Annotated in this window: 48 protein-coding genes, 1 tRNA gene and 3 pseudogenes; 35 read left to right on the top strand and 17 right to left on the bottom strand. The window is 74.4% G+C overall.

Annotated elements, in window-relative coordinates:
• Positions 1 to 269 precede the first annotated feature (269 nt).
• Positions 270 to 440: a hypothetical protein gene (locus tag Q1K26_RS03080; protein WP_300007584.1), complete on the bottom strand. Its 171-nt coding sequence runs from the start codon at positions 438 to 440 to the stop codon at positions 270 to 272.
• 107 nt (positions 441 to 547) lie between these two features.
• On the opposite strand from Q1K26_RS03080, the pseudogene Q1K26_RS03075 reads away from it, so the two are divergent.
• Positions 548 to 1,828, top strand: a pseudogene (locus Q1K26_RS03075) (hypothetical protein); the annotation flags it as partial.
• A gap of 70 nt (positions 1,829 to 1,898) precedes the next feature.
• A complete protein-coding gene (locus Q1K26_RS03070) occupies positions 1,899 to 2,249 on the top strand; it encodes a hotdog fold thioesterase (RefSeq protein ID WP_300007588.1) in 351 nt (116 codons plus the stop codon).
• A gap of 29 nt (positions 2,250 to 2,278) precedes the next feature.
• Here Q1K26_RS03070 and Q1K26_RS03065 read toward each other — a convergent pair whose 3' ends face one another.
• Positions 2,279 to 3,517 (bottom strand): branched-chain amino acid ABC transporter substrate-binding protein, encoded by a 1,239-nt coding sequence (locus Q1K26_RS03065; RefSeq protein WP_300007583.1) that lies wholly within the window; start codon positions 3,515 to 3,517, stop codon positions 2,279 to 2,281.
• Positions 3,518 to 3,821: 304 nt separating this feature from the next.
• Between Q1K26_RS03065 and Q1K26_RS03060 the strand changes: the two genes are divergently transcribed.
• From Q1K26_RS03060 to Q1K26_RS03045, 4 genes are read left to right on the top strand one after another with little or no spacing between them, the layout of a single operon-like run.
• The gene (locus Q1K26_RS03060; RefSeq protein ID WP_300007582.1) at positions 3,822 to 5,087 is read left to right on the top strand and encodes a branched-chain amino acid ABC transporter permease; all 1,266 of its coding nucleotides are present in this window, start codon (positions 3,822 to 3,824) and stop codon (positions 5,085 to 5,087) included.
• A 4-nt stretch (positions 5,088 to 5,091) separates the two neighbouring features.
• The gene (locus Q1K26_RS03055) at positions 5,092 to 6,087 is read left to right on the top strand and encodes a branched-chain amino acid ABC transporter permease (protein ID WP_300007581.1); all 996 of its coding nucleotides are present in this window, start codon (positions 5,092 to 5,094) and stop codon (positions 6,085 to 6,087) included.
• The gene (locus Q1K26_RS03050) at positions 6,077 to 7,114 is read left to right on the top strand and encodes an ABC transporter ATP-binding protein (RefSeq protein ID WP_300007580.1); all 1,038 of its coding nucleotides are present in this window, start codon (positions 6,077 to 6,079) and stop codon (positions 7,112 to 7,114) included. Before Q1K26_RS03055 ends, Q1K26_RS03050 begins: the two co-directional genes overlap by 11 nt.
• Positions 7,111 to 7,926, top strand: coding sequence for an ABC transporter ATP-binding protein (locus tag Q1K26_RS03045; RefSeq protein WP_300007579.1), 816 nt, complete (start codon positions 7,111 to 7,113; stop codon positions 7,924 to 7,926). The genes Q1K26_RS03050 and Q1K26_RS03045 overlap by 4 nt, the downstream gene beginning before the upstream one ends.
• A gap of 66 nt (positions 7,927 to 7,992) precedes the next feature.
• Here Q1K26_RS03045 and Q1K26_RS03040 read toward each other — a convergent pair whose 3' ends face one another.
• Positions 7,993 to 9,366 (bottom strand): ABC transporter substrate-binding protein, encoded by a 1,374-nt coding sequence (locus Q1K26_RS03040; protein WP_300007578.1) that lies wholly within the window; start codon positions 9,364 to 9,366, stop codon positions 7,993 to 7,995.
• Positions 9,367 to 9,467: 101 nt separating this feature from the next.
• Complete coding sequence (locus tag Q1K26_RS03035) at positions 9,468 to 10,043, bottom strand: response regulator (RefSeq protein ID WP_300007587.1); 576 nt, start codon at positions 10,041 to 10,043, stop codon at positions 9,468 to 9,470.
• A gap of 178 nt (positions 10,044 to 10,221) precedes the next feature.
• On the opposite strand from Q1K26_RS03035, the gene Q1K26_RS03030 reads away from it, so the two are divergent.
• Positions 10,222 to 10,294 (top strand) — tRNA-Leu (locus tag Q1K26_RS03030).
• Between the two features lie 90 nt (positions 10,295 to 10,384).
• Here the strand turns inward: Q1K26_RS03030 and Q1K26_RS03025 are convergent.
• A complete protein-coding gene (locus Q1K26_RS03025; RefSeq protein ID WP_300007577.1) occupies positions 10,385 to 11,800 on the bottom strand; it encodes a DHA2 family efflux MFS transporter permease subunit in 1,416 nt (471 codons plus the stop codon).
• A gap of 106 nt (positions 11,801 to 11,906) precedes the next feature.
• On the opposite strand from Q1K26_RS03025, the gene Q1K26_RS03020 reads away from it, so the two are divergent.
• Both Q1K26_RS03020 and Q1K26_RS03015 read left to right on the top strand, forming a co-directional pair.
• On the top strand, positions 11,907 to 12,407 hold the full coding sequence (locus Q1K26_RS03020; RefSeq protein ID WP_300007576.1) for a DUF309 domain-containing protein: 501 nt from the start codon (positions 11,907 to 11,909) through the stop codon (positions 12,405 to 12,407).
• An 81-nt stretch (positions 12,408 to 12,488) separates the two neighbouring features.
• Complete coding sequence (locus tag Q1K26_RS03015) at positions 12,489 to 13,103, top strand: methyltransferase domain-containing protein (protein ID WP_300007575.1); 615 nt, start codon at positions 12,489 to 12,491, stop codon at positions 13,101 to 13,103.
• Here the strand turns inward: Q1K26_RS03015 and Q1K26_RS03010 are convergent.
• On the bottom strand, positions 13,100 to 13,852 hold the full coding sequence (locus Q1K26_RS03010) for an SDR family NAD(P)-dependent oxidoreductase (RefSeq protein ID WP_300007574.1): 753 nt from the start codon (positions 13,850 to 13,852) through the stop codon (positions 13,100 to 13,102). The two genes, Q1K26_RS03015 and Q1K26_RS03010, sit on opposite strands and share 4 nt — an antisense overlap.
• Before the next feature lie 223 nt (positions 13,853 to 14,075).
• Here Q1K26_RS03010 and Q1K26_RS03005 point away from each other — a divergent pair, with 223 nt between their 5' ends.
• Together Q1K26_RS03005 and Q1K26_RS03000 are read left to right on the top strand one after the other, a co-directional pair.
• Positions 14,076 to 14,900: a shikimate dehydrogenase gene (locus tag Q1K26_RS03005; protein ID WP_300007586.1), complete on the top strand. Its 825-nt coding sequence runs from the start codon at positions 14,076 to 14,078 to the stop codon at positions 14,898 to 14,900.
• Positions 14,901 to 14,924: 24 nt separating this feature from the next.
• Positions 14,925 to 15,092 carry a DUF3253 domain-containing protein gene (locus tag Q1K26_RS03000; RefSeq protein WP_300007573.1) on the top strand — a complete coding sequence of 56 codons (168 nt, stop codon included), beginning with the start codon at positions 14,925 to 14,927 and terminating at the stop codon, positions 15,090 to 15,092.
• Here Q1K26_RS03000 and Q1K26_RS02995 read toward each other — a convergent pair.
• Together Q1K26_RS02995 and Q1K26_RS28650 are read right to left on the bottom strand one after the other, a co-directional pair.
• Entirely contained in the window at positions 15,071 to 15,637 is a 567-nt protein-coding gene (locus Q1K26_RS02995) for a class I SAM-dependent methyltransferase (protein ID WP_300007572.1), read from the bottom strand. The two genes, Q1K26_RS03000 and Q1K26_RS02995, sit on opposite strands and share 22 nt — an antisense overlap.
• Entirely contained in the window at positions 15,634 to 16,965 is a 1,332-nt protein-coding gene (locus Q1K26_RS28650) for a hypothetical protein (protein WP_363320412.1), read from the bottom strand. The genes Q1K26_RS02995 and Q1K26_RS28650 overlap by 4 nt, the downstream gene beginning before the upstream one ends.
• Before the next feature lie 108 nt (positions 16,966 to 17,073).
• Between Q1K26_RS28650 and Q1K26_RS02985 the strand changes: the two genes are divergently transcribed.
• From Q1K26_RS02985 to Q1K26_RS02970, 4 genes are all read left to right on the top strand, one after another.
• The gene (locus tag Q1K26_RS02985; protein ID WP_300007585.1) at positions 17,074 to 17,781 is read left to right on the top strand and encodes a DsbA family oxidoreductase; all 708 of its coding nucleotides are present in this window, start codon (positions 17,074 to 17,076) and stop codon (positions 17,779 to 17,781) included.
• A gap of 146 nt (positions 17,782 to 17,927) precedes the next feature.
• Positions 17,928 to 18,599, top strand: a complete 672-nt coding sequence (locus Q1K26_RS02980; protein ID WP_300007571.1) for a fasciclin domain-containing protein — start codon at positions 17,928 to 17,930, stop codon at positions 18,597 to 18,599.
• Positions 18,600 to 18,671: 72 nt separating this feature from the next.
• Positions 18,672 to 20,213 carry a molybdopterin-dependent oxidoreductase gene (locus tag Q1K26_RS02975; protein WP_300007570.1) on the top strand — a complete coding sequence of 514 codons (1,542 nt, stop codon included), beginning with the start codon at positions 18,672 to 18,674 and terminating at the stop codon, positions 20,211 to 20,213.
• Positions 20,214 to 20,290: 77 nt separating this feature from the next.
• Positions 20,291 to 20,515 (top strand): hypothetical protein, encoded by a 225-nt coding sequence (locus Q1K26_RS02970; protein WP_300007569.1) that lies wholly within the window; start codon positions 20,291 to 20,293, stop codon positions 20,513 to 20,515.
• A gap of 27 nt (positions 20,516 to 20,542) precedes the next feature.
• Here Q1K26_RS02970 and Q1K26_RS02965 read toward each other — a convergent pair whose 3' ends face one another.
• Positions 20,543 to 20,980 carry a hypothetical protein gene (locus Q1K26_RS02965; RefSeq protein ID WP_300007568.1) on the bottom strand — a complete coding sequence of 146 codons (438 nt, stop codon included), beginning with the start codon at positions 20,978 to 20,980 and terminating at the stop codon, positions 20,543 to 20,545.
• Positions 20,981 to 21,041: 61 nt separating this feature from the next.
• Here Q1K26_RS02965 and Q1K26_RS02960 point away from each other — a divergent pair, with 61 nt between their 5' ends.
• Both Q1K26_RS02960 and Q1K26_RS02955 read left to right on the top strand, forming a co-directional pair.
• Positions 21,042 to 21,647: a hypothetical protein gene (locus Q1K26_RS02960; RefSeq protein WP_300007567.1), complete on the top strand. Its 606-nt coding sequence runs from the start codon at positions 21,042 to 21,044 to the stop codon at positions 21,645 to 21,647.
• Positions 21,637 to 23,685 carry a transglycosylase domain-containing protein gene (locus tag Q1K26_RS02955; protein ID WP_300007566.1) on the top strand — a complete coding sequence of 683 codons (2,049 nt, stop codon included), beginning with the start codon at positions 21,637 to 21,639 and terminating at the stop codon, positions 23,683 to 23,685. Before Q1K26_RS02960 ends, Q1K26_RS02955 begins: the two co-directional genes overlap by 11 nt.
• Positions 23,686 to 23,735: 50 nt before the next feature.
• Here Q1K26_RS02955 and Q1K26_RS02950 read toward each other — a convergent pair whose 3' ends face one another.
• On the bottom strand, positions 23,736 to 24,254 hold the full coding sequence (locus Q1K26_RS02950) for a universal stress protein (RefSeq protein ID WP_300007565.1): 519 nt from the start codon (positions 24,252 to 24,254) through the stop codon (positions 23,736 to 23,738).
• A gap of 174 nt (positions 24,255 to 24,428) precedes the next feature.
• Here Q1K26_RS02950 and Q1K26_RS02945 point away from each other — a divergent pair, with 174 nt between their 5' ends.
• From Q1K26_RS02945 to Q1K26_RS02935, 3 genes are all read left to right on the top strand, one after another.
• A complete protein-coding gene (locus tag Q1K26_RS02945; protein ID WP_300007564.1) occupies positions 24,429 to 25,229 on the top strand; it encodes a L,D-transpeptidase family protein in 801 nt (266 codons plus the stop codon).
• A 184-nt stretch (positions 25,230 to 25,413) separates the two neighbouring features.
• Positions 25,414 to 26,394, top strand: a complete 981-nt coding sequence (locus tag Q1K26_RS02940; RefSeq protein ID WP_300007563.1) for an NAD(P)H nitroreductase — start codon at positions 25,414 to 25,416, stop codon at positions 26,392 to 26,394.
• 103 nt (positions 26,395 to 26,497) lie between these two features.
• Positions 26,498 to 27,145: a response regulator transcription factor gene (locus Q1K26_RS02935; RefSeq protein WP_300007562.1), complete on the top strand. Its 648-nt coding sequence runs from the start codon at positions 26,498 to 26,500 to the stop codon at positions 27,143 to 27,145.
• 21 nt (positions 27,146 to 27,166) lie between these two features.
• Here the strand turns inward: Q1K26_RS02935 and Q1K26_RS02930 are convergent, their stop codons facing one another.
• From Q1K26_RS02930 to Q1K26_RS02920, 3 genes are all read right to left on the bottom strand, one after another.
• Positions 27,167 to 27,547 (bottom strand): STAS domain-containing protein, encoded by a 381-nt coding sequence (locus Q1K26_RS02930; RefSeq protein WP_300007561.1) that lies wholly within the window; start codon positions 27,545 to 27,547, stop codon positions 27,167 to 27,169.
• 88 nt (positions 27,548 to 27,635) lie between these two features.
• Positions 27,636 to 27,893 (bottom strand): DUF1918 domain-containing protein, encoded by a 258-nt coding sequence (locus Q1K26_RS02925; RefSeq protein ID WP_300007560.1) that lies wholly within the window; start codon positions 27,891 to 27,893, stop codon positions 27,636 to 27,638.
• Positions 27,894 to 28,152: 259 nt separating this feature from the next.
• On the bottom strand, positions 28,153 to 30,810 hold the full coding sequence (locus tag Q1K26_RS02920) for a LuxR family transcriptional regulator (protein WP_300007559.1): 2,658 nt from the start codon (positions 30,808 to 30,810) through the stop codon (positions 28,153 to 28,155).
• Between the two features lie 175 nt (positions 30,811 to 30,985).
• Between Q1K26_RS02920 and Q1K26_RS02915 the strand changes: the two genes are divergently transcribed.
• Positions 30,986 to 32,044, top strand: coding sequence for a class I SAM-dependent methyltransferase (locus Q1K26_RS02915; protein ID WP_300007558.1), 1,059 nt, complete (start codon positions 30,986 to 30,988; stop codon positions 32,042 to 32,044).
• A gap of 106 nt (positions 32,045 to 32,150) precedes the next feature.
• Here the strand turns inward: Q1K26_RS02915 and Q1K26_RS02910 are convergent, their stop codons facing one another.
• Entirely contained in the window at positions 32,151 to 33,836 is a 1,686-nt protein-coding gene (locus Q1K26_RS02910) for a GAF domain-containing protein (RefSeq protein WP_363320410.1), read from the bottom strand.
• A 220-nt stretch (positions 33,837 to 34,056) separates the two neighbouring features.
• On the opposite strand from Q1K26_RS02910, the gene Q1K26_RS02905 reads away from it, so the two are divergent.
• A complete protein-coding gene (locus Q1K26_RS02905) occupies positions 34,057 to 35,061 on the top strand; it encodes a nitroreductase family protein (protein ID WP_300007556.1) in 1,005 nt (334 codons plus the stop codon).
• Entirely contained in the window at positions 35,049 to 35,189 is a 141-nt protein-coding gene (locus tag Q1K26_RS02900) for a hypothetical protein (RefSeq protein ID WP_300007555.1), read from the top strand. The genes Q1K26_RS02905 and Q1K26_RS02900 overlap by 13 nt, the downstream gene beginning before the upstream one ends.
• A 35-nt stretch (positions 35,190 to 35,224) precedes the next feature.
• Here the strand turns inward: Q1K26_RS02900 and Q1K26_RS02895 are convergent, their stop codons facing one another.
• A complete protein-coding gene (locus Q1K26_RS02895; protein WP_300007554.1) occupies positions 35,225 to 35,758 on the bottom strand; it encodes a Clp protease N-terminal domain-containing protein in 534 nt (177 codons plus the stop codon).
• 10 nt (positions 35,759 to 35,768) lie between these two features.
• Positions 35,769 to 35,981, bottom strand: coding sequence for a helix-turn-helix domain-containing protein (locus Q1K26_RS02890; RefSeq protein WP_300007553.1), 213 nt, complete (start codon positions 35,979 to 35,981; stop codon positions 35,769 to 35,771).
• Between the two features lie 158 nt (positions 35,982 to 36,139).
• On the opposite strand from Q1K26_RS02890, the gene Q1K26_RS02885 reads away from it, so the two are divergent.
• The 7 genes from Q1K26_RS02885 (at position 36,140) to Q1K26_RS02855 (ending at position 42,390) form a co-directional block, all read left to right on the top strand.
• The gene (locus Q1K26_RS02885; protein WP_300007552.1) at positions 36,140 to 36,592 is read left to right on the top strand and encodes a CBS domain-containing protein; all 453 of its coding nucleotides are present in this window, start codon (positions 36,140 to 36,142) and stop codon (positions 36,590 to 36,592) included.
• 11 nt (positions 36,593 to 36,603) lie between these two features.
• Positions 36,604 to 37,554: an NAD(P)H nitroreductase gene (locus Q1K26_RS02880; RefSeq protein WP_300007551.1), complete on the top strand. Its 951-nt coding sequence runs from the start codon at positions 36,604 to 36,606 to the stop codon at positions 37,552 to 37,554.
• Positions 37,555 to 37,739: 185 nt separating this feature from the next.
• Positions 37,740 to 38,471, top strand: a complete 732-nt coding sequence (locus Q1K26_RS02875; protein ID WP_300007550.1) for a universal stress protein — start codon at positions 37,740 to 37,742, stop codon at positions 38,469 to 38,471.
• Between the two features lie 111 nt (positions 38,472 to 38,582).
• Positions 38,583 to 39,488 carry an AAA family ATPase gene (locus Q1K26_RS02870; protein WP_300007548.1) on the top strand — a complete coding sequence of 302 codons (906 nt, stop codon included), beginning with the start codon at positions 38,583 to 38,585 and terminating at the stop codon, positions 39,486 to 39,488.
• Positions 39,489 to 39,648: 160 nt separating this feature from the next.
• Positions 39,649 to 40,113, top strand: coding sequence for a hypothetical protein (locus Q1K26_RS02865; RefSeq protein WP_300007547.1), 465 nt, complete (start codon positions 39,649 to 39,651; stop codon positions 40,111 to 40,113).
• 131 nt (positions 40,114 to 40,244) lie between these two features.
• Complete coding sequence (locus tag Q1K26_RS02860) at positions 40,245 to 40,685, top strand: hypothetical protein (RefSeq protein ID WP_300007546.1); 441 nt, start codon at positions 40,245 to 40,247, stop codon at positions 40,683 to 40,685.
• A gap of 1 nt (position 40,686) precedes the next feature.
• On the top strand, positions 40,687 to 42,390 hold the full coding sequence (locus Q1K26_RS02855) for a DUF5671 domain-containing protein (RefSeq protein WP_300007545.1): 1,704 nt from the start codon (positions 40,687 to 40,689) through the stop codon (positions 42,388 to 42,390).
• A gap of 44 nt (positions 42,391 to 42,434) precedes the next feature.
• Here the strand turns inward: Q1K26_RS02855 and Q1K26_RS02850 are convergent.
• Positions 42,435 to 42,662 (bottom strand): annotated as a pseudogene (locus Q1K26_RS02850) (universal stress protein); the annotation flags it as partial.
• Between the two features lie 171 nt (positions 42,663 to 42,833).
• Here Q1K26_RS02850 and istA point away from each other — a divergent pair.
• The 5 genes and pseudogenes from istA to Q1K26_RS02825 form a co-directional block, all read left to right on the top strand.
• Positions 42,834 to 44,522, top strand: a complete 1,689-nt coding sequence (gene istA, locus Q1K26_RS02845) for an IS21 family transposase (protein WP_300007544.1) — start codon at positions 42,834 to 42,836, stop codon at positions 44,520 to 44,522.
• On the top strand, positions 44,519 to 45,340 hold the full coding sequence (gene istB / locus Q1K26_RS02840; protein WP_300007543.1) for an IS21-like element helper ATPase IstB: 822 nt from the start codon (positions 44,519 to 44,521) through the stop codon (positions 45,338 to 45,340). Before istA ends, istB begins: the two co-directional genes overlap by 4 nt.
• Positions 45,337 to 45,798: a hypothetical protein gene (locus Q1K26_RS02835; RefSeq protein WP_300007542.1), complete on the top strand. Its 462-nt coding sequence runs from the start codon at positions 45,337 to 45,339 to the stop codon at positions 45,796 to 45,798. The genes istB and Q1K26_RS02835 overlap by 4 nt, the downstream gene beginning before the upstream one ends.
• Positions 45,755 to 46,945 (top strand): ISL3 family transposase, encoded by a 1,191-nt coding sequence (locus Q1K26_RS02830; RefSeq protein ID WP_300007541.1) that lies wholly within the window; start codon positions 45,755 to 45,757, stop codon positions 46,943 to 46,945. Before Q1K26_RS02835 ends, Q1K26_RS02830 begins: the two co-directional genes overlap by 44 nt.
• Positions 46,946 to 47,368: 423 nt before the next feature.
• Positions 47,369 to 47,974 (top strand): annotated as a pseudogene (locus tag Q1K26_RS02825) (IS21 family transposase); the annotation flags it as partial.
• Positions 47,975 to 48,108 lie beyond the last annotated feature (134 nt).

Here is a 48,108-nt window from a genome sequence, read left to right as displayed (position 1 = left end):
CGCCGGCTCCCGCTCGCCGGGCCGCCCCGGCGACCCGGCGACCCGGCGACCCGGCGACCCGGCGACCCGGCGACCCGGCGACCCGGCGACCCGGCGACCCGGCGACCCGGCGACCCGGCGACCCGGCGACCCGGCGACCCGGCGACCCGGCGACGATGATCATCGCTTCGGAACCGGGCGACGCTCCTGACACGCCCGCCGGTTCCGAGTCGGTGATCGTCGTCGGCCCCGGGTTCCTTCGGCCGCAGCCCGGGCTGCTCAGGCCGCGGTCACCCCGTCCCCCCGATCCGCGCCGACACCGCGGCCAGCTCCTTCACCGCGGCCGACTCCGCCGCGTGGACGGCCGTGAGCGCGCCCCCGAGCGCCGCGAACAGGTCGGTCCGCTCGCCCGGCGCGAGCGGCGGGGCCGCGTCCAGCTCCGTGCGCAGCGCCCGCGCCACCGGTGCGCGCGACGCGCACCGGCACCCCGTCCAGCGCTGCGGGGAGGTGCCAGTAGCCGGCCTGGTACCGGTCCGGCCAGACCAGCGCCGGACCCGAGTCGAGCGTCGCGGCCAGCGCCCGCGACGCCCCGACCGCGGACTGCGCGGCGCGGCTCGGCGGCACGTCGACGTCGTTCGCGCTCCCCGCCTGGCGCAAGTGGGCGCGCCTGATGACCGACGCGAACGCCGCGAAGGGCTGGCCGCGGGTGTTCGCCGACGGCCGCGGGCTTGCGGGGGCGCTCGCCTCGGTGTGGGAGGGGTGCTCGCCCGCGGGCATGACGGGTGGTCACCTGCGCGACCTCACCGCGCGGTTCCTCGACGAGGCCGCCCCGGTACTCGGCGTCGATCTCGCGCCCGCGGCGGCGCGGTGGCGGGAGGCCGGAGCGGCGTGGACGGTGGCGGCGGACGCCGCGCTGCCCGTCGACGTCCCGGAGTTCGCCCGGCTGCGGTCGCTGACGGCGGCGATCCAGCAGTCGGTGGTGGGCGAGGGCGACGCCGGGCGGGCGGACGCCGCCGCTGCGGCGGCGGAGCTGTGGGGTGGGCACCCGGTCGTCGTGCACGGTCTCGACGGGGACACCTACTCGCTCGACGACCGCGGCGTCGCGCCGCTCACGGTGCCCCGGGCGCAGTTCGACGCGGCCCGCTCGCGCGTCGGTTCCTCCAAGCACCTGTTGATCGTGCCCGAACCCACCGGGGACGTGCCGGAGCCGACGCTGCGCACCGCTCTGGCCGCCGGGATCGCGTCCGAGCCGCTCCAGCCCGGCGAGCAGGGCCCGGTCGGCGTACTGCCACTGCGAGGAGAACGCGAGCACGACCGGCCGCGAGTCGTCGTGGGCGAACTCCCACAGGATGTACCCGGCCCCCGGGCCGCCTGCGCCGCCGAACACCAGCGCCTCGGTGAGCTCGGCACCGCCGCAGCGCACCCCGTGGTGGGCGAGGACGTTCGCGATCGACGCGGAACCCGGGTGCTGCCCGCCGCGCAGCCGGTAGCCGGTAGCGGTGACCGCGGCATCGGGAAGGCCTGCGACGTGCCGGCGCGCCGTCGTGTAGCTCTCCCCGGTACGGGCCATCCGGGCGCGGATGCCGATCTTGAGCTGCTTCTGACTCGTCATGACCAGACCTCTCGCGGCCGCGACGGCGGCACCCGGCCCCACGCCCCGCGTGCCGCCCGGCCGTCGATCCGATCACGGCTGGTGGCTGCCCGAGGCACCCGTGGGGGGATGGAGGGCCGACGGAGGAGGCCCGGGGCGGGTGGAGCGAGTCCCCTTCGCCCCCGCGTGGCCCCGCCGCGTGGGTGGCGGGATCAGGAGGTCCGGCGTGGTGCGCGCCGCGCGCGAATTCTGCCATAGGCTGCCCTCCGTGCCCATCGATCCCGAGGACCTGCCCGAGTTCGACCGCGTCGAGCAGCTCGCCGACCTCATGGGCATCGAGCTGGTGACGGTCTCGCTCGACGAGGTGGTCGGCCGGATGCCGGTGAAGGGCAACCGTCAGCCGTTCGGCCTGCTGCACGGTGGGGCGAGCGCGGTGCTGGCCGAGACCCTCGGATCCACCCTGGCGGCGCTGCACGCGCTGCCCGAGCGGTTCCCGGTCGGACTGGAGCTGAGCTGCACCCACCACCGGTCGGCCACCAGCGGCTTCGTCACCGGGGTGGCCCGGCCGGTCCACGTCGGCCGCAGCACGTCCACGTCCGAGATCGTGATCAGCGACGAGCAGGGCCGCCGCACCTGCACCGCCAGGCTCACCTGCGTGCACCGCGACAGCCGCCCGTAGCGGGGTCGGACGCCGGCCGCGCGGGGACGTCAGCCGGTCGGGTACTCCCCGGTCCGCACCGGGACGAACTGCGCGCCCTCGACCCGGTAGACGGTGAGCGTCTTGTGCCGGGTGTCGCCGTACTCGTCGAACGACACCGGCCCGGAGACGCCCTCGAACTCGGTCGACTGCACGGCCTCGACGACGCGGGCCCGTATCTCCGCTGACCGTTCACCGCCGTCCAGCGCCGCGGCCAGGGCCCGGATGATCACGGTGGTGGCGTCGTAGGTGAGCGGGCCGTAGGTCTCGAAGTCCTCGACGTAGTTGGCGGCGCGGTAGTCCCGGACGAACCGCTCCGCGCTCGGCAGCTGGTCCACGGGGGCGCCGAAGCTGGTGCCGAGGTCGCCGGTGCGACCGCCCAGCGGGACGTACTCGGCGTTGATCAGCGCATCGCCGCCCATCACCGGGACGTCCAGTCCCGCCCCGGCGAGCTGGCTCGACAGCCGGCCCGCGACCGGGTACTCGCCGCCGTAGTAGACCGCCTGCGGGCCGACCCCGGCAAGATCGGTGACCAGGCCGGAGAAGTCGGTGTCCTGGTCGTCGACCTGTTCGCGGGCGACGATCGTGGCCCCGAGGTCCTCGGCGGCGGCCACGAACGCGTCCGCCAGCCCGACGCCGTAGGTCTTGCCGTCGTCGACCACGGCGATCTCGCTCAGCCCGGCGGTCTGCACGAGGTACTGCGCCCCGAAGGGTCCCTGCAGGTCGTCGGTGGGCGCGACCCGGAAGTAGTTGTCGAAGGCGCGGACCGGGTCGGTCGTGTACCGCTCGCCGCGGGTGAGGGACGGATTGGTGTTGGCGGGCGACACCGTCGCGAGCTCGCCCTCGGCGAGGATCGGCTGCACGACCTGCGCCGTGGAGGAGTTCAGCGTGCCGACCACGCCCACCACGTCCGGATCGGCGACGAGCCTGCTCGCCGCCTCCGCCGCCTCCTCCGGCAGCCCCCTGTCGTCCTCGGCCTGCAACCGGAGCTCGTAGCCCGGCACGGCGCAGGCGGCGTTGGCCTGGTCGACGGCGAGGTCGGCGGAGTTGCGCATGCCCATCGCGAGCACCGAGAGATCACCGAGCAGCGGGGCGATCAGGCCGATGGCCAGCGTTCCCCGGCTGGTGTCGCAGCCACCCGCACCACCGGCGGCGGCCCCGTCCGAGCCGTCCTGCCCCGCGACGCAGGCCGGGAGCAGCAGGGTCCCGAGGAGGATCACGGCGGACACGGTGACGCGCCTCGGGGGCATGCTGTTCTCCTCCTGGGACCGCACGTGACGCCGCGGAGCGGCCCACTGTAGTGACGCCGGCGGGCACCCCGGCCGCCCCCCTCGGCGCCTCCCGACCCGGCGCGCGACGCGATCTCGTTACATCTGGGATACAGCCAACCGGGTGACGCCCCCCGGAACGGTCGCGAACGGCTACTCTGCGCCGTCACCACCCGGCCCGACGAGGAGGCCCATGCACGTGCATCCGCCCGCCCCCCTGCCGCGGGACGGTGCGCAGCGCCGCACATCCGCCGCGGCCAGATGGCTTCTCGGGACCATCCTGATCATGATGCTCGCGGGCCTCGCCGCCACCGGCAGTGCGTCGGCCTCGACCCCGGCGCCGCCGCCCGACGACGAGACCAGCTCCGGGATCGCGGTCAACGGCACGCTGCGCAACTCCGAGGGCACGCTGCTCGAGGGCGTCACCGTCACGGCCGTCGGCGGCGGCGGCAGCATCGTCGTGGACGACGTCTCCGGCCCCGACGGCCGCTTCGAGATCGAGGTGCCCGAGCCGGGCACCTACCTGTTCCGAGTCGAGGAGGACACGCTCCCCGAGGGCACCGAGGTGCTGCAGGGCGAGGTCACCCGGGATGTGGCCGAGGGCCGGCTCGCGACCGTCATCTTCCGCTTCGGTGAGGAACGTGGCGGCCTCGACACCTCGGCCGCGGGCCAGTTCGTCCGGCTGCTCGTCGACGGCATCCGGTTCGGCCTGGTCATCGGCATCGCCGCCGTGGGCCTCTCACTGATCTTCGGCACCACCGGGCTGACCAACTTCGCGCACGGGGACCTGGTCACCATCGGTGCGGTCGTCGCCTGGACCGTCAACGTGGTCGGCGGCGTCCAGCTGATCCCGGCCACGATCATCGCGATCGTCGTCGGCGGGTTCGTCGGGGCGTTGAACGAGTGGGCCATCTGGCGCCGACTACGCAGGCGCGGGGTGGGGTTGATCGCACAGCTCGTCGTCTCCATCGGGCTGGCGATCGCGCTGCGCTACCTCGTCCTCATCTTCTTCGGCGGCCGGTCGGAGTCGTTCGCCGACTACACCGCGCAGACCGCGCGGTCGTACGGACCGGTCGTGCTGACCGACAAGGACCTGTCCGCCATCGTGATCAGCATCGTGGTCATGATCGGCGTCGCGCTGCTGCTGCAGCGCACCAGGATCGGCAAGGCGATGCGCGCCGTCTCGGACAACCGGGACCTGGCCGCGTCGTCGGGCATCGACGTCGACCGGGTGGTGCTGTTCGTCTGGATCCTCGGCGGCGCGCTCGCCACGCTGGGCGGCGTGCTGTTCGCGCTCTCCGAGCTGTCCAGCACGGTCCAGTACGAGATGGGCTTCAAGCTGCTGCTGCTGATGTTCGCGGGGGTCATCCTCGGTGGCCTGGGCACCGCCTACGGCGCGCTCGTCGGATGCCTCATCGTCGGGATCCTGGTCCAGATGTCCACGCTGGTCCTCCCGGTCGACCTCAAGTACCTGGGCGGGCTCGTCGTGCTGATCGTGATCCTCGTGTTCCGCCCCCAGGGCCTGCTGGGCTCCCGGGCCAGGATCGGGTGACGGCATGATCGACTTCGGAGCGCTGCTCTCCAACGGGGTGGCCCAGTTCATCGGGCCGTCGGCCATCTTCTTCGCCCTGCTCGCACTGGGGCTCAACATCCACTTCGGGTACACCGGCCTGCTCAACTTCGGGCAGATCGGGTTCGCCCTGGTCGGCGGCTACGGCATGGGGATCGCGGTGGCGACCTTCGGGCTGCCGCTGTGGGCCGGTGTGCTGGTCGGCATGGCCTCCGGGGTGGTGCTCGCGCTGCTGCTGGGCATCCCGACGCTGCGCCTGCGCACCGACTACCTGGCCATCGTCACGATCGCCGCCGCGGAGATCCTGCGCCTGATCACCCGGTCGGTCTCCCAGACCGACTTCACCGGGGGCACCCAGGGCCTCACCGGGTTCGGCGGCACCTACGCCGCGGCCAACCCGTTCACCCAGCAGTCCTACTCGTTCCTCGGGCTGACGTTCCTGCGCAACGACCTCTGGGCGATGGTCGTCGGGTGGACCGTGGTGATCCTCTGCACGCTGCTGACCTTCCTGCTGGTCCGCAGCCCGTGGGGCCGGGTGCTCAAGGCCATCCGCGAGGACGAGGACGCCGCCCGCGCGCTGGGCAAGAACGTGTTCGCCTACAAGATGCAGGCGCTCGCGCTCGGCGGGGTGTTCGGAGCTCTCGGCGGGATCGTCTACGCGCTGGCGACCCAGTCGCTGACCCCGGACTTCTTCTCCCCCGCGCAGACCTTCTTCGCCTACGCGGCCCTGATCCTGGGCGGCGCCGGGCGCGTGCTCGGGCCGGTCATCGGGGCGATGGTCTTCTGGTTCCTGCTCTCGATCACCGACGGTTTCCTGCGCCAGGCGACCGCGGGTGCCGACCCGCTGCTGCCCTTCATCGAGTCGCAGGACGTCGGCGCGATCCGCTTCGTGCTCGTCGGCCTGTTCCTCGGCCTGCTCATGGTCTTCCGACCGCAGGGACTGTTCGGACGTCGACAGGAGGTGGCACTCGATGGCCGCTGACGAGCCCGACCACCGCCCCGGGGAGGACCCCCTGACCGAACCACCACCCGTCGCCGACGAGCCGGCCCCACGCGACGCGACGCCGGGTGGTCGACTCGCCGGCGTCGCCCCCGAGGTGGGGGTGGCCAAACCCGACCCGGTGCTGGTCGTCGACGGCGTGACGCGGACCTTCGGCGGGCTCACCGCCGTCGACGTCGCGCACCTGGAGTTCCAGCGCGGCGCGATCACCGGTCTCATCGGGCCCAACGGCGCGGGCAAGACCACGCTGTTCAACCTGCTCACCGGGTTCGACCGGGCCGACACCGGCAACTGGACCTTCGACGGCACCGCGCTCAACCGGATGGCCTCGCACCGGGTCGCCCGGCTCGGGGTCGTCCGCACGTTCCAGCTCACCAAGGCGCTGGCCAAGCTGAGCGTGCTGGACAACATGCGCCTGGGCGCCACGGGACAGCGGGGCGAGTCGTTCTTCGGCGCCCTGTTCACCCCGTGGGGCCGCCAGGAGAAGCAGGTCACCGAGCGGGCGCGGGAGCTGCTCGCCCGGTTCAAGCTCGACGCGAAGGCCGACGACCTCGCCGGATCGCTCTCGGGCGGCCAGCGCAAGCTGCTGGAGATGGCCCGGGCCCTCATGATGGACCCGACGGTGGTCATGCTCGACGAACCGATGGCGGGGGTGAACCCGGCGCTGACCCAGAGCCTGCTCGGCCACGTCCGGTCGCTGCGCGACGACGGCATGACCGTGGTGTTCGTCGAGCACGACATGGACGTGATCCGCGACGTCAGCGACTGGGTGGTGGTGATGGCGCAGGGATCGGTGATCGCCGAGGGCCCGCCGGAGGCGCTCTCCTCCAACCGGGCCGTGGTCGACGCCTACCTGGGCGCGCACCACGACCGGGCGCTGGAGTTCGACGACGAGGGCAACCCGGTGGGCGAGACGGCCGAGCTGGTGGCCGAGATGGAGGCCGCCGAGATGGGGACCCAGGCCGCGGCCGCGGAGCCGCCGGCGGCAGGCAAGGAGCCGAGATCGTGACGGAGACACCCGACACCACCCCCCGGCTCACCCCCGCCGAGCTCGCCGCCACCCCCGAACGGCACCGCGAGCTCGCCGTCGACGCGCTGCTGCGCGCCGACGACCTCGTCGCGGGCTACGTCCCGGGCGTGGACATCCTGACCGGTTGCAACTTCTTCCTCGGCCAGGGCGAGATCGTGGGCATCATCGGGCCGAACGGGGCGGGCAAGTCCACCCTGCTCAAGACGATGTTCGGGCTGATCCCGGTGCGCAAGGGCACCGTGCGGCTGCGGGACGCCGACATCACCGGGGCGAAGGCGCACGTCCTGGTCACCAAGGGCGTCGGCTACGTGCCGCAGAACAACAACGTGTTCCCGTCGCTGACCATCGAGGAGAACATGCAGATGGGCGTGTACCTGCGCCCGAAGTCGTTCGCCGACCGGTTCGCGCACGTGGCCGAGCTGTTCCCGATGCTGGGTGCCCGGCGCAAGGTCAAGAGCGGGTCGCTGTCGGGCGGCGAGCGCCAGATGGTGGCCATGGGCCGGGCGTTGATGATGGAGCCCTCGGTCCTGCTGCTCGACGAGCCGTCCGCGGGACTCTCGCCGATGCTGCAGGACGAGGTCTTCGTGCGCTGCAAGAAGATCAACGCCGCCGGGGTGTCGATCATCATGGTGGAGCAGAACGCGCGCCGCTGCCTGCAGGTGTGCGACCGGGGGTACGTGCTCGACCAGGGCCGCAACGCCTATACCGACACGGGCCCGGCGCTCATGCACGACCCCAAGGTCATCGAGCTGTACCTGGGTACGCTGGCCGGGAGCAGCGAGACGAACTGACGCGCACGCACACGGAGGGGGCGGCACCCGTCGGGTACCGCCCCCTCTGTCGTGCGCGGCTGACGATCAGCCGGTCTCGCCCACGATCACGAACTCGGTGTCGTCGGCGATGGTGTTCTCGGCGGTGAAGCTGAGGATGCCGTAGGAACCCGAACCCGGCTCCCCCGCCGCGGTGAAGTTGAGTGCACCGGTCACACCGTCGTAGTCCGGGTCACCCCCCGCGTCGATGATCGCCAGGCAGTCGGCGAACGTCTCGCACTTCTCGCCGTCGGCCGTGATGCCGTTGATCTCCGAGGCGATGTCGGCACCGTTGGTGGACCCGGCCGCCTCCGCGGCCAGCGCGGTGATGACCACGGCGTCGTAGGACTCGGCCGCGTAGTTGAAGTCGGTCAGGCTCGGGTCCTGGGCCAGCAGCCGCTCCTGGAAGTCCCCGGCCAGCTCGGTCAGCGGCGTGGTGCCCTTCATGCCCTCCAGCAGGCCCGGGGGCAGCCCCTCGCCCAGCGCGTTGCCCATGTTGCCGTCGGTGCCGTACACCGACTTCTGGGCCGGCCCGATCTGCACCTCGGTCATCCGGGTGAGGATGCGCTTGGACTCGTCGAAGCCGATCACCGCGATGCCGTCGGGGTCGAACTGCACGATCTGGTCGACCTCGGCGTTGAACGACGCCGCGTTGGGGTCGTAGATGATCTTCTGGATCTGGTCCTGCGGGATGCCGGCGGTGAGCAGGTTCTGCTCGGTGTTGTCGGCGAGACCCGTACCGTAGGGGTCGTTGCGGGCCAGGATCGTGACGCGCTGCGCGCCGTCACCGGCGATCAGGCCCGCCAGCGCCTGCGCCTGCAGGACGTCCGGCGGAGCCGTCCGGAAGTACAGCCCGGAGTCCTCCCAGCAGGTGAACTCGTCGGAGGTGTTCGCGGGCGAGAACTGCACCACGCCCGCGCCGGTGATCTTGTCGATCACGAGCTTGGAGACGCCCGAGGAGGCCGCGCCGACGATGGCCTGCACGCCGGCCGCCAGGTGCCGGTCGGTGGTCTGGTTGACGATGTCGGTCGTGTCGTCACCGGAGTCGCCGCGCTGGTGCTGGATCGGCTGGTCCAGCACGCCGCCGGCGTCGTTGATCTCGGTGACCGCGACGTCGACGCCCGCGAACTCGGGCGGGCCGAGGAACGCCAGGCTCCCGGTCTCCGGCAGCAGCGACCCGATGATCAGCGGGTCGGTGCTGGGCGACCCGGTCGGGGTGGCCTGTGCCGGCTCGCAGGCCGGGGCGGCCGTGTCGGCGGTGGACGGTGCGGCGGCGGGATCGGCCGTGTCACCGCCACCGCCACCACAACCGGCCAGCACCAGTGCGGTGGCCCCCACGAGGGCCGCCGCACGGAAAGCAGCGCGCTGCGCCATCCAGTTCTCCTTCTGCACGTTCCCGGCCCGGGCTCGATGCCCGGGCACGATGGTGGGGAGAAGGTAGTTCGATGTCGGCCCGATCGACACGAACGGGCGACGGTCGTGACGAAGACGTGACCGAACGCGCGGAGAACTCCCCGGTCGGCTCAGCCGCGCGGCGGATTGAGCCCGTCCACGACGGCCTCGGCCACCGCCTTCATCGTGGTGCGGCGGTCCATCGCGGTGCGCTGGATCCAGCGGAACGCGTCGGGCTCGGACATCGACTGCCGGCTCATCAGCAGACCCTTGGCCCGGTCGACGATCTTGCGCGTCTCCAGCCGGTCGGTCAGCGTGGCCACCTCGTCCTCCAGGGCCTTGCGCTCGGCGAACCGCGAGACGGCCAGCTCGATCGCGGGCACCAGCTCGTGGCGGGCGAACGGCTTGACGAGGTACGCCATCGCGCCTGCGTCGCGCGCCTGCTCGATGAGCTCGCGCTGGCTGAACGCGGTGAGCATGACGACCGGTGCGATCCGCTCCGCGACGATCTCGCCCGCCGCGGCGATCCCGTCGACCTTGGGCATCTTGACGTCCATGATCACGAGGTCCGGCGCCAGCTCGCGCGCCAGCTTCACCGCCTGCTCGCCGTCGCCGGCCTCGCCCGCGACGACGTAGCCCTCCTCGCGCAGCATCTCGGTGAGGTCGAGGCGGATGAGCGCCTCGTCCTCGACCACGAGAACCCGCAGGCCGACGGCCGGTCGGGCCTCGTCCGCAGGGCTGTTCTCCTCGGAAACCGACTGGGTCACCGGGCTACTCCTCACACCGGACGGGGGGTGGAACGGGAAGGATCCAGAGTAGCCCGACCTGCGGACGGCCCGCGCTGTGATCTCCGGCCACCGCAACCCGCTATCGTGGACGTGCCGAGCCCCCGTAGCCCAACGGCAGAGGCAATGGATTCAAAACCCATCCAGTGTGCGTTCGAGTCGCACCGGGGGCACGCCGAGCACCACGTCCGAGTCAGTAGGCCGAGATCGCCCCGTCCGGGACCTGACGTGCACATGCGCAGCTCAGGTCCCGATCCTGCCGATCATGGGCTGGGCTGTCGTCCACGGACCAGGAGCGAGACCCCCACGGCCGCCGTCGAGAGGATCGCCCCGACCAGGAACGCCGCACGGATGCCCGGGGCGTCGGTGGCACCCCCGGAGGCCGAGAACAGCGTGAGCATCGTGACGAACAGCGCGGTGCCCGCCGCCCCGGCCACCTGCTGCAGCGTCGAGACGATGGCGCTGCCGTGCGAGTACAGGTCGGCGGGCAGCGACCCCAGTGCCTCGGTCATCAGCGGCGTCAGCATCAGGGCGATGCCGGCGCTGAGCACGATGTGGATCACCACGACCGTCCACAGCGGGGCGCCGACGAACGCCGTGAGCGCCCACAGCGAACCGCTGAGCACCACCGCGCCGGGGATCACCAGCGGGCGGGCACCGATGCGGTCGAAGGCACGCCCGACGAACGGGCCGAGCAGGCCCATCACCAGCCCGCCCGGCAGCACGACGAGCCCGGTGACGAACGGATCGGTGCCGAGCACGTCCTGCAGGTACAGCGGCAGCAGGATCAGGGCGCCGAACAGCGCCATCATGCTGAGCACGACCAGCACGATCGACACGACGAACGGGCGCAGCGTGAACGGGCGCAGGTCGAGCAGGGCCCGGTCGGCCCGCTGCAGGACGAGCTGGCGGCGCACGAACACCACGAGCGCCGCGGCGCCGACCACGAGCGGGATCCACGGCGGGACCAGCGCCCCGCCCCGCGCGGCCTCGCCGATCGCGGTCAGTCCGTAGACGAACCCGGCGAAGCCGACCGCCGAGAGCGCCACCGACGCCACGTCGAGCGGGACCGTCCGGGTCTCCGAGTCGACCCGCAGCAGCGCCACCCCGGCCCCGAGCGCGAGCAGCGCGATCGGCAGCACCAGCCAGAACATGAAGCGCCAGTCCAGGGCGGAGAGGATCAGCCCGGAGATGGTCGGCCCGACGGCGGGCGCCACGGCGATGACGATCGAGATCGTGCCCATCATCGACCCGCGCCGCTGCACCGGCACGAGCCGCAGCACGGTGGTCATCAGCAGCGGGATCATCACGGCGGTGCCGACGGCCTGCACGATCCGGCCGGTCAGCAGCACTCCGTAGCCGGGGGCCAGCGCCGAGACCAGGGTGCCGGTGCTGAACGCCGACATCGCACCGACGAACACCTGGCGCGGGGTGAACCGTTGCAGCAGGAACCCGGTGATCGGGATAACCACGGCCATCGTGAGGAAGAAACCGCTGGTCAGCCACTGGGCGGTGCTGGCGGTGACCGCCAGGTCCACGATCAGCGTCGGCAGCGCCACACTCATGATCGTCTCGTTGAGGATCATGACGAACGCGGAGCCGACCAGCAGCCCGATCACCAGGTTGGTCCGGGTGGCGGGCGCGGCGCGCTCCGGGATGTGGGTGGTCGGGCCGGTCATCGTGCGTCCCCCAGGTCTCTCGCGCCGGTCCCGCGTACCCGGCTCCCCACGGACTCTACGAACGCCGTCGCCCCGTTTGTTCCGCGCCGCATGGCATCGTTGCGCCATGGACCGGGACCGGGACGGCTCCGGGCGGGCCCGCAACGCCCGCCCCCGCGACGCGGCGGGGCGGCCGCTGCCGCGCGGATCGGTCGGGGTGGAACGCCTGCCGGACGAGCTCGTGCTCTCCGCGGACCAGGCGGTCGACCAGGCCCAGGAGCTGCTCGACGGCGGTCAGCCGTTCGCGGCGCACGAGGTGCTGGAGGCGGCGTGGAAGGCGGCGGCTCCGGCCGAGCGGGAGCTGTGGCGCGGCCTCGCACAGCTCGCCGTCGGGCTCACCCACGCCCAGCGCGGCAACCCCCGCGGCGCGGTCTCCCTGCTCGACCGTGGCCAGGATCACCTGCGGCGCTGGGTCGGCGTCGCGCCGGCGGGGCTGGACGTCACCGCCCTGGCCGCCCGCGCCGATCGGCTCGCCCGGCGGATCGAGGACGGCGGGACCGGCGCGCTGTCCCCGGACGACCTCCGCCCGCGGCTGCGCCCCGACGGCCGGAGCCCCGAGTCGCGCTGATCAAGGGCTGATGGTCGCCGGGCACGGTCGGACGGCCGCCATCTGCCCTTGATCGCGGATGCTCGGCGGTACCGTCGCGGCGTGGCCGACGACGTGTTCCCACCCGGTTTCTTCGACCGCTCCGACCCCTCGCCCGACACCGCGTTCTACGCCCCGCCCCGGTTCGTCACCCACATCGACGACCGGGCGATCGCCGCCGTCGGGGCCCTCTACGCCGAGCTGGGCCTCGACGGCGACGTGCTCGACCTGTGCGCCTCCTGGGTCTCGCACTTCACCGCGGCGCCGCGGCGGCTGGTCGGCCTGGGCATGAACGCCGACGAGCTGGCCGCGAACCCGATGCTCGCCTCGCACGTCGTGCGCGACCTCAACGCCGATCCCACCCTCCCCTTCGACGACGCCGGTTTCGACGACGCCGTCTGCTGCGTGTCCGTCGACTACCTCGTGGATCCGGTCGCGGTGTTCGGTGAGGTGGCGCGGGTGCTGCGGCCGGGCGGTCGGTTCGTCGTGACGTTCTCGAACCGCTGCTTCCCGACCAAGGCGATCCGCGGCTGGCTCGCCGCCGACGACGAGGGCAGGCTGCAGATCGTCAACGCGTTCTTCGTGGTGTCCGGCGGGTTCGGGCAGGTCCGGGGCGGGTTGCGGACCCCGCCCGGGCGCGGCGACCCGCTCTACGCGGTGTGGGCGACGCGCCGCTAGCGCGGCATCCGCCGCCACAGTGCGCGCGGGAGGTGCCGCAGGCCCGCGAAGACCGGTTGCAGCGCCGCGGGCACCCACACCTCGCCGCGGCCCGCGCGCAGCGCCGCCACGGTGGCGGCGGCGACCTGGGCGGGCGTCGAGGACAGCGGGGCCGGGGACATGCCCGCCGTCATCCGCCCGATCACGAAGCCCGGGCGGACGAGCAGCAGCCGCACTCCGCTGCCGTGCAACGCGTCGGCCAGGCCGGAGGCGAAACCGTCGAGCCCGGCCTTCGCCGAGCCGTAGACGTAGTTGGCGCGCCGCACCCGGGCGCCGGCGACCGAGGAGAAGACCACGAGGTCCCCACCGCGCCCGGTGCCACCGGCCTGCTCGCGCAGCAGCTGCGCCAGGTGGGTGAGCACGGAGACGTGCGCGACGTAGTCGGTGTGCACGATCGCCAGCGCGTGCGCGACGTCCCGCTCGGCCCGCGCCTGCTCCCCCAGGATCCCGAACGCGACGACGACGGTGTCCAGGCGCCCGTGCCGCGCGAGGACGCCGTCGAGCACCTCGCGGTGCCGGGCGACGTCGTCGGCGTCGAACTCCACGCGGTCCACGGCCGCCGCCCCGGCGGCACGCAACTCCCGCTCCTCGTCGTCGAGATCCGCGCTGCGGCGGGCGGCCAGCACGACCGTGGACCCGGGGGCGAGGCGCCGCGCCACCTCCAGCCCGATCTCGCTGCGACCACCGAGCACCAGCACCGTCCCCGTCACGGGGGCGAGCGTGACACATCGCGGAGACCGGGCCGCTCCAGCCTGCCCGGTGTCCGAGACGGTGTTCGCGGTCCGGTTGCCCGACCGGTCGCGGCCTGCGTTCCACTCGCCGTCGCCGGTGGTGCAGGACCACCTGAGCGCGGCGCCGGCCGGCATCGCGGCGGCGGCCGGGGCGCCTCGCCGAGGGGGTCGTGCGGGTGGAGCGGTCCCGCCGGTAGCGATACTGGCGCCCGTGCGTGCCGCCGTCCTGGGTTCCCCCGTCGCCCACTCACTGTCCCCCGCCCTGCACACCGCCGCCTACACCGCGCTCGGCCTCGACGGCTGGAGCTACGGGCGGCACGAGTGCGCGGAGGACGCGCTGCCCGGGTTCGTCGCCGGTCTCGGACCGGAGTGGGCCGGCCTGTCGCTGACGATGCCGCTCAAGCGCGCGGCGCTCGACGTCGCCGCCACGGTGTCACCGCTGGCGGCGGCGACCGGGGCCGCGAACACGCTGGTCCCGCGCGACGGCGCGTGGTTCGCCGACAACACCGACGTCGCCGGGATCGTCGCCGCCCTGCGCGGGGCCGGGGTGAGCGGGGCCGGTGCGACGGCGGTGGTCCTCGGTGCGGGCGGCACAGCACAGGCGGCGCTCGCCGCGCTGCGGGAGCTGGGCATCGCCGACGTCCGGGTACTGGTGCGGTCGGTCGAGCGGGCCGGGGAGCTGCGCGCGGCGGCGTCGCGGCTCGGGATCGACCCCGTGGTCGACGACGCGCTCGCCGAGCCCACCCGGGCCGCGGCGGCGCTGGCCGGGGCCGGGGTCGTGGTCTCCACGCTGCCCGGCGGCGCCGCCGACGCCCTCGCGGGCGCCACCGGCGTCGTGTTGGACGTGGTCTACGCGCCCTGGCCCACCCCCTTCGCCGCGACGGCCTCCACCGCGGGCGCGACGGTGGTCAGCGGGCTGGAGATGCTGCTGCACCAGGCCGTGGCGCAGGTGGAGCTGATGACCGGGCGCCCCGGGCCGGTCGAGGCCATGCGCGCGGCCCTGGACGCGGCCGTGGCGGCCCGGTGACCCCGGAGAAGCCGGCGGGAGCCGATGGAGCCCGCCCGGATGGCGGCGCCGCGGCTGGTGTCCGCGCGTGAGGTGGCGATCCTGCAGGGCGGGCGGGTGGTGGACCCGTCCACGGGGAAAGGGCCGGGGCCTTGCTGCAACTCCCGGGAGGTCCTACGGGCCCGGGAGGTCTACGGCTCGGGGAGGACGTGAGCCGAGACCGCGTAGTCGCCGCCCGTGTAGGGATCGCGGTCCCAGGTGGACCAGCGGTCCTCGGGCTCCAGGCCGGTCGCGGCGCACCACGCGTCGTACTCGGCGAGGGTGGGCCAGCCGTCCTGCAGCTGGAAGCCCGCCACCAGCCGCCCACCCGGCGTCAGGTGGCGCGCGCAGGCCGCCACCACCTCGGCGCGGCGCTGCGCGTAGGGGACCACGTTGCCGGCCAGCACGGCCAGGTCGAACCGCTCCGGGCGGTCGAGGTCGGCCAGGTCGAGCAGGAGCCACTCCAGCGTGGGGGCCTTCGTCCGGGCGGCGGCGATCATGTCCGGGTCCGGGTCGACGCCGATCACGGTGACGCCCCGGCGGGCCAGCTCGATCCCGACGCGCCCGGTGCCGCAGCCGCCGTCGAGCACGGCCGCCGGCGCGTAGGTCATCACCAGGTCGGCCTCGCCGTGGGGCTGCGCGAGCTGCGCCCAGCGCTCGTCGTAGGCGTCGAGGTCGACCTGGTCGCGCCAGCGCTCCCAGTCGGCGGGCAGGCTCACGGCAGCACCGGCGCCAGCGCGGTCAGCGTGCGGACGAACGCCTCCGCCCGCGCCGACTCCGTGACCGTGAACGGCGCCCACGACCTCCGCGCCACCAGCCAGCCCTCGTCGGGGGCCGGGACGGCGAGCACGTGGTCGTCGTCCTCGGGCTGGTCGGCCTGGGCCTCGACGGAGTCGGCGTGCAGCAGCGCGGCCAGCGCGGACGCCGGGTCGCCGGTGGTCACCGCCTGCGCGGCGAGGTCGAGCGCGCGGGTGGGGGCGTCGACGAGGTCGTGCGGGTCGGCCTCGGTGACCAGCACGGCCCCGGCCCCGGGCCCGACGGACGCGCGCACGGACCCGGCCAGCAGCTCCGGATCCGGCGCGCCCCCGACGATCAGCTCGTCGACGACCGAGCGGGAGTCCTGGCCGTGCACGGCCAGGCCCAGGATGTTCCCGCCCGCTCCGGCCACCGCGTCGGCGAGGCGGGCCAGCGCACCGGACTCGTCGGGCAGGCGCACCCGGACGCGGTGCAGGGACGTCGCGTCGCCCTGCGACCGGCGGCGCAGCGGGGCCGGGTCGGGCACGGCGCGCAGGTGGGGCAGCCGGCCGGCGCCGCGTGCCAGCAGCCGCTGCCCGGGCCCGTGCGCCGGCACGCCGATGGCCGAGAGCGCGGCCCAGATCGTCACCTGGTTCGCGGTGAACACCGGCTTGCCCAGCTCGCGTTCCAGGGGCGCGATGACGTCGAAGGTGGCGAGGTTGGTGCAGGAGATGAACACCGCCTGCGCCTCGGGCCGGTCGGCGGCCCGCACGGCACGGACCACCTCCTCGTAGGACACGCGCCAGATCTGGCCGAGCAGCCCCAGCCCCACCGACGCCACCGTCGTGACCCCGTTGGCGGCGAGGTACGCGGCGAGCAGGTCGGTGAGCGTGTCGACGTAGGGCGTGACGATCGCCACCCGCGTGGCCGACACCGACGCCAGCGCGGACACCAGCGCCCCGGCCGTGGTCAGCGCGTACGGGGCGCCCGCCGCGCGCATGATCTCCAGCAGCGCCGTCTCCCCGGCCACACCGTCGACGAAGCTGCCCGACGTGCACGCGTACGCGACGATGCCGGGACCGGGTTCGAGCAGGTCACGGGTGGCGCTGCGGACCGGCTCCGGGTCGCTGATGGCACGGGCCATCTCGGCCGTGACCGGGGACGGGACGAACGGGGTGCGCGTGAGATGCAGGGCCACCGGCTCGGGCACCCACCGCCACAGCTCCCGGTCGAGGGCGAAGTCGAACGGGACGATCACCCCGATTCCCCCGGTCGGGTCGGGAGGCGGGAACGCGCCCTGGTCCTCGTGCATGCGCACACGGTAGGGCCTGCCCTTCCACAACGGTGTTTCGGCCGGGCAGGGGATGGTGGAGCGGTCCGCGCCGGAACACGATCCGCCGCGGCGCGGTTGAGCACGGACATGCAGGTGGAGATCTGGTCCGACGTGGTGTGCCCGTGGTGTGCGATCGGCAAGCGCCGGTTCGAGGCGGCCCTGGCCCGCTTCGAGCACCGCGACGAGGTGGAGGTGCGCTGGCGCAGCTTCGAGCTCGACCCGACCGCACCCCGGGAACGCGAGGGGACGCTGGCCACGCACCTCGCCGCGAAGTACGGCACCTCGCCCGAGCAGGCGCGGGGCATGATCGGGCAGATGAGCGAGACGGCCGCCGGGGAGGGCTGGGAGTTCGACCTGGAGCACGCCCGCGGCGGCAACACCGTCGATGCCCACCGGCTGATCCACCTCGGCGCCGAGCGCGGTGTCGGGGACGCGGTGAAGGAGCGGCTGCTGCGCGCCTATCTCACCGAGGGCGAGCGGATCGGCGACCCGGAGACGCTCGCCCGCGTCGTCGCCGACGCCGGGCTGGACGAGGCGGAGGCCCGCGAGGTGCTCTCCGGCGACCGCTACCTCGACGACGTGCGCGCCGACGTGCGCCAGGCGCGCGCCTACGGCATCAGCGGCGTGCCGTTCTTCGTCGTCGACGCGAAGTACGGGGTGTCGGGCGCCCAGCCGGCCGAGGCGCTGCTGGAGGTGCTGCGGACGGCATGGGCGGACGCGCACCCGCTGCAGGATCTGACCCCGTCGGGCCGGCCCGACGCCGACGGGTGCACCGACGGATCCTGCGCGGTCTGACCCGGGTCGCGTCCCTCACACCGATCTTGTCTCCGTCACGGTTCGGCCGCGCACCGTGACCGTTCCGTTGCCCTCCCGTGAGCGTGCGTGCCGCCGCACGGGGTAGCCCGACTGCGTCCGAACGACCGAGATACAAGGACGCAGACATGAACCGTCTCCCCCGCCTCGCGGCCCTCGGCGCCGCTGCCGCGCTGACCGTCGCCCTGAGCGGCTGCGGCGAGGACGCCGCACCCACCCCCGCGGCGCCCGACACGACCGCTCCGACGACGTCGCAGTCCATGCCAAGCGGAACCGCCGCGGCCGGGTCCGGTGTCACCCAGACCTCCGACATCTACGGCCCGGCCTGCGACCAGGTTCCCACCGAGGGCGAGGGGTCCGCCGAGGGCATGGTCGACGACCCGGTCGGCACGGCCGCGAGCAACAACCCGCTGCTCGGCACGCTCACCACGGCCGTCACCGAGGCCGGCCTGGTGGACACCCTCAACGACCCGAACGCCGCCTACACCGTGTTCGCCCCGGCCGACCCGGCCTTCGAGGCGCTGCCGGCCGGTACGCTGGACATGCTGCTGGCCGAACCGGAAGGCCAGCTCAGCGAGATCCTGACCTACCACGTCGTGCCGGAGCGCTACGACGCGCAGGGCCTGGCCGAGGCCGGCACCGTCACGACCGTACAGGGCGAGAACCTGACGATCACCGGCGAGCCGATGTCGCTGACGATCGACGAGCAGGAGCAGGCCAGCGTGCTCTGCGGCAACATCCCGACGGCCAACGCGACGGTGTTCGTCATCGACACCGTGCTGATGCCGCCGGCCGCCTGAGCCACCCGGCCGTGACCTGAGCTGCGCGGGTGGCCTGCCCCGGGCCACCCGCGCTCTTCCTCCGGAGTGTGCATGTCCACCACCGAGCGATCGCCGGGCCGCCCCGTCGCCGCCCTCGTCGGGCTGCTCGCCGTCGCCGCGGCGTTGGGCGCGGGACACCTCGTCGCCGGCCTGCTGGCCCGCCCGCAGGCCTCGCCGTTCCTCGCCGTCGGCAACGCCGCGATCGATCGCACGCCCAACCCGGTGAAGTCCTTCGCCATCGCCGTGTTCGGCACCAACGACAAGATCGCGCTGCTCGCCGGCATGGCCGTCGTGATCGCGGTCGTCGCCGCGGTGGCCGGGCTCGTGTCGCGGCGGCGGCCCCGACCGGGCCTGATCGTCGTCGGGGTCCTCGGGCTGATCGGCGGTCTCGCCGTGGCCGAGCAGTCACCCGCCGCGGTGTCCCTGCTCGCCCCGCTCGCCGCGCTGGCCACCGGGCTCGCGGCGTTCGTCCTCCTCCACGCACGGGCCCGCGCGGCGGCCCGCCCGGACGCCGGGCGCCGCGGGCTGCTGCTCGCCTCGGGTGGTGTCGCCGCCGGAGCAGCGCTGGGCGGACTGGGCGGGCGGCTGCTCGCCGACCGGGTGGACGTGGGGGCGTCCCGGCGCGCGGTCGGGCCGCTCGTACCCGCGCAGCCCGCTCCGCCGATCCCGCCGGGCGCGGCGTTCCCCGAGCTCGGCACGCCGCCGTTCCTCACCCCGGCCGCGGACTTCTACCGCGTCGACGTCAACCTCACCGTGCCGCGGCTGCGGGCGCAGGACGCCGTGCTGCGGATCCACGGCATGGTCGACCGGGAGGTCGAGCTGCCCTTCGCCGAGATCGCCGCGCGCCCGCTCGTGGAGCGCACGATCACGATGACGTGCGTGTCCAACTACGTCGGCGGCCCGTACGTGTCGACGGCGAACTTCGTCGGCGTCCCGCTGGGCGACCTGCTCGCCGAGGCGGGCGTGCGCCCGGACGCCGAGCAGCTCGTCGGGCGTGCGGTGGACGGGTTCACCATCGGCACGCCGCTGGACCGCGTGCTCGGCAACCCCGACGCGCTGCTCGCGATCGGGATGAACGGCGAGCCGCTGCTGCCCGAGCACGGCTTCCCCCTGCGCACGGTGGTGCCCGGCCTCTACGGCTACGTCAGCGCGACGAAGTGGCTCACCGACCTGGAGCTGACGACGTTCGCGTTCGACCCCTACTGGGAGCAGCGCGGCTGGGACGGCGACCCGGAGGGCATCGTCCCCATCAAGACCTCCTCGCGGATCGACGCGCCCGCCGGCTTCGCGCGGGTGCCCGCGGGCGAGGTCGTGCTGGCCGGCACGTCGTGGGCGCCGGGCCGGGGGATCGCCGCGGTCGAGGTCTCCCTCGACGACGGGCCCTGGCTCCCCGCCGAGCTCGGCGCGCCGGTCAACACCCTCACCTGGCGGATGTGGTACCTGCGCGTCCCGCTCGGCTCCGGCCTGCACACCGCCACGGTCCGGGCGACCGACCGGACCGGCCAGGTGCAGACCGCCGAGCGCGTGGACCCGATCAACCCCGGCCCGGACGGCGCGACCGGCCGGCACACCGTCACGTTCACGGTGGCGTGATCACGGTCCCGGTGCGGAGCACCGGGGCGGGCGACCGGCCATGGCATGCCCCGACGACGGGCGGGTACGCCCGCCGCATGGGTACACCACACGATCGCGACACGCAGCAGCTGCAGTCCGACCGCGGCCTTCTCCGGTGGAAGGTGCTGGCCGGCGTCACCTCGCTGGCGCTGCTGGTCGGGTTGTTCGTCACCTCGCTGGTGCGGGTGCCGAACCCGGCCTTCACCGTCTTCGCCGCCGTCACGACGGTGCTGCTGGTCTCGGCGATGACGTGGGGTCTGTACCGGTCACGTCGCCGATGACCGGGGCGGGTCCGCCGGCCGGAACCCTCAGCCGTCGAGCACCTCCACCGCGGCGTCGTAGAGGTACGCCTCGGTCTCGTACTCCTCGTACATGTCGTACTGCACCGGCGGTACCCCCTCACCCTCCAGGAACCGGTGGTACTGGCCGACCGTGCCGACCACGCGAACCACCTGCCCCTGCCGGACCTCCACCGGGTCGGCGGTGCGCACGAGCAGGCTGTCCTCGCTGTAGTCGACACCGGCGAGTTCCAGGTTGCGGGGGTCGAGGACGTCGGAGACCTCGGCGCTCACGGTGACGCGCTGCCCGAGGTACTCGCCCTCGTAGAAGTTCTGGGCCTCCTGTATCCCGTCGATCGTGACCCCGGTCTCGGGGCCGGTGGTGGAACCGTCGCCACACCCGGTCAGGGCGGCGGCGACCAGGGCGACGAGGGCGGTCCGAACGGCGTGCGAGGGCTCTCCCGGCATGTTCCGGGCATACCCCGCGCGGGTCGGGGTATGCCCCGGGCATGACTGCAACAGGTGTGACATGCGCAGGATCGTGACCGCGGCGACGGCCGCCGCGTGCCTGGCGGGCATCGCCGGATGCGGGGCCGGCCAGGAGTCGGCGACGTCGGCCCAGCGCTCGACCTCGCCGGGTTCGTTGGGCACGGTCGGCTCGATGCAGGTGCGCGACGCCCAGGTCAGCTGGTCGGAACCGGTCGCAGGCGACGAGGTGTACCCGGTCGGCGCCGACGCGGAGCTGCAGGTCACGATCGTCAACCGGGACGCGGGTGCCGACGATCCGGACCGGCTGATCTCGGTGTCGAGCCCGGTCGCCACCTCGGGCCGCATCGTCGGCGACGCCACCATTCCCGACGGGCAGGCGCTCGTGGCCGGCTACGACGGGCCGGTCTCCGCGATCACCCTCGGCGACGCCCGCGAGGTGACGATCGCGTTGGAAGGGCTCATCGAACCGCTCCGGGCCGGGCTGACCTACCCCGTCGTGTTCACCTTCGCCGAGGCGGGCGAGCTGCGCCTGCAGGTCGGCGTGGAGAACCCGGAGGTGCTGCCGCCACGGGCACGGGAGGCCGAGGAGGAACCGGCGATCGTGGGGACCGGCCCGGACCCCTTCGTGCAGCCCGGTGACCGGTAGCCCCGGTCACGGGCCGCCCCGCGGCCCGACCGTCATCCGGCTCGCGCTGGTCGTCCTGCTCAGCGGCGTGCTGCTGGGCACGCTGCTGGCGGTGCCCGCGGGCGCGGTGGCCACACGGGCCGGCCTCCCGCTCCCCGACGCGCCGTTGCCGCAGCGCACGTCGATGCCGGTGGCGAGCGTGCTGCTCGACGCCGACGGGGTGCCGTTCGCGCGGCTGTTCGAGCAGTACCGCGTGCCCGCGGGCGAGGTCGCGGACACCATGCGGGCGGCGGTGGTCGCGATCGAGGACCGCCGCTTCCTCGAACACGCCGGGATCGACTGGCGCGGGGTCGGCCGCGCGCTGGTCGCCAACACGGTGTCGAACGGGTCGCCGCTGGACGGCCAGGGCGCCTCGACCATCACCATGCAGTACGTCAAGAACCACCGCCTCTACGCCCTCGCGCAGGGACCCGAGCAACGGGAGGCCGCGACGGCCGACACGCTCGAACGCAAGCTGCGCGACGTCACGGTGGCGCTGGCGCTGGAGCGGCGGCTGACCAAGGACGAGATCCTCGCGCGATACCTCGACACCGTGTACTTCGGCAACGGCGCGTACGGGGTGACCGCCGCCGCGCGCACCTACTTCGCCACCACACCCGACGCGCTGACCCTGCCCCAGGCCGCACTGCTCGCGGCGCTGGTCAAGGCCCCGGAGGCGTTCGACCCGGTGACCGAGCCCACCGCCGCGCGGGACCGCAGGGACCTGGTCCTCTCGGTGATGGAGCAGGTCGGCTCCCTCACACCCGCACAGGCCGAGCGGGCCCGGGCGGGCGGGCTGGGTGTCGTCGACCCGCTGCGCGAGGCCGAAGAAGGCTGCGTGGCGGCGCGGCCGGGAACCGGGTTCTTCTGCCGCCACGTCGTCGAGCACCTGGGCCGGCTCGGGATCGGCCCGGACGAGCTGCGCACCGGCGGATACACGGTCCGCACGACCCTCGACCCGCGCGCACAGGACGCCGCGCGGCGGGCCGCGACCGCGCAGGTCCCGGCCACCGCCGGCATCGCGCACGCGGTGGCCGTGGTCGAGCCCGGCCGCGACTCGCGCCGCGTGCTGGCGCTCGCCGCCAACCGCACGTGGGGACCCGACGCCGCCGCGGGGCAGAGCGCGTACGCCCTGCCCACCGACCCGGTCCCCTACGGCGCGGGCTCCACCTACAAGATCTTCACCGCGGCCGCCGCGCTGGCGGCCGGGGTCGGACTGGACGACCCCCTGCCCGCGCCCGAGCGCTACGCCTCCGAGGTCTTCGGCGACGACGGCGAGCCCTACACCGTCACCGGCGACGGCGGCGCGGCCGATCCGACCACGCTGCGGCGGGCACTCGCCCTGTCGCCCAACACGACGTTCCTGACCCTGCTCGACCGGCTCGGCAGCGTCGACCCGGTGGTCGACATGGCCCGCCGGCTCGGGATGCGCGAGAGTCTCGCCGTCCAGCTGCCGGACGGGGGCACCGTCGGCGACGCGGTCCGGGCGCAGGAACGCGCGTCGTTCACGCTGGGGCCGGTGCCCGCGATACCGCTGGAGCTGGCCAACGTCGCCGCGACCGTGATCAGCGGCGGCACCTGGTGCCCGCCCGACCCGGTTGCCGCCGTGACCGACCGCGCCGGCGCGCCCGTCGCGGTCGAGGCGGCGCCGTGCGAGCAGGCGGTGCCCGAGGAGCTGGCCGCCAGGCTCGTCACGGGGCTGTCCGACGACCACACGATCGGGACGGCGCAGGACGCCGCCGACGCCGCGGGCTGGGACCGCCCGATGATCGGCAAGACCGGGACCACGCAGAGCAACCGGTCCGCCGCCTTCCTCGGCGCGACACCGCAGCTCGCCGGCTCGGTGATGACCTGGTCGGACCGCGGCCGCCCGGTGTGCGCCGGCGACCCGCCGCGGCTGTGCGACGAGGGCACGCTGTTCGGCGGCACGGCCCCGGCGCGGACCTGGTTCGCGACGATGGGGCCACTGCACGAGGGGCGTCCCGACGTCGCGTTGCCCGGCACCGGGTCGGCCGGGTGACGATCACCTCACGTCAGGCGCGCGTCACGCGTGCCGGCCCTGCCGCGGGCTCACCCGGCGGCCCCGGGGACCAGGACGACGGCGCACCCGGCGTGCCGCACGCAGTGCTGCCCCACCGAACCCGTGACGGCGCCGGCGAGCACGCCGTGCCTGCCGTTGCCGAGGACCAGCAGATCGGCCTGCTCGGCGTGGCCGACGAGCACGTCACCCGCCTCCCCCGGCTCCAGGTGCCGCTCGATCCGGTCCCCCAGCGCGGCGGCCCGCGACGCCGCGTCGTCGAGCGCCGTGCGGGCGACGCGCTCGGCGGCGTCCACGGCGGTGCCGCCGCTGAGCGGTTCGGGCGCGGCACCCAGCGGCACCGCGGGCACCGCGACCGGCAGGGTCGGCGCCCACACGGCGACCAGCCGCAGCCCCGCCGACAGTCGCTGCGCGTGCCGCACGGCCCAGTCCACCGCGGCGTGCGCCGCGGCAGATCCGTCCACCCCCACCACGATCCGGTCGGTCGCCATCACCGTCTCCTTCCCCTCGACCGCGAGCGGGCCCGCGTACCGGTCCCGGACCGCGGCCATCTGCCGCCGTCCACCCGGGACCACCACGGGCGTTCACCGCAACCGCCGCGCGGAAACATGGGAAGGCCCCGCCCGTCCGGGCCCACCGAGGCAGCACGGCGCGGGGACGTCAGGCGATCGCAAGGCGTATCCGGCAACGGAACCGGTCCGCGATCCGTCTGTAGGATCATGAAGGTGCCACTGCCGTCCGTTCGTCGCCTGGCCGTACCCGCGGCGGGCGCGTTGCTGATCCTGGCGACCTCGTGCGCCACCCCGCCCGCGGCCACCGGCGCGGGCCCGGTGATCGGCACCCCGCCCGCCGGCACCACCAGCACGACCTCCACGACCTCCACGACGACCACGACGCCGGACGCGAGCCCCACCCCCGCACCGGCGGCGTCGCTGCTGCGTCGGGGGGACTCCGGACCGGAGGTGCTCGCCCTGCAGGAGCGGCTCGACTCGCTGGGCTACTGGCTCGGCGAGCCCGACGGAGCGTTCGGGACGCTGACCGAGCAGGCCGTGTACGCCCTGCAGGGTGCCGCCGCGCTCTCCCGCGACGGCATCGTCGGCCCCGCCACGTCGGCGGCACTCGACGCGGGCACCCGCCCCCGGGCACGCAGCGGGAGCGGCACCGTCACCGAGATCGACCGCGACGCCGGCCTGATCAGCTTCGTGCGAGACGGGCAGGTGCAGCTCGTCCTTCACACCTCCACGGGGACCTTCGAGCCCTACCGGTTCGCGGGCCGGAGTCTGCTCGCCGACACCCCCGGGGGCAGCTTCACCGTCAGCTGGGCCGTCGACGGGGTGCGCGACGGCTCGCTGGGCGAGCTGTACCGCCCCCGCTACTTCCACCCCGACGGGATCGCCGTGCACGGCTATCCGAGCGTGCCCGCCTACCCGGCCTCGCACGGCTGCGCCCGCGTCACCCCCGCCGCGATGGACATGGTGTGGGCCCGCGACCTGATGCCGCGCAGCAGCGAGGTGCTGGTCTTCTGAGCCTCGATCACGGCCGCGGCCACCCGCGGGAACCGGCCGGAGGTCCCGTCCCGGCCCGGTGATCGGCCCGTCCGATCGGCCCTCGACGTCGTGACCGACGGCCCGCCCCGCCTCGCGGTTCGTCAGCGGAACCGGTGCCGTCGGGCCTCTGGCGGGCCCGGTCCGGGCGGCGAAGGGTGCGGGTATGGACGAGGAGCGCGTGCCCGCCGGAGTGCTGGCGGCAGCGGTGGAGCGGGCCCTGCGGGCACCGTCGGTGCACAACACACAGCCGTGGCGGTGGCGGCTCGCCGACGGCGCGATCGAGCTGCACGCCGACCCGGCGCGGCACCTGGTGGCCACCGACCCCGACCGCCGCGATCTCGTGCTGAGCTGCGGTTCGGCGCTGCACCACCTTCGCGTGGCCCTCGCGGCGGCGGGGCTGTCGGCACGGGTCGACCGGCTGCCCACGGTGGAGGACCGTTGGCACCTGGCCACCGTGACGGTGCGGAGCGGCGCTCCCGTGTCGGCGCTCGCCAGGCTGAGCCGCGCGATCGAGGAGCGGCGTACCGACCGGCGGCCCCTCGGAGCCGAACCGGTTCCTCCCCGGGTCCTCGACCGGCTCGTCACCGCCGCGGCGGGTAGTGGTGCGCTGCTGGTGCCGGTCGTCGACGACGGGGCCCGGCACCGGCTCGACGAGCTGCTGGCCGACGCCGGTGCCCGGCAGCGGTTCGCCCCGGGCTATGCCGCCGAGCTGGCGATCTGGAGCCACCGCTGGGCGGCCGCCCGCGACGGCGTCCCGGCCGGCGCGCGGACCGCCGGCAGCGGGGACCCGGACCTGCGGCGGTTCCCCCGCGGCCGGCTCGCCGACACCCGGCGCCGCTGGGCGACCGACGACGGGTCGGTCCTGCTCGTCCTCACGACCGCCGGTGACGGCGTGATCGACCACCTGCTCGCCGGGGAGGCGGCCAGCGCCGCCCTGCTCACGGCGACCGGCGAGGGGCTCGCGACGACCCCGCTGAGCCAGTCCCAGGAGGTCGCGGCCGTGCGGACCCGCCTGGCCGCGCACGTCCTGCGGTCGCCGGACCATCCGCAGCTGGTGATCCGGGTCGGGTACCCCGACCCCGCGGCGGGGCGCCTCGAGGCGACCCCACGCCGCGCACTCGAGTCGGTACTGATCCGGCCCTGACCCCGGAGCCGGGCCGTTCGGCCCCGCCGGACAGGTCCAACGGCGGCACCGGGGCCCGCCGTCCGCCGATACCGTCGACATACCGACGACGAGGAGCCCGACCGTGTCCATCTCCGTATTCCTCCTGGACGACCACGAGATCGTCCGGCGCGGCATCGCGCAGCTGCTGGAGTCCGAGGACGACATCACCGTCGTCGGCGAGGCCGGCACCGCCGCCCAGGCCATCGCCCGCATCCCCGCCCTGCGCCCGGACGTCGCGATCCTCGACGTCCGCCTCCCCGACGGCGACGGCGTGACGGTCTGCCGGGACATGCGCTCGGCGGTCACCCCGGCACCCGCGTGCCTCATGCTCACGTCCTACTCCGACGACGAGGCGCTCTTCGGCGCGATCATGGCCGGAGCCTCGGGATACCTGCTCAAGCAGGTCACCGGCATGGATCTCGTCGGCGCGGTGCGCACGGTCGCAGCCGGCGGATCGCTGCTGGATCCGCGTGCCACCGCCGCGGTCCTCGAACGCCTGCGCACGGGCGACGCGCCCAGCGATCCCCGCTACGACACGCTCAGCCCGCAGGAGCGGCGCATCCTCGAACTGATCGCCGAGGGTCTCACCAACCGCCAGATCGGCGCCGAGATGTACCTCGCCGAGAAGACCGTCAAGAACTACGTCTCCTCGCTGCTGCACAAGCTCGGCTTCTCCCGGCGCACCGAGGCCGCCGTCTACGCCGCCGAGCTGCGCCACGGCCCTCGCTGACGCGCTGAGCGGCACCGCCGCTCAGCGCGCACCCGCGGCGAGCGGTGCGCCGCCCCGGTAGCCGCAGGCGTCCCGGTAGATGCGGAAGACCGCGTCGAGCGGCAGCTCGTCATAGGCACTCATCGTGGCGGGAGACCCGTCCAGCACCAACCATCCGCCCATCGCCTCCACCTGGCTCCGGGTCCGCTCGAGCACGGCGAGCAGCGACCGGTCGCAGGCCGAGACCCGCGAGAGGTCGACGACGACACGGGTCGCCCCCGCCGCGCAGAGCGCGGTCACCAGGGTGTCCAGGCGGGCGACCGACTCCCGCTCGACGGTGCCCGACACGGCCATCGTCGCCTCACCGCCGCTGCGCAACGTGGTGCTGACCTGCAGCGGCACCCGCGAGATCTGTCCGGACATCCACGAGCCTCTCGTCCTTCGGCCACCGTCGGCCGGCACGATCCGATGTCGGCTGTTTCGGTGGCGACGTTACTCGACAGCCGAGAGATCAGGCGGGATGCGGCCACAGTCCGATGGCACTCGACGGCGCCTGCGGCCAGCGGGCGGCGCTCTCGATGCGGTAGCCCGGGGGTGGCACCACCAGCGAGTCACGGTCGTTGCCGACCCAGCGCACCCGGAACCGGGCGGGACCCGGTCCGGCGAGCTCCTCGACGATCCGGCCCCAGCGCCAGCCCCGCTCCACCGGTGGAACGGGCACCACCAGCCAGTCTCCGACATGTGCGCCGGTCTTGTTCGGTGCAGTCATCGCACGTCACCTCCGGGCACTACGCTGCCCGTCCGCGGGCCACGCCGCGAGCGGCGCACGGCCCCCGTTCGGGGGCCGGAAGTCCCGCCGAGAGCCGGGCGGTGAGCACCGACAGCCGGTTGGGTTCGCGCGCTGAACCGGGCTTCGCGGGCCGCCGACGCCGAGCGAAACCCGGTTCGGTGCGCGAGTGTCGCACGGCGTGATCGGCGAGGCGGCGTCGTGCGCGGTCGCCCCGGGCGGGCCCATGTGGATCGGGATCTCAGGGCAGGATCGACCGGAGCTGGCGGCGGCTGCGGATGCCCAGCTTGCCGTACGCGCGGTGCAGGTGGTTGTGGATCGTGCGCTCGGACACGCCGATCTGGGCCGCGATGTCGCGGTCGGGCAAGCCCCGTGTGGCGAGGGCTGCGACCTCACGTTCGCGCGGGGTGAGCGGCGTGGGGTCCCCGGCCAGTGCGAGCCCCGGGGTGCGGGCGCCCTCGCACCGCCCGGCCAGCTCCCGGGAGCGGTGCGCGGACACCGCCGCCCGGGCAGGGGCCCCGGCGCGCCGGTGGGCGTCGGCGGCCTGGGCGGCCGACTCCGCGGCGAGCAGCTCGGTCCCCGTGCGGGCGAACTCCCCGGTGATCCGGTCGAGCGCGGCGGCGTCGTCGGCGACCAGCGCCTCGGCGTGTGCGGCCCAGAGCCGGACGAGTTCGCTGTCGGAGCCCGCCGCCAGCCGGTCGAGCCGGCTCGCGACCCGGTCGGGGGCGCCGAGCCGGACGACGTCGTGACAGGCCATGGCCTCGAACAGGGTCGCTCCCGCGGCGGCGAGATCGTCGGCGCCGGACAGTGCGAGCCGCACTGCCGTCGCTGTCCTTCCCTCGGCCGCCGCGGCCCACACCCGGGGTCGGTCCCGGTTGCACAGCAGGGCACCGGGCGGGAGGACATCGCCGGCTCGGGGACCGGCCGAGTCCGCCTCGGTGTGGTCTCCCGCGAGCGCGGCCGCCTCGCCGGCCGAGCTGAGCGCGTACGCGGTGCCGAACCGGCCCATCGCGGGCGCGTGCCGCTCGATCAGCGCGCTCGCCTCCCGCAGCCACCGCCGGGCCGTGGCGACCCGGCCGCGCAGCAGGGCCACGTGCCCCAGCGCCAGTGCCGACTGGCCCTGCAGCGCCTCGGACCCCAGGTCCAGCGCACGCCGGTAGCCGAGATCGGCGAGCCGCTGGGCGGCGTCGAGACGTCCCGCGTAGAGGTGGGCCAGGCTGTGGGTGAGCGCGAGCAGGTTCTCCACCGCGACCCCGGGCCCGCCCGGTCGGCACGCCCGGGACCACTCCCGGGCGCCGGTCGCGACGGTCCGGGCCCGCTCGGGCTGCGCGGCCCAGGTCATCGCGACGGTGGCGACGGCCGCCGCGCTCACCCGGGTCGAGGCCCGGGCGTGCTCCGCGCAGAGCGCGCGGTCGGCGGCGGCGACGGAGTCGGAGATCCGGCCGAGGTTGAACCGGAACTCGGCCTCCAGGACGTCGAACCCGGCGCACTCGGCCCGGACGACGTCCGGGTCCGCGTCCGGGTCCCGGGTGAGGTCGGCACGGGCGTCGGCCAGCACCTGCCCGGCCTCGGCGACGCGGTTCAGACCGACGAGGAGGATGCTCGCGCGGAGGGTCGCGGCCCGGGCGCGCAGCGCGGCGGGCGCAGCCGCGATCGGCGCGTCGGTGAGCAGCGCATGGGCGTCCTCGGAACGACCCATCCAGCGCAGCGCCTCGACGCGGACGAACCGGGCGCGCAGCCCTCCACCGGACTCCTCGGCCGTGCGGGCCAGCCGCTCGGCGACGCCCCGGTCGAGGAGGGCCTCGTCCTGCTGGGCCGCCCGCAGCAGCAGCTCCGGGTCGGTGGGCTCACCGGCCTCCGTGCGGTACACCGCCAGCCGGAGCGCGTCCTCGCGACGGCGGGCCCCGGTCCGCCCCAGCGCGTCGGCCAACGCCCGGTAGGCGGCACGAGCCCGCAGCGGGGTAATCGTGGCGCAGAGCGCCTCGGTGTAGAGCGGGTGGACCAGTCGTACCTGCCGGCGCCGCCCGCTGGGGGCGGCCACGAGCAGGTCCTCGCTCTCCAGTGCCTCGAGGGCCTCGGCGGAAAGCATCGCTTCCACCTCGGCGGCACCGATCGGTTCGCTGAGCGCCACCAGCTGCGCGGCCGCGTACGCCTGCGGGCTCAACCGGTCGAGCCTGTCCCGCACCAGTTCGGGAAGGGCACGGCCGCACGCCCAGTCGCCGGTGAGCCGCCACAGTCCGGACCGCCGGGTCAGCCGTCCCTCCTCCAGCGCGGCGGTCACCAGCTCGGTGAGGAGCAGCGGATTGCCTGCCGACAGCGCGCTCAACCGGTGCACGAGCGAGCCGCTGACCGGCGCGCCGAGCGCGGAGCGCAGCGCTTCGTGCACCTCCTCGTCGGAGAGCGGGCCGAGGTCCAACTGCTCGGTCGGGCCGTCGCGGCTGCACCATCGGATGGCGTCCGGGCTCGGTTCGCCGTCCCGGACGGTGGCCACCACGAACACCGGCGACGCCGTCACGAGGTGCTGCAGGAGGGCCGCCGATGCGTCGTCGAGGAGGTGGGCGTCGTCGACGGCCACCACGACCCGACGCGGTCCGGCGTTCGCGACCAGGGCGCGCGAGGTGCGCCGCAGCAGGTCGAAGTCCGCCGGATGCGGCCCGGCCTCGGGAAGCAGGTGGCTCACCGCCGCCAGCGGCAACGTGGCCGCGGCGCGGGTGCCCGTCGCCCGGTGTACGCGGAAGCGAGCGGCCGGGGCACGGGCCAGTACCTCGGTGACCAGCCTCGTCTTGCCGATCCCGGGCGGTCCGCGGACGACCAGACCGGGGGTGCCCGGGCGCCCCATCATCGCGGCGACGTCGCGGAGCTCGTCCCCCCGGCCCACCAGCGGCCAGGAACGCGCCATGTCCGCACGGTAGGCCCGGTGGGCTGCACCGGGAAAGCCCTACGCGAGCTCCGATCCCGGCGTCGACGACCTGAGCATCGACCGGTCCGCGGATGAGCACCCCGCTGCTCATGACCGCGCGCCCTGATCGCCGCACCATCGACGGCGTCCACATCCCGTCGAGAACGGAGAAGTCATGACCGTCGATCAGGCCAAGTTGGAGGAGTCGCTGTTCGCCACCGTGGGCGACCTCGGCGCGGCCACCTCGATGGCCGCCGCGCTGGTCGGCCACAAGACCGGGCTGTACCAGGCGATGGCCGGGTCGGGCCCGATGACGTCCGAGCAGCTCGCGCAGGCCACCGGCACGCGGGAACGCTACGTGCGCGAGTGGCTGAACAACCAGGCCGCGGGCGGGTACGTCGACCACGACCCGCTGGCGGGCAGCTACACCCTGCCCGACGAGCGCGCGATGATCCTGGCCGACCCGGACAGCCCGGTGTATCTCGCGGGCGGGTTCGACATGCTCGCCGCCATCTGGTCCAGTGTCGACCGCATCGAGGAGGCGTTCGGCACCGGGGAGGGGGTGGGCTGGCACGAGCACCATCCGCGCCTGTTCTCCGGGACCGAGGCCTTCTTCCGACCCGGCTACCGGGCGCACCTGGTGTCCGAGTGGATCCCCGCCCTGGACGGGGTCGAGCAGAAGCTCGTCGACGGCGCCCGGGTCGCCGACGTCGGCTGCGGACACGGGGCCTCGACGATCCTGATGGCCCGCGCGTACCCGAACTCGACGTTCACCGGGGTCGACTACCACGAGCCCTCGATCGGGGCCGCCCGCACGGCGGCCGCGGACGCCGGGATCGCCGACCGGGCCACCTTCGAGGTGGCCGACGCCGCGGGCCTACCCGGTGGGCCCTACGACCTGGTGTGCTTCTTCGACGCACTGCACGACCTGGGCGACCCGGTCGGGGCGGCGCGACAGGCCCGGCAGGCCCTCGCCGCCGAGGGCACCGTGATGCTGGTCGAGCCGGCCGCCGGTGACCAGGTCCAGGACAACCTGAACCCGGTCGGGCGGCTCTACTACGGTGCGTCGATCTTCCTCTGCACCCCCAACTCGCTCTCCCAGGACGTCGGCCTCGGCCTCGGCGCGCAGGCCGGGGAGGCCCGGCTGAACGAGGTCATGGGCGAGGCGGGCTTCTCCCGGTTCCGCCGCGCGGCCGAGACGCCGGTCAACATGGTGCTCGAGGCACGCCCCTGACCGAGCGGCGGGCGCGGCGGCCGGGCCGGTGCTCAGCTGCTCACGCGGATCCAGGGGCGGCCGGTCACCAGCGGCGGGACGGCCGGCTCGGCCGCGGGTCCCGCGATCACGCCAGCGGGACCCGCCAGCTCAGCCGCGTACCCCGCCCCGCCGCCGCCTCCGCCGTGAACCCGCCGCCACACTCGCGGGCGCGCGACTCGAGGTTGCGCAGCCCGCTGCGAGCCGCCCCGGGTTCGAGCCCGACGCCGTCGTCCACCACCTCGACCAGCAGCTCCTCCCCGGCCTCCACCGTCACCGTCACCGCGGTCGCCGCCGCGTGCCGCACGACGTTGCTCACCGCCTCCCGCACCACGGCGACCGCGTGGTTCCCGACGTCGGGGGGAACCAGCGCGTCGACCGGGCCCGAGATGCGCACCGACGGCGACAGGCCCGAACCGGACGCGGCCTCGGCCGCGGTGTCGAGCAGCCGTCTGCTCAGCCCCGTCGCCGCCGGACCGTCGCCCGCGGTGTGCAGGTCGAAGATGGCGGTGCGGATCTCCCGCACGGTGGTGTCCAGTTCGTCGACGGCGTGTGCCAGCCGGTCCCGCAGGTCGGGGTCCGTGCTGCGGCGCAGGCTGCCCTGCAGCTGCAGGCCGGTGGCGAACAGCCGCTGGATGACGTGGTCGTGCAGGTCGCGGGCGATCCGGTCCCGGTCGGCGAACACGTCGAGCTGGCGCAGTGCCCGGTTCTTCTCCCCCAGCTCCAGCGCGAGCATGGCCTGCTCGGCGAACGAGGTGAGCAGCGGCACCTCCCCCGGCTGGAACGCCGGGCCGCCGTGGCGGCGCAGCGCCACCAGCACCCCGGTGATCGCCTCCTCGGACCGCAGCGGCACGGCGAGGGTCGGGCCGAAGTTGGTCAGGGCCGTCCCCGACCCGTCGAGCAGGGTGCCCGCCGAGGGTGCCAGTACCGCGGCCCGGCTGTGCAGGACCTCCCGCAGCAGGAGGTCGTCGCCACCGATGTGGCGCCCGACGAGGCCGGGGCCGTCCGAGCCGTACTCCGCGCGGATCGTGAAGTCACCGCTCTCGTCGTCGGGCCCGAGCACGATCAGGGTCGAGTCGGAGCCGGAGAGCTCCAGGGCCCGCTGCGCGATCAGCCGCAGCGCGTCCTCGTCGGTCGCCCCGGACAGCAGCTCGCTGCGGATCTCCGCCGAGGCCTCGAGCCACTGCTGGCGCAGCCGCGTCTGCTCGAACAGGTCCGCGTTCTGCACCGCGATGCCCGCCGCGGCGGCCAGCGCCAGCACCACCGCCTCGTCCTCGGCGGTGAACTCCCCCCCGCCCGCCTTCTCGGTGAGGTAGAGGTTGCCGTACACGGCATCGCGCACCCGGACCGGCACACCCAGGAACGAACGCATCGGCGGATGGTTCGGCGGGAACCCGACCGAGGCCTCGTGCGCACCGAGGTCGGCCAGCCGCAGCGGCCGCGGATCGACGGTCAGCTGCCCGAGCAGGCCCTTGCCCTCGGGCAGCGGGCCGATCTCTGCTCGGGTCCGTTCGTCGATCCCGACGTGCAGGAACCGCGCCAGCCCCCCGCCCGCCCCGAGCACGCCCAGTGCCCCGTAGCGCGCGTCCACCAGGTCCACCGCGGACGCCACGATGCGGCGCAGCGTCGCGTCGAGGTCCAGCCCCTCCCCCACCGCCACCACCGCGTCGAGCAGCCCCTGCATGCGGTCACGCGTGGAGGCCATCTCCGCGAGCCGGTCCTGCACCTCGCGCAGCAGCTCGTCCATCCGCAGCCCCGACAGCGCGCTGGTCACGGCCGGACGGGAAGCGGGCTCGGGAGCACCCTGGATCGACATCGTCCTCCTCACGCGCGGCGGGGACACCTCGTGGCGTCCCACACCACGAAGTGTGCGAGCCCCACGGCCCCGGCAGAAGGGCCCTTCGCCCGTACCGGGACGGGCCGTACCCGCGAACAGTCGCGCAGAGCCGCTGCACTCCGCACCGGACCCCTCCCACACCCGGGGCACCGCCACCATGACCGACATCCCGCCCACCCTCGGACTGACCCGCGAGCAGGTGGAACGCGTGCTCGCCGACGCCGGGCGTGCCCCGTCGCTGCACAACTCGCAGCCCTGGCTGTTCCGGTTGCGCCCGGACGCGATCGAGCTGCACGCCGATCCCCGGCGGCGACTCCCCGTCGTCGACCCGGACGACCGGGAACAGCGCATCGCCTGCGGTGCGGCGCTGTTCACCCTGCGCCTGGCCCTGCAGGGCCTCGGCATCCGCCCGATCGTGACCGTCCTGCCCGACCGGTCCCAGCCGCGGCTGATCGCGACCGTCCGGCACGGCGGGGCGAAGGCGGCGACGCCGGAGCAGCTGCGGCTGCTGCGGGCCGTCGCGAAGCGCCGCACCAACCGGCACCCGTTCGCCGAGACCGCGGTGACCCGGCCGGAGCTCTACGCGCTGCGGCGCGCCGCCCTCGACGAGGGTGCGTGGCTGCACGTGGTCGAGGGGCCCGAGGACCGGGCCGAGGTGCAGCGCCTCGCCGTCGCCGCGCACCGCGTGCAGACCGACGATCCGGAGTTCGTCGCCGAGCTGCGCACGTGGACGGGAACGGCGGCCGGGCGCCGCGACGGCGTGCCCGCCGCGGCGGGCGGACCCCAGCCCGCCCCCCAGGACCGCTGGGTCCTGCGGGACTTCAGCGCCGGTGACGCGCCCGACCGGGTACCGGGCAAGGAGTTCGAGGACGACCCGCTCATCGCGGTCCTCACCTCGCACCTGAGCGGGGAGCGCGCCGACGTGCAGGCCGGGCAGGCCCTGCAGCGCGTCCTGCTCGCCGCCACGGCCGAGGGGCTCGCCGCGTCGTTCCTGTCCCAGATCGTCGAGGTGCCCGGCCCGCGGGACCGGCTGCGCCGGCTCATCGGTGCGACCCGGCCTCCCCAGGTCGTCCTGCGCATCGGGCGCGGATGGCCGGTGCTGGCCACCCCCCGGCTCCCCGTCGCCGAGCTGATCATGACCGAGCCGTCGTGGGCGCCCTGAGCGGCGGACGACCGACCGGCGGGCGCGCGGGGGTCCGCACCGCGCTGATCGTCACCCACCGTCCCGAGCAGACCCCCGGGCTGCCCGAGGTGCGCCTCGGCTCCCGTCGGCTCGTCCCGACCTCCTGATCGCCGGTGGGCGCGAGCGATCCGGGCCGGAGTGGTCAGGACCCGGCCGACCGCTCCCGCGCATGGCGGTCAAGCTCACGCCGTGCCACATCGGCCAGCCGGTCGTGGTCGACACCCAGACCGGCGAGGGCACGGGCCACCGTGCCGCGTCGGCTCTCGATCACGGCCAGCAGGACGTGCGCGCTCAGCAACGGCGAACGACCGTGCTTCGCCAGGGCCACCGCGCGGCGGAAGGCCCGCTGCGCCGATCCCTCGGAGCGGTACGGGCCGCGGGACGGGGCGAACGGGGGCAGCGCGGCGTCGATCGCGTCGTCGTCGACGGCGATCCCGACGACCTCCAGCGCCGCCGCGTGCTGGGCGCGGACGGCTTCGTGCAGCCCACCGGCGGTGACCCCGCATTCGCGCAGCGCCTCGGACGCGGTCGGGTCGTCGAGCTCCAGGGCCGCCATGAGCAGGTGCTCGGCGCCGGGGCGTTCCAGCCCGTCCGCCCGGGCGATCTGCTCGGCGGCGGGGAACAGCCGGTTCATGGTGGCGATGTCGGCTCTCGCACGACGCAGTCCGCGCAACACCGGGTCTCCCTCAGTCCTCGGGCCGCCGGACCCGGCGGGCGTACTTCTTGTGCACCGCCTGCTTGGTGACGCCGAGGACCTCGGCGATCTGCACCCAGTTCCAGCCCTGGTCGACGGCCGCCTGGACCGAGGCCGCCTCGAGCCGATCGGCCAGTCGCCGCAGGGACACGACCGCCGCCAACGCCTGCTCCGGATCGTCGGGACCGGGAACCGGGGCGGGCACGGGTCAACCGTAGTTGACCGACGCCCTCGGGTCAACTGAAGTTGACCGCCGTTCGGGTATCAGGACCATCGGCCCGGCATCGCGGGCCGTGCGCCGCTGCCGGGCCCGTGGGTCTCCGGGGAGGGTCGAGGCATCACCCGTCCGACGAGGAGTACGAGATGCCCAGCCAGCCCTACCGCCTCGCCGCGCCACCGGAGGCCGTCGACGACGACCCTCCCCTCACCGCGGTGATGACACGGCGGATCGTCGCCATCGTGCCGGACGCCGAGCTGGCCGTGGCGCTGCGCCTGATGGCCGCACGCCGGGTCCGGCAGCTCCCGGTGCTGGACGGCACCCGCTGCCTGGGCGTCGTCCTGGAGACCGACGTGGCCCGGCTGCTCGCGGCCCGGCGGCCGGAACCCGGTGTGCCGGCGCAGCGTGTCGGCGAGCTGTGCCGGCCCGTCCCCGCGCTCGGCCCCACCGCCCGCCGGTCCGACGCGGCGCGACGGATGCACACCGAGGGCACCGACGTCGTGCTCGTCACCGACGGCGAGCGGCTGCTCGGCATCCTCACCGCGACCGACCTGATCCGGTCCCTCGCCGCCGACGCGACGCGGCGGGGTACCCGGTGATCGTCGACCGGGTGGACCAGCGTTCGGTGCGCAGCGCGCTGGAGCTCGCCACGAGGGCCCCGTCGATCCACAACAGCCAGCCGTGGCGGTGGCTGCTGGGCCTGCGCAGCATCCACCTTTTCGCGGACCTGCGCCGGTGGCTGCCGGTGACCGACGCCGACGGCCGGGACCTCGCCGTGAGCTGCGGTGCGGCGCTGCACCACCTCACCGTCGCGCTCGCGGCGACCGGCCTGCGCTGCACGGTGCGCCGGCTGCCGAACCCCGCCGTCGGTGACCACTTCGCCGCGGTCGAACTGCACCCCGGCGTCGGCGCCGAGGCCGATCCGGGCGTCGCAGGCGCCATCGTGCACCGGAGGACCGACCGCAGGCGGTACCTGGACTGGGAGGTGCCCACGGCGTTCGTCGCGGAGCTGATCGACCGCGCCGCCGAGTACGGCGCGGTCCTGCGCCCGATCACCGGGGCGGCCGCGCGCGCACAGACGGTGGCGGCGATCCAGGCTGCGGCGCGGGAGCAGGAGTCCCGCACCGGATACCACACCGAGACCGCGCTCTGGAGCGGCGGTCGCACCGGTGACGACGGCGTGCCGGCCGCGAACCTGCTCGTCGACCCCTCGTCCGGTGACAGCATCGCGCGGAGGTTCAGCGAGGGACTCGTCACGCAGCCGGCGGAGGGCACGGACGGGGCGCTCGGCACCGCCTCCGACGACACGGTCTCCCAGCTGCGTGCGGGTGAGGCGCTGAGCGCGGTGCTGCTGCACGCCACGCAGCTCGGCCTGGCCAGCTGCCCGCTGAGCCAGCCGTTCGAGGTCGCGAGCACGCGCGCCACTCTGCGCGAGGAGGTCCTGGGCGGAACCCTCAGCCCGCAGCTGGTGCTCCGGGTGGGGTGGGCGCCGGCCGGCCCCCCGCTCCCGCCGACGCCCCGGCGCGCCCTCGACGACTCGATCGAGCGGATGCCCCGCTGAGCCGGCCGAGCGCCGGTCCCGGCGGGGGCCGCAGTAGGGACGCACGGCCCCTGCGCGGCGGCCACCGGGCCCCGAACCGGGCCGGGGCGGCGGGCCGGGCGACCCGGGCGGTCAGGGCGCCCGGCCCTGCCGGGCGCGCACGGACAACGGGGACGCTGGACACGAACCGAGGGAGAGGATCTGCCGTGAAGGACCCAGGCGCGCACGACCCGGCGGCGGACGGCCGGGACACCACCAGGCCCCCGGGGGTCGTGGTCGGGACCGACGGCACGGCGATGGCGTTGCGGGCGGTCGCCTGGGCGGCGACCGAAGCCCGCGTCCGCGGGGTCCCTCTGCTGATCGTGCACGCCGCCCCGTACGCGAGCGCCGACCGAGCCGCCGGGCACAGGCGGGTCGCGGCGATCCTCGGCAGGGCCGTCACCGTCGCGCGCCGGCGAGAGCCCGGCATCGCATTGCGCACCGAACGATCCGACCGCGGCCCGGCCGACGCGCTCGTGTCCGCCTCGCGCTCGGCCGAACTGCTCGTCGTGGGCATGCTCGGCGGCCACACCGGGGACGCGCTGGTGTCCTCGATCGCGCCCGCGCTCACCGCGAAGGCCCGCTGCCCGGTGACCGTCGTGCGCAGCGATCACCGGCTCGACACCCACCGCGGGCCCGTCGTCATCGGCGTCGAGGACCTGGCCGTCGACTCCGACGCGGTGGACGTCGCGTTCGCGGACGCCGAGCGGCACGGGACCCCGCTGGTGGTGGTCCACGTCCGGCACAGGTCGGCCGGGGAGCCTGCGGGCGGGACAGCACCGGAAGCCGGCCTGCGGCCGTGGGCGGCCCGGTACCCCGACGTGCCGGTCGAGTTCCGCGTGGCCTACGGCGGTGCGGGCGACCAGTTGCTGCACGCCGCGAGCCTGGTGAAGTCGTGACCTGGGCACCCTCGGTCCGGCCGGCCGCAGCACCTCGCTGATGCCGAGTTCGCCGACCGGATCGCCCGGGGCCGCATCGTCGACGGCCACGGCGACCTGACCGCCGCGGACGTGTTCTGCCTCGACGACGGGCCCCGCGCGCTGGACTGCCTGGAGTTCGACGATCACCTGCGCCACGTCGACGGCCTCGACGACGCCGCGTTCCTCGCCATGGACCTCGAACGCCTCGGCCGGCCCGAGCTGGGTGCCTCGTTCCTCGACGCCTACGTCGAGTTCTCCCGCGACCCGGCACCGGTGGCGCTGCGCCACCACTACATCGCCTACCGCGCGGTCGTCCGCGCCAAGGTCGCCTACCTGCGGCACGGCCAGGGCGATCCGGGGGCGGCAGCCGACGCCGCGGACCACGCCGCGCTCGCCCTGCGCCATCTCGAGCACGGTGCCGTGCGGCTGGCCCTGGTGGGCGGTCTCCCCGGCACCGGCAAGACGACGGTCGGCGGCGCGCTGGCCGACCGCTTCGGCGCCGTCCTGCTCTCCAGCGACCGGGTCCGCAAGGAGCTGGCCGGGATCGACCCCGCCGCGGCGGCCGGGGCCCCGTTCCGGTCGGGCCTCTACACCGCGGCGCACACGGCGGCGACCTACGACGAGCTGCTGCGCCGCGCCGGGATGCTGCTCTCCCGGGGGGAGTCGGTCGTCCTCGACGCCTCCTGGACCGACGCCCGGCACCGCGCCGCCGCCGCCGACCTGGCCGACCGCACGAGCAACGACCTGGTGGCGCTGCAGTGCCACGCCGACGAGGGGATCGCGGAGCGACGGATCGCCACCAGGGGGCCGACCGCGTCGGATGCGACCGCGCCCCTCGCCCGGATGATGAGCAGGACGGCCGACCCGTGGCCGCAGGCACGGCTGATCCGGACCGACGGCTCACTCGCGGACTCGCTGACCGCGGCCGCGACCATGTGGGAACACGCCCCTGGTCGGGCACACCGGGTCGCGGCGACCGCGGCCCGGGCGGGCTGAACCGGGGCTGATCCGGGGGTGATCCGCTGCGCCGGTCCCGGTCCACCGACGCGGCCCCGGTCGGCCGGACCGGCCGGTCCATCGGCCCGAAGCGCGAGGACGGACGGCCCGTGGCGCCGCATCACGCATGGGCCGAGGCCGGTTCCCGGAGGTGGAGTACATGCAGATCAGGTTGCACGACGGGATCGCCACACTGCTGGTCGCCGCGGTCGTCGTCCCCTACGTCGGGTACCTCGTCAACGGGAGCATGCCGTTCGTCGAGGACGTGACGGGGATGGCCGCGGTCGGTCTCGTGATCGCGCTGGTGGCGGTGAGCGTGATCGGTCCCGACGGCTTCCGTGGAACCTGGGGGCGGGTCGCCACGGTCACCGGGGTCGCCGCCGCGCTGCTCGGGGTCTCCGCGGTGTTCGTCGGGGAGACCTGGGCGATCGGGGACACCCTGCTCGCGTCGTTCGTCGGGTCGACCGTGGTGACCTGGCTGATCGCGGTACTGATCGACATCCGGGTCCTGAGGTCCGGCGGGGTCCGGCCGCTCGATGACGACCGGGCCGTACGCCGCGGCCTCAGTTCGCCCGTACTCGTCCCTCAACGCCACCGCGGTGTTCGGCGGCGTCTCGGTGACTGACAAGCCGGTCCGTGACACGATCACGTCGGCTCGGCCACCCGAGCCCGCCGACCCGGCCGCCGCGCCGCAATCCGCGCGACCGTGATCTCGCGACCGGACCCGGGCCCATCGACCATGGGAGGCACGACGTCGTGACCCGGCCGGACCGCGTGCTGCTGATCCTGGTGGTGGCCGTCGCGGTCGTCGCCGCCGTCGCGGGGGTGCTCGCGGCCGTGCGGCCGGTGGCCGAGTACGACCGCGCGACCCCGGAGGGGGTCGTGCAGGCCTACCTCGGCGCGGTGGTCGACGGCGACCACGACGAGGCCGTGCGGCTCCTCGCGGACGGGAGCCGCTGCACCGTCGTCGACCTGGACCGGGCCTACGTTCCGGACGGGGTCCGCGTCGTCCTGCGGGACGCGCGGGTCACCGGGGACGGCGCCCGGGTGCAGGTCGACGTGGCCAGGTCGTCGGCCGGACCGTTCGACGGCTCCGAGTACGTCGAGGAACACACCTTCCGGCTGACCAGGACCGGTACGGGCTGGCGCGTCGCGGGCGAGCCCTGGCCGATGTACGGCTGCGGCGGGGAGGGCTGACATGGTCGTCGGCCTGCTGGTCGTGGTGCTCGTACTGGCGCTGCTGACGCTCGCGGCCCGCACCGCGCGGGCGCCGGACGGGAAGGCGCGGGCGGACGGGCACACCGTCCGGCAGCTGTTCCAGTACCTGCTGCTCTACGGGCTGCTCGTCACCGTCGCCGTCGGGCTCAGCGGGTTGCTCGGCCGGCTCGTCGAGGCGGAGGTCCTGGTGCGCTCCGATCGGGTGGAGCTGGCCCGCGACCTCGCGTTCACCGTCGTCGGCGGGCCGCTGCTCGTGGTCGTGGCCCTGTGGTCGCGCCGCAACCTCGCCCGGGATCCCGGGGAGGCCCGGTCACCGGGCTGGGTCTTCTTCGCCACGGCCGCCTGCCTCACCGCGCTGGTGATGGCCATGACGGGCCTGGACCAGGCACTGCGGTGGGCCACCGGGCTGGCCGACCACGACGGTCGCGCCGTGGCCCGGGCCCTGGTCTGGGGCGGGCTGTGGGCCGGGCTGTGGTGGGTGGACGGGCGCGTCACCCCGCGCGAGCACGCCCGCGTGCACCATCTCGCGGGGTCGCTGATCGGCCTGGTCACGGCCGCGGCCGGGCTGAGCGCGCTGCTGACGGCGTCGCTGCGCACCCTGACCGGGCTCGACACCGGCGCCGTGCTCGCCGGGTCCGGGGACCCGATCACCTCCGGTGCGGTCACCGTCGCGGTCGGCGCACCCGTGTGGCTGCTCTACTGGGTACGGACGGCGGCACGCGCCGACCCGGACCCGCTGCGCCTGGCCTACCTCCTGCTTCCCGGGGTGGCCGGTGGCCTGGTCACCGCGATCGTCGCCGCGAGCACGCTGCTCTACTCGGTGCTCGTCTGGCTGCTGGGCGAGCCCACGTCGGGCACCGCCGCGGAGCACTTCGACGGCGCTCCCGCCGCGGCCGCGGCGGCCGCCGTCGGCCTGCTGGTGTGGTGGTACCACCAGGCGGTGCTGGCCACGGCGGGCACCGGGCCCCGCAGCGAGACACGGCGCGTCTACGAGTACCTGATGGCGGGCATCGCGCTGCTGGCCGCGGCCGGCGGCCTGCTCACCGTCGTCGCCGCGCTCGTGGAGACGGCGGCGGGCCCCGCGTTCGTGGGCGGGAGCACCGTCAACACCCTGCTCGCCGCGGCCACGCTGCTGGTGGTGGGCGCGCCGACGTGGTGGGTGTACTGGCGACGCATCACCGCCGCGGTCCGGGACACCGCCGCCGAGGAGGTCGGGTCGCCCAGCCGGCGCGTGTACCTCTACGCCCTGTTCGGCGTGGGCACCGTCGCGGCCGTGGTCGCCCTCGTCGTCGCCGCCTACCTGCTGTTCCAGGACATCGTCGAGGGCAGTGCCGGGCCCGAGACGCTGCGCCGGATGCGCTACGCCATCGGCGCCCTGCTCACCGCTCCGGCGATCGCCGGGTACCACTGGACCGTCCACCGGGCCGACCGGACGCACGCGCCGGCCGCGGCCCGCGGGCCGCGGTTCCTGCTGCTCATCGGCCCCACCGACCGCGGGCTCGCCCGCGAGGTCGCCCGCCGTACCGGCGGTCGCGTACAGGCCTGGGCCCGGGCCGACGACGACGATAAGCGGGACTGGTCCGCGGACGAGGTGCTGGCCGCGCTGGGTGACACCACGGCCGAGGAGGTCGTCGTGCTCGCCGACGGGACCGGTCTGCGCGCGATCCCCGTACACCGCGGCTGACGGCCTCCTGGGCGGCCGTCGTCATCCCCGCTCCCCGCTCCCCTGGGCCGGACCACGGCGACCGGGCACGGGCTGCGGTGCAGCAGCGCGTGACCGACCGAGCCGAGCAGCAGGCCCGCGAACCCGCCGCGGCCCCGCGACCCGACCACCACCAGCTGCGCCCCCACGGCCTCGGCCAGCAGCGCGTGGGCGGGCCGGTCGCGGGTGACGACGCGACGTACCGGCACGTCCGGGTACTTCTGCGTGGCTGTAGCACTCTGAACTGGCCCCACCGTTCTTCTCGGTTCTGGCCCCACCAGGGGTCGGGTGTGGTGCGGGTGTAGCACTCGGAGTTGGCCCCACCGAGGCGATGTCGCCCGGCGACACGCCGGTTCGGTGCTGCGCGAAATCGGTGTTCGAGCGGATCGTGTTGCTCGTCCGTCCGCTCGCGCATGGGGGCCGGGATGGGGTCGAGAGTGGAGCTGTACGCGGCGATCCGGTTCGATTCCCAGCGCAACCAGATGTCGATCCGGGCGCTGGCCGACAAGTACGGGGTGCACCGGCGCACGGTGCGCGAGGCGGTCGGCTCGCCGATCCCGCCGCCGCGGCGGACCTCGCCGCGGCCGGTGCCGGTCCTCGATGCGGTCCGAGAGTTGATCGACGCCATGTTGGTGGCGGACCGGGCGGCGCCGCGCAAGCAGCGCCACACCGCGAAGCGGATCCATGAGCGGCTGCGCACTGAGCACGACGCTGCGGTGTCGTACTCCTATGTCGCGAAGTACGTGCACCGGCGCCGGCCGCAGCTGGCCGCGCAGGCGGCGGCGCGCGAGGGCGCGCGGGCGGGGGTGGTGGCCGGGTTCGTGCCGCAGTGTCACCCGCCCGGGGCGGAGGCCGAGGTCGACTTCGCTGATCTGTGGGTGCGCCTGGCCGGGGAGATGACGAAGTGTTTCCTGTTCACGCTGCGCCTGTCGCACTCGGGCAAAGCGGTGCACCGGGTGTTCGCCTCGCAGGGGCAGGAGGCGTTCCTGGAAGGACACGTGGCCGCGTTCGAGGTGTTGGACGGCATCCCGTTCGACAAGATCCGCTACGACAACCTGCGCTCGGCGGTGCACCGGGTGTTGTTCGGGCGCAACCGCGCCGAGTCCGGGCGCTGGCTGGCGTTCCGGGCGCACTACGGGTTCGACGCCTTCTACTGCCTGCCCGGCCAGGAAGGCGCGCACGAGAAGGGCGGGGTCGAGGGCGACGGGGGCCGGTTCCGCCGCGCCCATCTGGTCCCGGTCCCCGAGGTCGACACGTTGGCCGAGCTCAACGCCCGCCTGGTCGCCGCGGACCTCGTCGAGGACGACCGGCACATCGACGGCCGGGCGGTGTCGGTGGGGACGGCGTTCACCGCCGAGGCACCGCTGCTGCGGGCGTTGCCTGCCGAGCGGTTCGACACCGCGCTGTCGTTGACCGCCCGGGTGGATCGCTACGCCCAGATCATGGTCCGCCAGGTGCGTTACTCGGTGCCGGCCCGGTTGATCGGATCGAGGGTGCGGGTCGCGCTCTCGGCCTCGGAGCTGGTGGTGTTCGACGGCCCGGCGCGGGTCGCGACCCACCCGCGGGTGCTCTGTCGCGGCGGGGCGGTCCTGCAGCTGGACCACTACCTGGAGATCCTGCTGGGCAAGCCGGGTGCGCTGCCGGGATCGACCGCACTGGCCCAGGCCCGCAAGGCGGGGACGTTCACCGCGACCCATGAGGCGTTCTGGGCCGCAGCCCGCAACAAGCACGGTGACGCGGCCGGGACCCGGGCGTTGATCGAGGTGCTGCTGTTGCACCGCCGGCTGCGCCGCGACGCCGTGCTGGCCGGGATCGCGGCCGCGCTGGGCGCGGGCAGCGTGGCCGCCGACGTGGTGGCCATCGAGGCCCGCAAGCACGCCGCCGCCGATTCGGCGATGAACGAGCCGACGGCGCCGCAGCGATCTGGGCTGCAGCGGTCGCGGGCGGCGGTGGTGACCCTGGGCGCGCGCCGCCAGGCCGCGCTTCCTACCGATGCCCGGCCGGCGCCGTCGGTGCGCGACTACGACCAGCTGCTGACCCGCCGCCGATCAAGCCCGCCCACCGGCGGACCGGACGGCGCGGACACCGCTGCTGGGGAGACGAGGAGTTCATGACCCGAGCAGCTGGTCGTGACGAGTTGACCGACGCCGCCGCGGACGCCGCGATCGAGCAGGCCTGCCGGATCCTGCGGCTGCCCACCATCCGCGAGCACCACGGCAGGGTCGCCGAGGCCGCCGCCCGGCAGAAGGCCGGCTACAAGGGATTCCTGGTCGAGCTACTCGCGATGGAATGCGACGAGCGCACCGACCGCCGCCGCACCCGGCTGATCCGCGACGCCGGGTTTCCGCGCCCGAAACGGATCGACGACTTCGACTTCACCGCGAACCCGCTCATCGACCCCGGACTGATCCACACCCTGGCCAAAGGGGCCTGGATCCGCGCCGGGCAACCCCTGTGCCTGATCGGGGACTCCGGCACCGGGAAGTCTCACCTGCTGATCGGGCTGGGAATCGCCGCGGCCGAGGCCGGTTACCGGGTCCGCTACGTCACCGCCGCCGCGCTGGTCAACGAACTCGTCGAGGCCGCCGACGATAAACACCTCTCCCGCACCATCGCCCGCTACGGCCGCGTCGACCTGCTCTGCCTCGATGAACTGGGCTACCTGGAACTCGACCGGCGCGGCGCCGAGTTGCTGTTCCAGGTGTTCACCGAACGCGAGGAACGCGCCTCGGTCGCGGTCGCGTCGAACTCCGCGTTCTCCGAATGGGCCCGCACCTTCACCGACCCGCGGCTCTGCGCCGCGATCGTGGACCGGATCACCTTCGAGGCCCACATCGTCGAGACCGGCACGCAGTCCTTCCGGCTGCGCTCCAGCCAGCGCAAACACGCCAAGACCACCACCTCGCGAGACCGGGAAAGGAGCACCCCATGAATGCCCACCCCACCGACCCCGCAGCCGATGATCCCGCAGCCGACCCGCCGACCTTCGACTACGACCCCGGCTACCCGCAGACCTACCAGCGCGACTACGACAACGCCTACGACCGGGTCACCGCCCGCGACATCGCCGACCTCCTGCACCAGTTCACCGAGCTGCACGGCAGCACCCGCGACGGCATCGCCAACATCGATCCCGCCGAGAGGGCCGCGTTCCTGTCCCACAAGGCCGAGCTGTTCACCCGGATCGCCCGGGGCGCCGAACGGACCGGCGTCGACGACTACAGCCGCCAAGTCCGGCAGATGGCCGCCGATGCCCGCGCCGCCGCCCAGCAGGCCCGGCTGCAACTCCCACAGCAGCGGGTGGGGCCAGATCACAGAAGAACACCCGGCCTCCCGCCTGCGACGGATGGGGCCAGATCAGAGGAGAACTCCGGGGCCAGTTCTGGTTGACACAGCCATCGCGGTCGTGCTGCGGGTCCGCCGGTTCTTCTGCGACAACACCGGCTGCCCGGCTCGGACGTTCGCCGAGCAGGTTCGCGGGCTGACCACGCCGCGGGCCCGACGGACCGGGCTGTTGACCGTGACCTTGGAGGCGATCGGGCTGGCGTTGGCCGGGCGCGCCGGAGCCCGCCTTGCCGGCAAGCTCGGCATGGTGATCAGCAGGGACAGCATGGTGCGGCTGGTCCGCGCCCTGCCCGACCCGCCGATCGGCACCCCGCAGGTCGTGGGCGTGGACGACTTCGCGCTGCGCCGCGGACACGTCTACGGCACCGTCATCATCGACATCCTCACCCATCGACCCCTGGACCTACTGCCGGATCGAACCTCCGACACCCTCGCGGCGTGGCTGCGCGTCCATCCCGGGGTGCAGACCGTGTGCCGCGACCGGGCCGGCGCCTACGCCGAGGCCATCCGCGTCGGCGCCCCCGACGCAGTGCAGGTCGCGGACCGCTGGCACCTGTGGCACAACCTCGTCGAGGCCGTCGAGAAGGTCGTCCGCCAGCATCACGCCGACCTCCGCGCCCCCGCACCCGCGCAGCGCGTCGATACGACTGGCAACACCGCGGCCACCAACGCCGACACCGACGACACCGCCGGCGAGCGGGCCCGCCGTGGCGGCCCGACCCGGCTCGCGGCGCGAACCAGCGAGCACTTCACCGCCGTACACGACCTGCTCAGCGCCGGCGCAACAGCGTCAGCGATCAGCGAGACGTTGGGCCTGGACCGCAAGACCGTGCGACGCCTCGCCCGCGCCGCCTCGCAAGCCGAGCCCCAGGGCGCGCACCCCACCCGAGCCAGCGTGCTCGACGACTACACCGAGCACCTGCAGCAACGGTGGACGGACGGTCTCACCGATGCCGTTGCGCTCACCGCCGAGATCACCGCCCTGGGCTACCGGGGCAGCACCAAGACCGTGCGCCGCTACCTGCAGCCGCTGCGCCGCGCACAACCGGCGACACCACGACCGCCGACACCACCCACGGCACGAGACGCGACCGGGTGGCTCACCCGCCATCCCGACAGCCTCACCGCCGAGGAACGCGCCGCCCGCGACGCACTCCTGAACCCGCAGCCCCGCACTGCGCGCCACCCGTGACCAGGTCAGCGAGTTCGCCCAGATCCTCACCCAGCGCCGCGGCCACGAACTGCGTAGCTGGATGCAGCGGGTCGACACCGACGGAGCCCCGGCCCTGCGCTCGTTCGCCACCGGGCTCGACCGGGACCCCGACGCCGTCACCGCCGGACTGACCTGCCCTACAGCTCCGGCCCCGTCGAAGGCACCGTCAACCGCATCAAGATGATCAAGCGCCAGATGTTCGGACGCGCCAACTTCGACCTCCTCCGGAAGCGCGTCCTCCTGGCCACCTGACACCGACAGATCACGCAAAGTGCGCCAGAGCCTCCAAACTCCCCGTAGGCGGCCATTTATTGCCCCGGTGACGGCCAGGGTTCTCCCCGCCGACGGCCAGATATCTCCCCGGTGATCAAACATCCGATGCCGGTGGCGAAGGGTCTGCCGATGAAGCGAGACGAGGAGATCATGGAGATCCTGGAGGCGTTCGACCTCACGGGCAGTTACCGCGCCGCCGCGGAGTTGGCGGGCTGTGATCACCACACCGTCGCCCGGTACGTCGCTCTGCGCGAGGCCGGTCAGCCACCGGTGGCCCGCGAGCACCGGGCCCGGCCGATCGCCTGGACAAGATCGAGGAACTGGTCGTGCGCTCGGACGGCCGCGTCCGCGCCGACGTGGTCCACGAACGGCTGGTCGCGATGGGCTTCCGCCGAGGTCAAGGCGCGACTGCGCGCCGGGCAGCGCCGAGTGTTCCGGCCCTGGGTGGTCGAGCCGGGGATGTGGCTGCAGTGGGACTGGGCGGAGGGCCCGCGGGTGAACGGGCGCCGCACGTCGCTGTGGTGCGCGTGGCTGGCATGGTCGAGGTTCCGGGTCGTGCTCGCGGTCTGGGACCGCACCCTGCCCACGATCGTGGCCTGCATGGACACCACCCTGCGCCGCCTGGGTGGGGTCCCGACCTACGCGTTGACCGACAACGAGCGCACCGTCAGCGTCAATCACATCGCCGGGGTCGCGGTGCGCCACCCGGAGATCGTCGCGGTCGGACGGCACTACCCGTTGACTGAACTACTGGCGACGTTTCCGCAGCTCAGTGACCATTTGGGAGGTCGGTCGTTGAGGCAGCCATGCAGGAGTCCACGGACCTCGCCGCGTTGGTGGTGCCCCAGGTCGGGCGGCTGAGCGCCACC

The organism is Pseudonocardia sp. (genome assembly GCF_029263155.1).
Classification (GTDB): domain Bacteria; phylum Actinomycetota; class Actinomycetes; order Mycobacteriales; family Pseudonocardiaceae; genus Pseudonocardia.
This window is presented reverse-complemented; position numbering and strand designations above follow the sequence as displayed.

Bases quoted from the DNA above. Each gene is read 5' to 3' on its own strand.
- Q1K26_RS03070 (WP_300007588.1), top strand. From the start codon at position 1,899: ATGGGCATCGAGCTGGTGACGGTCTCGCTCGACGAGGTGGTCGGCCGG.
- Q1K26_RS03065 (WP_300007583.1), bottom strand. From the start codon at position 3,517: ATGCCCCCGAGGCGCGTCACCGTGTCCGCCGTGATCCTCCTCGGGACC.
- Q1K26_RS03060 (WP_300007582.1), top strand. From the start codon at position 3,822: ATGATGCTCGCGGGCCTCGCCGCCACCGGCAGTGCGTCGGCCTCGACC.
- Q1K26_RS03055 (WP_300007581.1), top strand. From the start codon at position 5,092: ATGATCGACTTCGGAGCGCTGCTCTCCAACGGGGTGGCCCAGTTCATC.
- Q1K26_RS03050 (WP_300007580.1), top strand. From the start codon at position 6,077: ATGGCCGCTGACGAGCCCGACCACCGCCCCGGGGAGGACCCCCTGACC.
- Q1K26_RS03025 (WP_300007577.1), bottom strand. From the start codon at position 11,800: ATGACCGGCCCGACCACCCACATCCCGGAGCGCGCCGCGCCCGCCACC.
- Q1K26_RS03020 (WP_300007576.1), top strand. From the start codon at position 11,907: ATGGACCGGGACCGGGACGGCTCCGGGCGGGCCCGCAACGCCCGCCCC.
- Q1K26_RS03000 (WP_300007573.1), top strand. From the start codon at position 14,925: ATGGAGCCCGCCCGGATGGCGGCGCCGCGGCTGGTGTCCGCGCGTGAG.
- Q1K26_RS28650 (WP_363320412.1), bottom strand. From the start codon at position 16,965: ATGCACGAGGACCAGGGCGCGTTCCCGCCTCCCGACCCGACCGGGGGA.
- Q1K26_RS02985 (WP_300007585.1), top strand. From the start codon at position 17,074: ATGCAGGTGGAGATCTGGTCCGACGTGGTGTGCCCGTGGTGTGCGATC.
- Q1K26_RS02980 (WP_300007571.1), top strand. From the start codon at position 17,928: ATGAACCGTCTCCCCCGCCTCGCGGCCCTCGGCGCCGCTGCCGCGCTG.
- Q1K26_RS02975 (WP_300007570.1), top strand. From the start codon at position 18,672: ATGTCCACCACCGAGCGATCGCCGGGCCGCCCCGTCGCCGCCCTCGTC.
- Q1K26_RS02970 (WP_300007569.1), top strand. From the start codon at position 20,291: ATGGGTACACCACACGATCGCGACACGCAGCAGCTGCAGTCCGACCGC.
- Q1K26_RS02965 (WP_300007568.1), bottom strand. From the start codon at position 20,980: ATGCCGGGAGAGCCCTCGCACGCCGTTCGGACCGCCCTCGTCGCCCTG.
- Q1K26_RS02960 (WP_300007567.1), top strand. From the start codon at position 21,042: ATGCGCAGGATCGTGACCGCGGCGACGGCCGCCGCGTGCCTGGCGGGC.
- Q1K26_RS02950 (WP_300007565.1), bottom strand. From the start codon at position 24,254: ATGGCCGCGGTCCGGGACCGGTACGCGGGCCCGCTCGCGGTCGAGGGG.
- Q1K26_RS02940 (WP_300007563.1), top strand. From the start codon at position 25,414: ATGGACGAGGAGCGCGTGCCCGCCGGAGTGCTGGCGGCAGCGGTGGAG.
- Q1K26_RS02930 (WP_300007561.1), bottom strand. From the start codon at position 27,547: ATGTCCGGACAGATCTCGCGGGTGCCGCTGCAGGTCAGCACCACGTTG.
- Q1K26_RS02925 (WP_300007560.1), bottom strand. From the start codon at position 27,893: ATGACTGCACCGAACAAGACCGGCGCACATGTCGGAGACTGGCTGGTG.
- Q1K26_RS02920 (WP_300007559.1), bottom strand. From the start codon at position 30,810: ATGGCGCGTTCCTGGCCGCTGGTGGGCCGGGGGGACGAGCTCCGCGAC.
- Q1K26_RS02915 (WP_300007558.1), top strand. From the start codon at position 30,986: ATGACCGTCGATCAGGCCAAGTTGGAGGAGTCGCTGTTCGCCACCGTG.
- Q1K26_RS02905 (WP_300007556.1), top strand. From the start codon at position 34,057: ATGACCGACATCCCGCCCACCCTCGGACTGACCCGCGAGCAGGTGGAA.
- Q1K26_RS02885 (WP_300007552.1), top strand. From the start codon at position 36,140: ATGCCCAGCCAGCCCTACCGCCTCGCCGCGCCACCGGAGGCCGTCGAC.
- Q1K26_RS02865 (WP_300007547.1), top strand. From the start codon at position 39,649: ATGCAGATCAGGTTGCACGACGGGATCGCCACACTGCTGGTCGCCGCG.
- Q1K26_RS02855 (WP_300007545.1), top strand. From the start codon at position 40,687: ATGGTCGTCGGCCTGCTGGTCGTGGTGCTCGTACTGGCGCTGCTGACG.
- istA (WP_300007544.1), top strand. From the start codon at position 42,834: ATGGGGTCGAGAGTGGAGCTGTACGCGGCGATCCGGTTCGATTCCCAG.
- istB (WP_300007543.1), top strand. From the start codon at position 44,519: ATGACCCGAGCAGCTGGTCGTGACGAGTTGACCGACGCCGCCGCGGAC.
- Q1K26_RS02835 (WP_300007542.1), top strand. From the start codon at position 45,337: ATGAATGCCCACCCCACCGACCCCGCAGCCGATGATCCCGCAGCCGAC.
- Q1K26_RS02830 (WP_300007541.1), top strand. From the start codon at position 45,755: ATGGGGCCAGATCAGAGGAGAACTCCGGGGCCAGTTCTGGTTGACACA.